At 63.2% G+C, this 57,671-nt stretch carries 50 protein-coding genes and 2 pseudogenes (1 of these 52 running past the window's edge); 13 read left to right on the forward strand and 39 right to left on the reverse strand.

Annotated features, from left to right (window positions below; genetic code table 11):
* From AB0323_RS15985 to AB0323_RS16010, 6 genes and pseudogenes are all read right to left on the reverse strand, one after another.
* Positions 1–212: pseudogene (locus AB0323_RS15985) on the reverse strand (urocanate hydratase); the annotation flags it as partial.
* 45 nt (positions 213–257) lie between these two features.
* Complete coding sequence (locus AB0323_RS15990) at positions 258–1,175, reverse strand: ABC transporter substrate-binding protein (protein ID WP_366178194.1); 918 nt, start codon at positions 1,173–1,175, stop codon at positions 258–260.
* A 114-nt stretch (positions 1,176–1,289) separates the two neighbouring features.
* Positions 1,290–2,018 (reverse strand): ABC transporter permease subunit, encoded by a 729-nt coding sequence (locus tag AB0323_RS15995; RefSeq protein ID WP_366178195.1) that lies wholly within the window; start codon positions 2,016–2,018, stop codon positions 1,290–1,292.
* Positions 2,015–2,665, reverse strand: coding sequence for an ABC transporter permease (locus tag AB0323_RS16000; RefSeq protein WP_284984092.1), 651 nt, complete (start codon positions 2,663–2,665; stop codon positions 2,015–2,017). Before AB0323_RS16000 ends, AB0323_RS15995 begins: the two co-directional genes overlap by 4 nt.
* Positions 2,662–3,768 (reverse strand): ATP-binding cassette domain-containing protein, encoded by a 1,107-nt coding sequence (locus AB0323_RS16005; protein ID WP_366178196.1) that lies wholly within the window; start codon positions 3,766–3,768, stop codon positions 2,662–2,664. The genes AB0323_RS16000 and AB0323_RS16005 overlap by 4 nt, the downstream gene beginning before the upstream one ends.
* A complete protein-coding gene (locus tag AB0323_RS16010; RefSeq protein WP_366178197.1) occupies positions 3,765–4,451 on the reverse strand; it encodes an IclR family transcriptional regulator in 687 nt (228 codons plus the stop codon). Before AB0323_RS16010 ends, AB0323_RS16005 begins: the two co-directional genes overlap by 4 nt.
* 246 nt (positions 4,452–4,697) lie before the next feature.
* Here AB0323_RS16010 and AB0323_RS16015 point away from each other — a divergent pair, with 246 nt between their 5' ends.
* Positions 4,698–5,897 carry an allantoate amidohydrolase gene (locus AB0323_RS16015; RefSeq protein WP_366178198.1) on the forward strand — a complete coding sequence of 400 codons (1,200 nt, stop codon included), beginning with the start codon at positions 4,698–4,700 and terminating at the stop codon, positions 5,895–5,897.
* Positions 5,894–7,249: a formimidoylglutamate deiminase gene (locus AB0323_RS16020; protein WP_366178199.1), complete on the forward strand. Its 1,356-nt coding sequence runs from the start codon at positions 5,894–5,896 to the stop codon at positions 7,247–7,249. Before AB0323_RS16015 ends, AB0323_RS16020 begins: the two co-directional genes overlap by 4 nt.
* A gap of 513 nt (positions 7,250–7,762) precedes the next feature.
* On the opposite strand, the gene groL is transcribed toward AB0323_RS16020, so the two are convergent.
* The 8 genes from groL to AB0323_RS16060 all read right to left on the reverse strand — a co-directional run bounded on the left by groL (position 7,763) and on the right by AB0323_RS16060 (position 16,645).
* Entirely contained in the window at positions 7,763–9,412 is a 1,650-nt protein-coding gene (gene groL / locus AB0323_RS16025) for a chaperonin GroEL (protein WP_366178200.1), read from the reverse strand.
* Positions 9,413–9,450: 38 nt separating this feature from the next.
* A complete protein-coding gene (locus AB0323_RS16030) occupies positions 9,451–10,476 on the reverse strand; it encodes an NAD(P)-dependent alcohol dehydrogenase (RefSeq protein ID WP_366178201.1) in 1,026 nt (341 codons plus the stop codon).
* Complete coding sequence (locus tag AB0323_RS16035; RefSeq protein WP_366178202.1) at positions 10,473–11,222, reverse strand: iron-sulfur cluster assembly protein; 750 nt, start codon at positions 11,220–11,222, stop codon at positions 10,473–10,475. The genes AB0323_RS16030 and AB0323_RS16035 overlap by 4 nt, the downstream gene beginning before the upstream one ends.
* On the reverse strand, positions 11,219–12,265 hold the full coding sequence (locus AB0323_RS16040; RefSeq protein WP_366178203.1) for an amidohydrolase family protein: 1,047 nt from the start codon (positions 12,263–12,265) through the stop codon (positions 11,219–11,221). The genes AB0323_RS16035 and AB0323_RS16040 overlap by 4 nt, the downstream gene beginning before the upstream one ends.
* Before the next feature lie 91 nt (positions 12,266–12,356).
* Positions 12,357–12,692, reverse strand: a complete 336-nt coding sequence (mimD, locus tag AB0323_RS16045) for a propane 2-monooxygenase effector subunit MimD (protein ID WP_366178272.1) — start codon at positions 12,690–12,692, stop codon at positions 12,357–12,359.
* A gap of 2 nt (positions 12,693–12,694) precedes the next feature.
* Positions 12,695–13,807: an aromatic/alkene monooxygenase hydroxylase subunit beta gene (locus tag AB0323_RS16050; protein ID WP_366178204.1), complete on the reverse strand. Its 1,113-nt coding sequence runs from the start codon at positions 13,805–13,807 to the stop codon at positions 12,695–12,697.
* Between the two features lie 72 nt (positions 13,808–13,879).
* Positions 13,880–14,926 carry an FAD-binding oxidoreductase gene (locus tag AB0323_RS16055; protein WP_364539645.1) on the reverse strand — a complete coding sequence of 349 codons (1,047 nt, stop codon included), beginning with the start codon at positions 14,924–14,926 and terminating at the stop codon, positions 13,880–13,882.
* 84 nt (positions 14,927–15,010) lie between these two features.
* Complete coding sequence (locus AB0323_RS16060) at positions 15,011–16,645, reverse strand: hypothetical protein (RefSeq protein ID WP_366178205.1); 1,635 nt, start codon at positions 16,643–16,645, stop codon at positions 15,011–15,013.
* Between the two features lie 401 nt (positions 16,646–17,046).
* On the opposite strand from AB0323_RS16060, the gene AB0323_RS16065 reads away from it, so the two are divergent.
* A complete protein-coding gene (locus tag AB0323_RS16065; RefSeq protein WP_366178206.1) occupies positions 17,047–18,876 on the forward strand; it encodes a helix-turn-helix domain-containing protein in 1,830 nt (609 codons plus the stop codon).
* A 394-nt stretch (positions 18,877–19,270) separates the two neighbouring features.
* Positions 19,271–19,441 carry a hypothetical protein gene (locus AB0323_RS16070; protein WP_366178207.1) on the forward strand — a complete coding sequence of 57 codons (171 nt, stop codon included), beginning with the start codon at positions 19,271–19,273 and terminating at the stop codon, positions 19,439–19,441.
* Here AB0323_RS16070 and AB0323_RS16075 read toward each other — a convergent pair.
* The gene (locus AB0323_RS16075; RefSeq protein ID WP_366178208.1) at positions 19,425–21,236 is read right to left on the reverse strand and encodes a glycoside hydrolase family 15 protein; all 1,812 of its coding nucleotides are present in this window, start codon (positions 21,234–21,236) and stop codon (positions 19,425–19,427) included. The genes AB0323_RS16070 and AB0323_RS16075 overlap by 17 nt on opposite strands.
* Before the next feature lie 251 nt (positions 21,237–21,487).
* On the opposite strand from AB0323_RS16075, the gene AB0323_RS16080 reads away from it, so the two are divergent.
* Together AB0323_RS16080 and AB0323_RS16085 are read left to right on the forward strand one after the other, a co-directional pair.
* Positions 21,488–22,120, forward strand: coding sequence for a hypothetical protein (locus tag AB0323_RS16080; RefSeq protein WP_366178209.1), 633 nt, complete (start codon positions 21,488–21,490; stop codon positions 22,118–22,120).
* 18 nt (positions 22,121–22,138) lie between these two features.
* Positions 22,139–22,267, forward strand: a pseudogene (locus AB0323_RS16085) (hypothetical protein); the annotation flags it as partial.
* A gap of 52 nt (positions 22,268–22,319) precedes the next feature.
* Here the strand turns inward: AB0323_RS16085 and AB0323_RS16090 are convergent.
* The 9 genes from AB0323_RS16090 to AB0323_RS16130 all read right to left on the reverse strand — a co-directional run bounded on the left by AB0323_RS16090 (position 22,320) and on the right by AB0323_RS16130 (position 31,156).
* A complete protein-coding gene (locus tag AB0323_RS16090; RefSeq protein WP_366178210.1) occupies positions 22,320–23,210 on the reverse strand; it encodes a carbohydrate ABC transporter permease in 891 nt (296 codons plus the stop codon).
* A gap of 11 nt (positions 23,211–23,221) precedes the next feature.
* On the reverse strand, positions 23,222–24,178 hold the full coding sequence (locus AB0323_RS16095) for a sugar ABC transporter permease (protein WP_366178211.1): 957 nt from the start codon (positions 24,176–24,178) through the stop codon (positions 23,222–23,224).
* A 22-nt stretch (positions 24,179–24,200) separates the two neighbouring features.
* The gene (locus AB0323_RS16100; protein ID WP_366178212.1) at positions 24,201–25,127 is read right to left on the reverse strand and encodes a phosphodiesterase; all 927 of its coding nucleotides are present in this window, start codon (positions 25,125–25,127) and stop codon (positions 24,201–24,203) included.
* A 26-nt stretch (positions 25,128–25,153) separates the two neighbouring features.
* Complete coding sequence (locus AB0323_RS16105; protein WP_366178213.1) at positions 25,154–25,954, reverse strand: tyrosine-protein phosphatase; 801 nt, start codon at positions 25,952–25,954, stop codon at positions 25,154–25,156.
* 29 nt (positions 25,955–25,983) lie between these two features.
* Positions 25,984–27,339, reverse strand: a complete 1,356-nt coding sequence (locus AB0323_RS16110) for an ABC transporter substrate-binding protein (RefSeq protein WP_366178214.1) — start codon at positions 27,337–27,339, stop codon at positions 25,984–25,986.
* A gap of 68 nt (positions 27,340–27,407) precedes the next feature.
* Positions 27,408–28,559, reverse strand: coding sequence for an ABC transporter ATP-binding protein (locus tag AB0323_RS16115; RefSeq protein ID WP_366178215.1), 1,152 nt, complete (start codon positions 28,557–28,559; stop codon positions 27,408–27,410).
* 159 nt (positions 28,560–28,718) lie between these two features.
* Positions 28,719–29,609 (reverse strand): MurR/RpiR family transcriptional regulator, encoded by an 891-nt coding sequence (locus tag AB0323_RS16120; protein ID WP_366178216.1) that lies wholly within the window; start codon positions 29,607–29,609, stop codon positions 28,719–28,721.
* Between the two features lie 92 nt (positions 29,610–29,701).
* Positions 29,702–30,175 (reverse strand): ATP-binding protein, encoded by a 474-nt coding sequence (locus tag AB0323_RS16125; RefSeq protein ID WP_366178217.1) that lies wholly within the window; start codon positions 30,173–30,175, stop codon positions 29,702–29,704.
* A 144-nt stretch (positions 30,176–30,319) separates the two neighbouring features.
* The gene (locus tag AB0323_RS16130; protein ID WP_366178218.1) at positions 30,320–31,156 is read right to left on the reverse strand and encodes an alpha/beta hydrolase; all 837 of its coding nucleotides are present in this window, start codon (positions 31,154–31,156) and stop codon (positions 30,320–30,322) included.
* A gap of 162 nt (positions 31,157–31,318) precedes the next feature.
* Here AB0323_RS16130 and AB0323_RS16135 point away from each other — a divergent pair, with 162 nt between their 5' ends.
* From AB0323_RS16135 to AB0323_RS16150, 4 genes are all read left to right on the forward strand, one after another.
* Complete coding sequence (locus AB0323_RS16135) at positions 31,319–33,052, forward strand: ABC transporter ATP-binding protein (protein WP_366178273.1); 1,734 nt, start codon at positions 31,319–31,321, stop codon at positions 33,050–33,052.
* Entirely contained in the window at positions 33,049–35,019 is a 1,971-nt protein-coding gene (locus AB0323_RS16140) for an ABC transporter ATP-binding protein (protein ID WP_366178219.1), read from the forward strand. Before AB0323_RS16135 ends, AB0323_RS16140 begins: the two co-directional genes overlap by 4 nt.
* A 174-nt stretch (positions 35,020–35,193) precedes the next feature.
* Complete coding sequence (locus AB0323_RS16145) at positions 35,194–36,027, forward strand: DUF559 domain-containing protein (protein ID WP_366178220.1); 834 nt, start codon at positions 35,194–35,196, stop codon at positions 36,025–36,027.
* 143 nt (positions 36,028–36,170) lie between these two features.
* Positions 36,171–36,938 (forward strand): SUMF1/EgtB/PvdO family nonheme iron enzyme, encoded by a 768-nt coding sequence (locus AB0323_RS16150; protein ID WP_366178221.1) that lies wholly within the window; start codon positions 36,171–36,173, stop codon positions 36,936–36,938.
* Between the two features lie 239 nt (positions 36,939–37,177).
* Here the strand turns inward: AB0323_RS16150 and AB0323_RS16155 are convergent, their stop codons facing one another.
* The 15 genes from AB0323_RS16155 to AB0323_RS16225 form a co-directional block, all read right to left on the reverse strand.
* Positions 37,178–37,390, reverse strand: a complete 213-nt coding sequence (locus AB0323_RS16155; RefSeq protein ID WP_364539601.1) for a hypothetical protein — start codon at positions 37,388–37,390, stop codon at positions 37,178–37,180.
* A 262-nt stretch (positions 37,391–37,652) separates the two neighbouring features.
* Positions 37,653–38,540, reverse strand: a complete 888-nt coding sequence (locus AB0323_RS16160; RefSeq protein ID WP_366178222.1) for a BadF/BadG/BcrA/BcrD ATPase family protein — start codon at positions 38,538–38,540, stop codon at positions 37,653–37,655.
* Positions 38,537–41,134, reverse strand: coding sequence for a glycoside hydrolase family 2 TIM barrel-domain containing protein (locus AB0323_RS16165; protein ID WP_366178223.1), 2,598 nt, complete (start codon positions 41,132–41,134; stop codon positions 38,537–38,539). Before AB0323_RS16165 ends, AB0323_RS16160 begins: the two co-directional genes overlap by 4 nt.
* A gap of 51 nt (positions 41,135–41,185) precedes the next feature.
* Complete coding sequence (locus tag AB0323_RS16170) at positions 41,186–42,265, reverse strand: hypothetical protein (protein ID WP_366178224.1); 1,080 nt, start codon at positions 42,263–42,265, stop codon at positions 41,186–41,188.
* 82 nt (positions 42,266–42,347) lie between these two features.
* Entirely contained in the window at positions 42,348–44,447 is a 2,100-nt protein-coding gene (locus tag AB0323_RS16175; RefSeq protein WP_366178225.1) for a hypothetical protein, read from the reverse strand.
* A 66-nt stretch (positions 44,448–44,513) separates the two neighbouring features.
* Positions 44,514–45,596, reverse strand: a complete 1,083-nt coding sequence (locus AB0323_RS16180) for a glycosidase (RefSeq protein ID WP_366178226.1) — start codon at positions 45,594–45,596, stop codon at positions 44,514–44,516.
* A gap of 5 nt (positions 45,597–45,601) precedes the next feature.
* Positions 45,602–46,573 carry a carbohydrate ABC transporter permease gene (locus tag AB0323_RS16185; RefSeq protein ID WP_366178227.1) on the reverse strand — a complete coding sequence of 324 codons (972 nt, stop codon included), beginning with the start codon at positions 46,571–46,573 and terminating at the stop codon, positions 45,602–45,604.
* A gap of 1 nt (position 46,574) precedes the next feature.
* Positions 46,575–47,537 (reverse strand): sugar ABC transporter permease, encoded by a 963-nt coding sequence (locus AB0323_RS16190; RefSeq protein WP_366178228.1) that lies wholly within the window; start codon positions 47,535–47,537, stop codon positions 46,575–46,577.
* Positions 47,538–47,550: 13 nt separating this feature from the next.
* Positions 47,551–48,861, reverse strand: coding sequence for an extracellular solute-binding protein (locus AB0323_RS16195; RefSeq protein ID WP_366178229.1), 1,311 nt, complete (start codon positions 48,859–48,861; stop codon positions 47,551–47,553).
* A 106-nt stretch (positions 48,862–48,967) separates the two neighbouring features.
* Complete coding sequence (locus tag AB0323_RS16200; protein ID WP_366178230.1) at positions 48,968–49,993, reverse strand: LacI family DNA-binding transcriptional regulator; 1,026 nt, start codon at positions 49,991–49,993, stop codon at positions 48,968–48,970.
* A gap of 206 nt (positions 49,994–50,199) precedes the next feature.
* Positions 50,200–50,967 carry a type 1 glutamine amidotransferase domain-containing protein gene (locus AB0323_RS16205; protein ID WP_366178231.1) on the reverse strand — a complete coding sequence of 256 codons (768 nt, stop codon included), beginning with the start codon at positions 50,965–50,967 and terminating at the stop codon, positions 50,200–50,202.
* Between the two features lie 138 nt (positions 50,968–51,105).
* On the reverse strand, positions 51,106–51,597 hold the full coding sequence (locus AB0323_RS16210) for an RpiB/LacA/LacB family sugar-phosphate isomerase (RefSeq protein WP_366178232.1): 492 nt from the start codon (positions 51,595–51,597) through the stop codon (positions 51,106–51,108).
* Positions 51,594–53,366 carry a dihydroxyacetone kinase family protein gene (locus AB0323_RS16215; RefSeq protein ID WP_366178233.1) on the reverse strand — a complete coding sequence of 591 codons (1,773 nt, stop codon included), beginning with the start codon at positions 53,364–53,366 and terminating at the stop codon, positions 51,594–51,596. Before AB0323_RS16215 ends, AB0323_RS16210 begins: the two co-directional genes overlap by 4 nt.
* Before the next feature lie 33 nt (positions 53,367–53,399).
* Positions 53,400–54,176 carry an SDR family NAD(P)-dependent oxidoreductase gene (locus tag AB0323_RS16220; RefSeq protein WP_366178234.1) on the reverse strand — a complete coding sequence of 259 codons (777 nt, stop codon included), beginning with the start codon at positions 54,174–54,176 and terminating at the stop codon, positions 53,400–53,402.
* A gap of 30 nt (positions 54,177–54,206) precedes the next feature.
* Positions 54,207–55,031, reverse strand: coding sequence for a sugar phosphate isomerase/epimerase (locus tag AB0323_RS16225; protein ID WP_366178235.1), 825 nt, complete (start codon positions 55,029–55,031; stop codon positions 54,207–54,209).
* Positions 55,032–55,224: 193 nt separating this feature from the next.
* On the opposite strand from AB0323_RS16225, the gene AB0323_RS16230 reads away from it, so the two are divergent.
* The 3 genes in view from AB0323_RS16230 to AB0323_RS16240 are tightly spaced (at most 50 nt apart) and all read left to right on the forward strand, a layout consistent with a single transcriptional unit that may run on beyond the window.
* Entirely contained in the window at positions 55,225–56,562 is a 1,338-nt protein-coding gene (locus AB0323_RS16230) for an MFS transporter (protein ID WP_366178236.1), read from the forward strand.
* A 50-nt stretch (positions 56,563–56,612) separates the two neighbouring features.
* Positions 56,613–57,461: a transketolase gene (locus AB0323_RS16235; RefSeq protein ID WP_366178237.1), complete on the forward strand. Its 849-nt coding sequence runs from the start codon at positions 56,613–56,615 to the stop codon at positions 57,459–57,461.
* Positions 57,458–57,671 carry the 5' end (the start) of a transketolase C-terminal domain-containing protein gene (locus tag AB0323_RS16240; protein WP_366178238.1) on the forward strand. Its footprint extends 779 nt past the window's final position, so only the first 214 of its 993 coding nucleotides appear in the window; it begins with the start codon at positions 57,458–57,460; the stop codon falls past the right edge of the window. The genes AB0323_RS16235 and AB0323_RS16240 overlap by 4 nt, the downstream gene beginning before the upstream one ends.

A 57,671-nucleotide genomic window follows, 5' to 3' on the forward strand; every position in this document is an offset into this window, starting at 1 on the left:
CGGGTGATCGCGTCGAACGCGGCCCAGGACCGGGCGGCCCGGCCCGTGCCGCCGTACACGACCAGGTCATCCGGACGCTCGGCGACCTCCGGGTCAAGGTTGTTCATCAACATGCGCAACGGCGCTTCGGTCTGCCAGCTCTTCGCGGTCAGCTCGGGGCCGCGCGCGGCCCGGACAGGACGGGCTCCGGTAGTGAAATCGGCGGGTGCCATTCTTTGTACTCCTTGGTCTTCTGGACTAGTTGCTTCTTGCTCGAACTAGGCCAGGTTCTTGGCTTTGAGCCAGTCCTGGGCGATTTGTCCCATGTCCTCGAACTTGGCGGTCCTGCCGTTCATCTGGATCAGGTCATCGGTGGTCAACGCGGCGGAGACCTTGTCCAGCACGGTCTTGACGGTGTCGCTGGCCTTCTTCTGGTTGATGACAGGAACGATGTTCTCGGACAAAAACAGGTTCTTGTTGTCTTCGAGGGCAACCAGGTTGTTGGCGGCGATTGCGGGGTCGGTGCTGAAAAGGTCGGCAACCTGTACCTGACCGGAAAGGAGGGCGTTCAGCGTGAGCGGGCCGCCGGCGTCGAGCGCTGAGAATTCCTTGAAGTCGAGGTTGTAGACCGACTTCAGGCCGGCAACACCGTTAATGCGGGTCTTCCACTCCGGCGGGCCGCCCAGAACGAGATCCTTGGCAGCAGGCTGGAGGTCGCTGATGGACTTGAGGTTGTACTTGTCGGCGGTTTCCTTCTTGACCGCCAACACGTCCTTGTCCTGTGCCTTGGACGCCGTCAGCTGGGTGAGTCCGGACGGGATCTTGGTGCCCAGCTCTTTCGTGACCTCATCCGAAGTGACCGCCTTGGTGGAGGCATCAAGGTACTGCAGCAACGCCCCGCCATACTCCGGCATGAGGTCGATGGAACCGTCCTTCAATGCGGGGATGGTGACTTCGCGGCTGCCGATGCTGGGCTTTTCCGTGACCTGGACTCCCTTGGCTTTGAGGGCCTCGGCGTAGATCTTCGCGATGAGCTGGCTTTCCGGGAAGTCCGCGGAGCCCACGATGATGCTGTCCGTGGAACCCGCGGCGGCCGGGGAGTTGTTGTTGGTGGAACTCATGGGGTCACCGCCGCAAGCGCTCAGGGCGATGGCGGTGGCTGCCGCCAGGGCGAAACCAGTCAGGTACTTTTTCATGTCAATCTCTCTGGGGAGGGCCGTTGCAGGGCATGCGGTGGCCAAGCTGGGGTGGGTCGGGGAGTAATGCCGCCGTCGGGCAGGGCGCCCGACGAGTATGAACGGGGTACGGAGCTAGACCGTGACGGGGGTTTTCACGGTATCGGCCGCAGCGGCCGGGGCGGCCGCCTTGACGGTGCGCCGGGTCAGTCCGGGTGAGACGACCCTGCGGGTAATGAAGGCGAGCAATTGGTCGAAGAACAGGGCCAACAGCGCAACGAGCACGGCCCCGGCAACCATCTGGCTGTAGTCGTTCTGGGCTTTGCCGTCGATCAGCAGCCGTCCGAGGCCGCCGAGCGAAATGTACGCGGCGATGGTCGCCGTCGAGATGATCTGCAGCAGTGCGCTGCGGACGCCGGACAGCATAAGCGGGAGCGAGCAAGGGAGCTGGATGTCCGTGAGGATCTTCATGGTGCGGAACCCCATGCCCTTGGCGGCGTCGACGGCGGCAGCGTCCACCGCGCGGACGCCGGCGTAGGTGTTGGTCAGGATCGGCGGGACCGCGAGGAGCACCAGGACGATGAGGCTCGGCAGGATGTAGCCCATCTTGGACGGGAAAGCGGGCGAGATCAGCAGGACCAAGAGGATCAGCAGGCCCACGCTGGGCAGGGCCCGGAGTGCGTTGGCCAGGCCCGCGATCATGAAGACGCCCTTGCCAGTTACCCCGATGTAGATGCCGAGCGGAACTGCGATGACGGCCGCGACCACCAAGGCGATGAGGGAGTAGAGGAGGTGCTCACCGATCAAGGTGGGGATGCCGTCGGCGCCGCTCCAATGTGCGGGATTGAACAAGTAGTTGATCATGATGCCACCACCTTGGGGGTCCACGGTGTCAGCCACCGGTTGAGGAGGATGATCAGTCCATCAAGGACCATGGCCAGGACCACGCAGAGAATGATGCCGGCGATGATCGGGGTGAAGAACCGCAACTGGAAGCCTTGGGTGAAGAGCGAGCCGAGCTGCGGGATGCCTAGCAACGCTGCCACGGAAACGAGGCTCACGTTGGAGACCGCCGCGACGCGGAGTCCTGCGCTGATGACGGGGACGCCTACGGGCAGCTCCACTTTCACCAGGCTCTGATACCCGCGGTAGCCCATGGCCTTGGCGGCCTGGACGGTGTCTTCCGGGACGGAATCCAGGGCATCAGCCACTACGCGGACCAGCAGGGCCACGGTGTAGATGGTCAAAGCTGCCACGATGTTGAGCGGGTCCAGGATCTTGGTGCCAAGGACCAGCGGCAACAGGACGAACAGGGCGAGGGAAGGGACCGTGTAGAGAAGGCCAGCCACGCCCACCAGAAGGGGGTAGATCCGGCGGCTGCGGTGTGCCCACCAGCCAAGCGGGAGTGCGATCAGCAGGCCCAGGATGAGGGGAGTGACGGCGAGCAGCACGTGCCAGCCCAGCAGGAAGACGATGTTGTCGGACTGGCGGCCCAGCCATTCAAAGTTCATCGCGTCGTCTCCAGGTGCGGCTCAGCCTCGATAGCCTTGACGACGTCGGTGGCAGTCACTGTGCCGATGAGCTCGCCGTGTTCATTGACGACGACGCCGCGACGGCTGGGGGAGGAAAGTGCGGCGTCGAGCAATTGGCGCATGGTCCCTGACGACGATGCGGAGGTGCCGCTGAGGTTAAGGTGCTCCCTCTTGAGCTCGCCGCGAATGAGATCCGCTTGTGCCCAGCCGAGCGGCCTCCGCAGCGGGTCGACCACCAGCACCCAGGCTCCTGTGGCCTTGCTTTGTGCCTCGGCGGCAGAGGCGCCAAGGGTGACCACAGCTTCTTCGGCAATAGCTACCGTGCCGGCCGCGTTGGTGAAACCCAGGGAACGATAGCCACGGTCACGTCCGACGAAGTCGGCCACGAATTCGTCGGCCGGAGAGGTCAGCAGCTCAGACGGCGTCGCCATCTGGGCGAGTTTTCCGCCGACGCGCATCACGGCAACCTGGTCGCCGAGCTTGAGGGCCTCGTCGATGTCGTGGGTGACCATGATGATGGTCTTGCCGATCTCGCGCTGGAGCCGGAGGAACTCGTCCTGGAGCTGCGCGCGGACCACGGGGTCAACCGCGCTGAAGGGTTCGTCCATGAGCATGAAGGACGGATCCGAAGCCAAAGCCCGGGCCACGCCCACGCGCTGCTGCTGTCCGCCGGAGAGCTGCCATGGGTAGCGCTTGGCAAAGCTCGCAGGGAGTCCGACGCGTTCCATGAGTTCGAGGGCTTTCATGCGGGCCTTCTGCCTGCTCTCGCCGAGCAGCACGGGCATCGTTGCCACGTTGTCGATGATGGTGCGGTGCGGGAAGAGGCCTGCGTGCTGGATGACGTAGCCGATCCGGCGCCGCAGCAACGCTGCGTCCATGCCGGACGTGGGCTGGTCATCGAGGTAGATGGTGCCGCTGGTGGGTTCGATGAGGCGGTTGATCATCCTCAGCGAAGTGGTCTTGCCACAGCCGGACGGGCCAACAAGGATGGTCAACTTGCCGGTGGGCGCCTCGAGGTTCAGGCCGTCGACGGCGACCGTCCCGTCCGGGTACGCCTTGGTGACATTTTCGAACTTGATCATTTCTTTTCCATGCTTTCCTGGGGCACTTCATGGTCTCCGGAGGGTTCGACGAGGATGTTGTTCGCCACCCTCGCCAGTTCCTCGCCAAATGTCTGGGCCTTCGCTTCGTCCAAGCGGTAGCTCGGTGCGACGATACTGAGGGCTGCGACGGTGCGGCCGCCGATCACAATGGGTGCGGCGACGGCCGTGATGTCGTCTTCTACGCCGCTTCGCACGATGGCGAAGCCGCGGCCGTTCTGCCCGCCGGTGAGGACCTTGCCAGCGGCCGATCCTTCCAGCGGAATGCTCCTGCCGACCCAGCTGGTGTGCCGGACAGAGCGGGTACCTTCGACGATGGCAATGTAGATCCCGGTTTCCCCAGGACCGGGAATGCTCAAATAGCAGGACTCGCCCGTTTCAGCCACGAGCCGCTTCATGTGTGGCGTGCAGAGCGATACGAGGGACTCCTGTCCCAACGCGAGGGCTCCCAACTGGATCACACTGGCACCAGGACGGAAGTTTCCGCCCGGATCCCGCTTCACGAATCCGCTGCTTTCCAAGGTGCGGAGGAGACGGAGTGCGGTGCTGGCTGACAAGTCAACAACGCGTGCCGCGTCGCTCAGGCTGATGGAGCCATCGGTGCAGACCGCGCTCAGGAGGGCCAAGGCCCTTTCGACCGTCCGTGTGGAGGAATCTGCTGCCACTGCTTGGCCTACTTTCAAGTGGTCTGGATCACCATGTCTTGCCACTAAGTAAAAATCAACTTTCATCGAATGGCAAGATATTTCTGAAAATTGTCTGAGGTTCCGGGATTTGAGACATCCTGTGACGGCGGGGTGTATCGGTGGTGTTTCGGGCCTGTTAATTGTCGTGATTCTGCGTCCGGGGCCTTGTCATTAGGTGGCATGTGGTTTTTACTTGGTGGCAGTCTTCATTAATCGGAGGAACACGTGGAAACCGTCAATCAGCTCCTTGACTCAATCAAGGACGTGGGCCGCGATGCGGTCCGCGGAGGATACTCCAGGGCGGTCTATTCGACGCCCGAGCTCGACCTCAGGCAGTGGTTCATCGAGCAAGCCCAACGGCGGGGCCTCGGGGTCGAGACCGACCGCAACGGCATTATCTGGGCCTGGTGGGGAAAGCCCCAGGACGGCGCGCTCGTCACAGGAAGCCACCTCGACTCCGTCCCCGGAGGAGGGGCCTTCGACGGGCCGCTGGGCGTCGCGTCGGCACTCGCCGCCGTCGATATCCTCACATCCCGCGGTCTTGAGCCGGCGCGTTCCCTGGCCATCACGGTCTTCCCGGAAGAGGAAGGTTCCCGCTTCGGCGTGGCCTGCTTGGGCTCGCGCCTGCTGACCGGCGCCATCGACGTCGACAAGGCGCTGAACCTGCGCGACGTCGACGGCAACACCTTCGCCGACGTCGCCCGCAGCAACGGTCTGGATCCCCGGCACGTCGGTCCCGATCCGGAAACCATGGCGCGAATCGGCGACTTCGTCGAACTCCACGTGGAACAGGGCAAGGGTCTGGGTCAGGGCGGGCCGGCCATCGCCGTCGGAAGTTCCATCCTCGGCCATGGCCGCTGGAAGCTGAGCGTCAGCGGCCAAGGCAACCACGCCGGGACCACGCTCATGGCCGACCGCGCCGATCCGATGGTCGCGGCGGCGCAGATCGTCGTCGCCGTCCGTGACACCGCGGCGAAGCAGCCGGATGCGCGGGCCACAGTGGGGCGCTTGACCCCGGTTCCCGGCGGCACCAACGTGATTGCCTCGCGCGTGGATCTGTGGCTTGACGCCCGCCACCCCGACGACGCCGTAACGGCACAACTGATCGAATCGATCTACACCGCGGCCCGGGAAATCTCCGTAAGCGAGGGATGCACCGTTAGCCTCACCGAGGAGTCCTACAGCGACACCGTGCATTTTGATTCCGCCCTCAGCCGACGCATCGGCGAGCTCCTGCCCGGCGCGCCGGTGCTGGCAACCGGCGCGGGGCACGACGCCGGAGTCTTGGCTGGACATGTCCCCTCGGCGATGCTTTTCGTCCGCAACCCGAGCGGGATCTCGCATTCCCCGGAAGAATACGTGGCCGACGAGGACGCCTCAGCCGGCGCCGCCGCCCTTGCCGACGTTCTGGAGGGTCTCCTGTGAGCGGGTTCTGGTGCGAAACCGCCTTGGTAAACGCCGACGGCGGCACCGACGGCGGCGCGGTCGTAGCCACCGGTGTTCGGCTGGAGGTGCGCGCGGGCCGGATCTCCGGGATCGCTACCGGCGTCGCGCCCGGGACGGGTGACCGGATTTTGAACGGGGTGGTCTTCCCCGCCGCGGCCAACGCCCATTCGCACGCTTTTCATCGGATCCTGCGCGGACGGACACATGACGGACGCGGCGACTTCTGGGTCTGGCGCGAGCAAATGTACCGGAGCGCGGCGGAACTGACACCGGAGAAATACGAGAAGCTCGCTACGGCAGTCTTCACTGAGATGGTGGTGTCGGGCTTCAGTAGCGTGGCCGAGTTCCACTACGTCCACCACCAGCCCGAAGGAACGCCCTACGCCGAGCCGCACGCGATGGAACTGGCGTTGGCCAGGGCGGCCGTGGCGGCAGGGATCCGTCTGACCCTGCTGGACACCTTGTATCTTGCGGGAGGCATCGGGACACCGCTGAGCCCGGAACAGGCACGGTTTGGCGACGCCGATGCGCAGGCCTGGCTGGATCGGCTCGCTTCGCTGCGCGCCGCGGTAGCGCGGACCTTTCCGCCGGAAATGGTTGGCGTGGGAGCGGCCCTGCATTCCGTCCGCGGAGTGCCCGAGGAGGCACTGAAGACAGTCGCCCGGCAGTTGCCTGCCGATATTCCGCTCCACATCCACCTCAGCGAACAACCGGCTGAGAACGAGGCCTGCCTGCAAGCTTATGGCGTCACCCCCGCCGGACTTCTCGCCCGGCACGGACTGCTGTCCCCGCGGCTCTCCGCGATCCACGCCACCCACCTGACGCCGGACGACATCCAGCTCCTCGGGGACGCGGAAGCCACCGTGGTGATGTGTCCCAGCACCGAAGCCGATCTCGCCGACGGGATCGGACCGGCACGCGCCTTGTCCGACGCCGGAGCGACCATTGCGCTGGGCACCGACCAACACGCCGTGATCGATCCCTGGGTCGAGATGCGTGCCTTGGAACACGGAGAACGCCTCGGCTCCGGCCAGCGAGGCAGGTTCTCACCTCAGGAACTGCTCCGCGCATCCACCATCGGAGCAAAGGCTTCCATGGCCACGCCCATTGCGTCGGCACTTGAGGTAGGTGCAGCGTGCGACCTCATGGCCGTGGCCCCGGACTCGGTGCGGACCGCCGGTTCCATGCCCCAGCAGTTCGCGTTCACCGCGACGGCGAGCGACGTCACCGCCGTCGTGATCGCTGGCGAACTGGTGGCCTCAAACGGCGTCCATGTGCGGCTGGGTTCTCCGGGCGGGCTCCTCACGGAGGTGTTGAAGGAGTTCTCGTAGCCGCTTTCCTTGGGTGCCGCGCCCTGGGCGTCACGCTGAGCACGTTTTTGGAGACGCGGCACCTGGATCGGCCCGGAATTCCGGGGCGGAGGGAGGCTGGAGGGAGCAAAAAGGTGCGTGCCGTGACGGAGGCAGGAACGGCAGGCTTACAGGGAACTGAGCTGGCCGAAGCGCTGGGTCACATTAGTCCTTGAGATGTTGCACCAACAGCTCGTGCCGGTGGTGCAACATGAACTCATGGCGGTAATGGAGGCCAACCCAAGGGGATGCGGAGAGTTCGTCGATGTTGATGGTCTGTCGGGTTGGCGGTCCTTCCTCTGCGTGAGGAACAGGACCCGGGACCTGCCCGGACCATGCCCTCTGATCAGGCGGTTTGGGTAGAACTCGGTGTGTGGGCATGATCTCTTCTCTCGTAAGAATGCGCCTGGTTGTTCGGATTTCTAGCCTGCACCCGTCCGCAGCAGACGCCGGCTTTGGACGGGTGCAGGGTTCTTGGGATGCTACCGGCTGCGATTAGTAGATGTTTGAGGGCCGCACCAGGCCTTCTGCGAGATCGCCGAAGTCTGGATCGATGATGGCTCCGGGATTGCCGATGATTTCCTCGACGATGGCGGTCTCGGTCGTTATCAAAAGTGCCGCGATCGACGCCGCGCTCTCCAACGCCGTCCGGGTCACTTTCACCGCATCCATGACCCCGATCTCTGTCATCGGACCGTATCGTCCCGACAACGCGTCGAATCCATAGCCGACTGGTCCCGAGATGACGTCCTGCAATACTTGGTCGCCGTCGAAGCCTGCATTGATTGCGATCCACCTCAGCGGCTCACCGAGCGCCCGCCGTACGATGTCGCGTCCGGCTGCTGCGTCTCCAGTCAGCTCGATCCTGTCTACGACCGCGCCGGCCTGCGCGAGCGCGGTGCCTCCGCCTGCAACGACGCCCTCCTCGATGGCAGCCTTGGCTGCGGCCAGGGAGTCCTCCACCCGGAGCATCCGTTCCTTGAGCTCCACGCTCGTCCTTCCACCGACTTTGACGACGGCGATCGTCCCTGAAAGCCGGGCGATCCTCAAACGCAGGCTGTCCTGGTCGTGCTCGATCCGCGCGCGCTCGAGTTGCTTTTCGAGTTGACGGATCCGGGCTTGGACCAGTCCTGAGTTTCCGGCGCCGCCAGTGATCGTCGTCGTGCTTTCAGTTACCGTAACGTGGGCGCATTTGCCGAGGTCTTGCTCGGTGACCTCGGCGAGGAGCACCCCTGAGTCATCGCTTACCACCCTGCCGCCGAGTGCCGCGGCAAGGTCTTCGAGCTCGGCGACTCGGCGGTGGCCGAAGCCGGGAGCCCTGACGACTACCGACCTGAAGGTGCCGTGCACATTTCCGCTCACGAGCATTTGCAGAGCCGGCCCGTCGACGTTCTCGGCCAGGATGAGAAGCGGGCGGTTGGCGCGGCGGGCGGTCTCCACGGTCGGCATGAGATCCTGCACCTGGGAGATTTTGCGATTGGTCAGCAGCACGAGCGGTTCGTCGAGGCTGGCCTCCATTCTCTCCCGATCGGTGACCATGTACGGGGAGATGAACCCGTGGTCGATTTCAATTCCGTCCACGACATCCACGCGCAGTCCGGGCTCATCGAACTCCTCGACCTCCACCACGCCGTCCGGGCCCACGGCGCCGAGCGCATCCGCGATCACACGCCCGATTCGCTCGTCGTCATTTGCGGCAAGGGTCGCGACTTTCTCCAGCTCCTGGCGCCCCGTCACTGGGGATGCCCATGTGTGAAGTGACTCGACCACTGCCTCGACGGTCGTTTCAATGCCCCGGCGCACGTGCATTGGGTTGGCGCCGGCATCGACGCTCTTCAGGCCCTCTCGGACCATCGCTTGAGCCAGCACTGTGGCGGTTGTTGTCCCGTCGCCGACCACACCGTTGGTCTTCATTGCAACTTCTTTGACCAGCTGCGCCCCCATGTTGGCGAAAGGTTCCCTGAGCTGGATCTCCCGGGCGATCGTCACGCCGTCGTTGGTTATCGTCGGAGGTCCGGTGAGCTTTTCCAGGACCGCATTGCGGCCCTTGGGCCCTAGAGTCACCTTGACGGCGTCAGCTAGCGCGTTCACGCCGCGTTCGAGCTGCCTCCGGGCATCTCTGCTGAAGCGAAGTTCCTTGGCCATGGCGTCCTACTTTCCTTTGTCTTTCAGTGGTTTTTGGGTCAGGGAATGAGAATGGCCCGGCCACGCACGTTGCCGTGGCCGAGGTCATCGAGTGCCCTGGTGTAGTCGCCGAGCGAGTACTTGAACGTGTGGAGCCGGACCTTCCCTTGAGCCGCGAGCACCATGAGTTCCACCAGGTCGTTGTAGCTGCCGACGAGATTGCCGATGAAGTTGATCTCGGTCGAGATGATGTCGATGGTCGGAACGTTGATCGAACCGCCGTAACCGACGACGAAGTAGTTGCCGGCCCGGCGAAGCATTTTCACACCGGCTTCGACGGCACCGCCTTCGCCGACGAAGTCGATCACCGCCTCGGCGCCGTGTCCCCCTGTGAGCTCTTGTACGCGCTCGACAGCGCCTGCGCCCGCGAGCACGGTGTGGGCTGCCCCCAGCTCCGAAGCGAGCTTGAGCGCTTCGTCATTGGCATCGACGACGATCATTTCCGCAGGGGTCAGAGCGGCGAGCACCTGGATCCCGATGTGCCCCAGCCCACCGGCGCCGATCACGACCACTTTGTTCCCGGGCCGCAGTTGGCGAGCAGCTTTTGCAGCCGCGTGGTACGCGGTGAGTCCGGCGTCTGCAAGGGCAGCCACGTCCGCCGGAACCAGGGATGGGTCCAGCTTCACGGCGGAACGCGCGCTTGTCCGAAGATACTCGGCATATCCACCGTCTGAATCGATACCGGGGAAGCGGGAGTTTTCGCAATGCACGTCATCGCCGAAGCGGCAGGCCCTGCATAGGCCGCAGGTCACCAGTGGATGCAGGATCACAGGGTCGCCGGGCTTGACATTGGTCACCGCGGAGCCGACGGCTTCGACCCAGCCCGCGTTTTCGTGACCGATTGTGTAGGGCAGTGCGACGCCGGATTTCTCCGCCCACTGTCCCTCGATGATGTGCAGGTCAGTCCGGCAGACACCCGCGCCGCCGATTTTGACGACGATATCCAACGGGCCCTCCACTTTGGGGTCCGGAACCTCAACGAGTTCGGGCGTCTTGTCGTATGCACTCAGCCGAACGGCCTTCATGATGCTCTCCTGGTATTGGTGACGACTGTGGTGAACGCGCCGTCGGGTCCTGCTTCACCGGTGTCGGCATATCGGGTCGCGAGCAGGCCGCGGCAGAAATGAGCGTTCCCCTCGATGGAGATGCGTGTAGTCCTTGCGAAGCGCAGCCGCAACGGGACCTCTTCCGCCGAAAGCGACTCTCCGCTTTCGTTGACAAGCACCAGGGAGTGAGGGGAGTTTGGCAGCCCTATTGCTTCCCGCCGTCGCTGCAGCGCATGTTTGCGGCTGTCTTCGGGCAGGTCGAAGATCTCGAGCATCGGCAGCTCCTCAAGGGTCCACGTTCCCCGCCGCAGCATCTCGACACAGACACGCTCCATCGCAGCGAGGTGTGCCTTGCGCTGGAATGTCGACCGCAAGCCTTCCAGGCTGTCCTCGGCCTCGTCGCCGAAGGTCTGGCGGTAGCCCAGGCCTGCGGCCATTCCTGCGTTGATCTTCTCGGAGTCGTGATGGTCGTCCAGTTCCACTGAGACGCGTCCTATGCCCGGCACTACAGAGAGGGCGTCGTGGGCATCTGAGACCATCAAGTACGCGAAGTTCGGTGAGCAGAATGACGTGGGCAGGCGGAGGTGAACTTCCACCCCTTCAGCGCTGATCGCTACCGAGCGCACGAACCCGAGGCCGGTTATGGGTTGATCCAGCTCCGGATCGAGTACGGAGCCAAGTGCCGCCATCACTTCGGCGTCCAGAGAGATGGCTTCGATGGTCATGACAGGCCTGCGCCTTCCTTGGCACCGACGGCCGGCTGCGCCTGGGCTCGGCCTGCATTGGTGGGCAGGCGGAATTCGGCAGGAACGTTCAGGTCGTAGAGCGCCGCGGCGTTGAGCCCGAGGATCTTCTTTTTCTGGTCCGTCGTGATGGGTGCGTACTCGCTCATATCCTCCGGGAATTGGAAGTCCACAAACGTCTCGATCAGCCACTTCGGTGTCCAGAGCGCGTAGTCGCTGCCGAAGAGGATCTTGTCCTCTCCGATCCAGTACAGGAGCTCTCCGATGATCTGCGCGAAGTAGCGGGGACGTGTGTGCATGAACGGGATGGCTACGGCGAGACCGCCGTAGACGTTGCTCTCCTGCGTGGCGATCCAGCAGAAGTCCTCCAGACGGGGAAGGCCGCAGTGCTCGACGATGAAGTTGAGGTCGAGGTAGTCGGTTGCGACGATGTCGATGTCCGCGACATCGAACGCGTCCCGATCCAGTGGCCGGATGGTAGGGCCCTTGTGTACGTGGATGTTCTTGATGCCCAGTTCAAGGCATGTCTCCAGGTACGTCCGGGACCACTTGTCGTCCAGCTTGTAGCCGCGCGAGTCGCCGTGCCACTCGGCCGTGTAGAGCTTGACGCCCTTCGGCCGGTATTTCTGGGCGGCCTTCTTGAACCGATCGAGACCTGCCTGCTCGTCGCGCGGGTCATACGCGAGGTTCATAGTCAGCCGGTCGGGATTCTCCTGGGCCAGGTCCCAGGTTTCCTCCACCCGGGCGAAACCGTTGTTGTAGAAGTCACGGAGAACGGTGGTCTGGGCGATCGCGTGATCGACGTAGCCCTCCTGGAACAGGTCTTTCATGAACCTCTCCCCTCCGTAGTAGGTGTAGGTGTCGTAGTCCCACACCGCGCTCTCGGGGCTGAGGTTCTTGTGGTAGTCGTAGAAGCAGTCAATGAACTGCTTGCCGTGAATGTTCTTTAGATTCGACTCGCGGCCGTCCCAGATGTGGACGTGGCCGTCGACGATGAAGTACTTCTCTCCAGCTTTTTCATACATGGCGTCTTCACTTCATTTCTATTACTTGCAGATTGTGTGGAATGAGGGTCCATCGGGGGTGCCGCGACTCGGCACCCCCGGTGGTTCACCTTCAGGAGGCTGTCAGGTCGAAGCCGATGTACTGTGCTGCGTCCTCAGGGCTTGCGAAGAGCATCGTCCGGTCGTCCAGGTGGACCATGCGCCCGTAGTGGGTCGAGCTGATCTCCTCGAAGATCGAGCCATCGAACTCTTCGCCAAGGGCATCGCTGAGCTCGGCGTAGTCGAAATCGAGCAGCCGGACAGCATCTACACGGATCATGGAGGGGTATTCCACGAGATCGACGCCTTCCTTGGCGCCCATGATGTCTGCGACGACCCGCCCGATGGGGGTGTTCATCAGGGTCACACCGCACATGTTCGAAAATGATGCGTCGGAACCGAATTGCATAGTCACTGGTTCAACTCCTTCGGAACATCGAGGCCAATTTCCCCGAGTAGCTGACTGAATTTCTCTTTCGCGGAGGAGAGCGACTCCGCAAACGTGCGGACCTTATCCGCGGGCTGCGACCAGATCGGCTGCAGCGAGTTGGCGGCCTCGAGGCACCTGGGCACCCATTTGGCCAGCCAGCCGTCGAAGAGCTCCTTGTTCTCTGCGCTGAACTCCTCATCGCGGGTGAGCATCTGGAAGAGCACTCGGCTGTAGGAGAGATCACGGTTGTAGTCGTTCTCGCCCGTGCCGACGATCGTGGGGGTGATGTAGTCACCGTTCTTCGCGGCAATTTGCATGACAAGCTCGCTGCGGAAAAGCTGTCCCACCAGCTGCTCGAAGACGACGTTCGTCGCGAAGAGCAGCTCGGCCCAGTCGCCTGTAGCAGTCAGCTCCTCGACGACCTTGCGAACAGGCTGCCACTCGGCGGCGTCCTGCCAGACCTCCTTGTGGGCTGCGCCGTCGAACTCCAGATGCGATTCCGAGAGGTCGAGGTTGAACAGGGCCAGATCCTGGGCGAAGCGCATCTTGTGGGCAGCATTGATGGCGACGGCATTGTTGATCATGTTGCTCGGGCAGGACCGCTGGATCGACGTGAACACGTGCAGTGCAATGCCGTTCTCGGCGTGCATCCATGCACCGAGATTGCGGGAGATGAACCGGCTCCAGGCGCTGTTCCAGTGGTCATAGGCGTCGGCTCGCTTGGCGTTTTCCAAACACAGCGAAACCTGACGGACGACGGCGGAATTGTTGCGGTAGATCGTTTGTTCCCACTCCTCGTTCGGGTCCAGGAAGGCGTGCCAGTTCGAGGATTTCGCGGTGGTCCATTCCTTCGGGTATCCACCGGGGCCGTTGCCGAACCCGTAGATCCACCCCTGGGTGAGATGCCGGTCCGGGTCTGGTTGGACGTCGACCGTGACATCCTCATACACCGTGGCCCGCAGTTTGGCCGGCTTGAAATAGTTGTAGGTCCGGCTCCTGGAGCTCGGGAACTCCAAGGCTCCGGCTTCAGAGTCCGTGAATTCTACTCGGGGAAAGCTGCGCGTCTTTGTCGCAGCCGGTGGGCGGTCAGCCATGTGATTTCAACTCCATCTGTTGGTGGAACTGCCTTTGTCTGTCACTTGCAATTTCGTGGTGCCGCTTCAGGACTAGTCCTCGCGCTGGGGGCTTTCGAACTTGTCGTAGAAGATCTGGTCAGCCGGAACGCCATGCTGCTCGACGAGCACCATGGCCGCGTCTACCATCGGCGGCGGGCCGCAGAGGTACACTTCGGTCTTGTTCAGCTCAGGCTCGTGCGCCCCGACGACTTCAGTGACGTTGCCCGGGAAGCCGAGCACTCCGAGTTCGTCGATGCCGTCGGTGGACTCCGAGAGGCAGACGATGAACTCGAAGTCGGCCAGCTGCTCTCCCAGGGCGCGGATCTCGTCGAGGTGGAACAGGTCCCGCGCTGTGCGGGCCCCGTAATAGAAACGGACCTTACGTTGGTCTCCGGTCTCGCTCAGGCGCCTCAGCAGCGAAAGCACCGGAGCCATTCCCGCGCCGCCGCCGATGAGCACGATCGGCATGACGTGCCCGTTCTTGAGGGTGAAGTTCCCGTAGGGGCCCTGCAGGCTTATCGTGTCGCCGACACGGATGCCGTCGTCGAGTAACGCGGAGAACTTGCCGCCGGGATACTTCTTGATGAGGAACTCAATGTGGTCGGTCGTCGTCGGGGTGGTGGCCATGGAGAACGACCGGTAAGCCGTTGTCCCAGGGATCGTCAGGTCCGCGTACTGACCGGCCTTGTACTCGAACATCGCCGGTTCCACGGGCCGTAGCTTGAGGCCGACAATGTCCCGCGTGTGCTGGACAATATCGAGCACTTCGGTTCGAACCTCCTGCAGGGGGATCGAGTTCAGAAGTTCTTCCTCGTCGAAGTTGAGGAGTTCGATGGTGCAGTCGCCGAACGCATGTGCGCGGCAGAGCAGGACGTATCCTTCGGCGACTTCCGCATCGTTGCAGGCGAACGTCGAATAGTCCTCCATCTGGATATCGCCTTCAATGACGTAGGACTTGCATGCAGAGCAACGGCCCTCGCGACATCCGTGCATCAGATGGATTCCCTGCCGGAAGGCCGCATCGAGGATCTTCTCGTCCTCCTTCACCTCCATCTCGATGTTCACGGGTTCAAAGCTGATTCGATGGGCGTCCGCCATGGCTTCCTCCATTTCTTGTATGGTCTGCGGTTTGCGGGGTGGTGGTGCCTGGAATCGGTCCGGCACCACCACCTATCGCGGCAGCTAGACGCTGATGTTGTCATTCGCTCGGTAGGCCGTGACCCACGCATCGCGTTCCTGGTCGGACATCTCGTTCAGGAGAACATTGGGGCTCATGAACTGGATGCCGCGCACGTCGTCGAGCGTCCAGAGTTTCTTGGGATCGTCGAGCTCGAGGTGCGGCTGACCGATCAGGGTCTTGCCGTCGTCGCGGACGTAGCCGAGGTCCTGAATGATGTCGGCCAGGTCCTTGTTGTGGTGAAGCGTCTCCCACTCGCGGTGTCCGGTGAGCCGGCCCATGTTAGGGGTGTCCCGGCCCTCGTATTCGGGGCGGAACGCCACCTTGTCCGTCCAGGCGCAGGTCTCTGAGCAGTACGTCCGCCACTGTCCGTCGACCTTGTCGACCACAATGTCCTCACGGATTAGCGCGGGAACCATGCAGGTCCAGCAGCGATGCGGGTATTCGTACCCGACCTCTTCGAACGCGATCGGCTTGTTACGGCCCGGGTAGGCCATCCTGTTGTAGTTCTCCCACCACTTGCCGAACCGGGAGTACCAGCCGGGGTACTTGTCTTCGAACCATTCGAAGTCGGTATCCGTCATTGCGTCGATGCGCCAGTAGTTCACCGGCCACCCCGTCGCGAAGAATCGCGCGGTCTCGTGCACGTAGAACTTGTTGGTGATGCGGTTCCACGCTTCCTCAACCAGATCGTGCGGGATAACGAGCCCGTATTTCTCGAGCGGGAGCAGGTAGCTGCGGTAGTAGTCGTCGTAGATCCAGCGACGCCACATTTCGGCGTAGGATTCACGGTCCTTGCGACGGTCTTTGGTGCCGTACTCGATGAACGTGCCGATGGCCGCGTCCACAACGCAGTGGTTGTTCCACCACGCGTAACGCAGGTCGCGCTCCAGCAGGGGACGGTTGCGCTCGTCCGCGAGGGCCATCAGAAGGATCGAATATCCGTTGCTGATGTGCCGCGACTCGTCCGACTGCACTGAGTGGAAGACAGTCGGCAGCAGATAGTCACCGTTAGCGGCGGCTTCGTCGGGCATCGCGACGAACAGCGTGTTGGTGAACGCCGTTTCTGCGACGACGGTGAGGTAGATGTTGGCGGCTGTGATCGCGTCACCGGTGATGAACCCCTCACCGAACTGCCGACCGATCGTGCCCGCGTAGTTGTTTGCGAATGCCTTCTCCGTCATGTCGAAGCCGGCAGGGTCGATGTAGTTGTTCATGTAAAGCTTCTTGAGGTTCATCTGAATCGTCGAGTGGCGAACCTCGTCGATCATCTGCACCGCGAGACCGTTGTGGATCTCAGGGTTGGGTACCGCGTCAATCGCCATCGGCATTGCACGGGCTGCCGATATCTCCGGGAACGGGATGATCGACAGGAATAGCTTCTGCCACTCCAGCCAGCGCTGCTGGACCTGGCGGAACATGTTGCCGCGGATTGCGCCGTCCATAGCGCCGAAAACGCGGTTGTCCTTCTCCTCCTCCATGGGGAAGTAGGAACGCATAATCTGTTTCAGCGGATCCTTCTTCGGCGCCTTCTCGAAGGTGTAATCCGTGCCGAACCGCGTCGCTGGGGTCGCGAACGTCGGTTCCCATGTCAGTTCAGAAATCTTCTCGTGGGCCTTCGTCAGGCTCTGTCTGCTCATACGTGTAGTGCCTCCTGTGAAACGGCAGGAACATCGGTGACCCGGCCAGGCGGGCGGGGCGTTTTGCCCGTGGATAGAACTTCACACCATCGCGTAGTTGTGAGCTGTCTCACTTTGAGAATGGCGCGGGGGAACACCACGGCCGGGGGAGAAGGGGGAGATCGCGGCTCGGCAGTAACGGCTGCGGAAGGTACGCGGAGGTTTTCAATGTGTCAACGCGCATGATTGACGGCCGTAAGACAGCCCTCGTACAATTTGCCTTACGATACCCGCGCGGGTGCGGCGAAACATTATGTCCCCGCCCCGCCACATCCTCGGCCCAACGTCTGGCTTCGGGTATCACAGACCACCAGCGGTCGGCAATGAGGCCTGCCGCGAGTACAGATCGTCGGACAATTCCAATGGCATATTTTGAACGACCGGTCGGAAAGCAGCTCTCCTCGCTTCGGGCCGCCCGCGAACAGTTTTTGACCTCGGGAAGGCTCACCGCGGATGTGCGCTCTCCCATCAGGGACTCGTGGTCCCGCAGCGCCCATCTAGGTATCAACCCCGTGGATCTGGGCGCCGTACCGAGCTATGAGGAACCGAAGGAGAGCGAGATCCTTCGAGGCATCACCACTGTCCTTCAACACAGCGCAGATATTCTCGCCGACGAGCCCATCAGCATCATCTTCGCCGCGGCGTCCGGAGAGATCATGCACCGGTACTGCTTCGACACCCAGCTTCGCAACAGCCTCGAATCCGTCTTCCTCGCACCCGGCTTCGGGTACGGCGAGTCCGACGTGGGCACTAATGGGATCGGCACAACACTCGAAGGGTCGAAACCGACCCTCGTCATCGGTGGCGAGCACTTCAACGAAAAGTTGTCCGTCTTCGCGTGCGCGGGCGCACCGGTGCACCATCCCGTAAGCGGCGCCCTCCTCGGCGTGGTCGACCTCACATGCAGCGCCTCGATCGCCAACCCCCTGTTGCTCGCCACCGCAAAAAGCGTCGCCGCACAGATCCAGGACGCACTCACGGAGCACATCGGCGCCCGGGAGCTGGCCCTGCTCCGCGACTATCTGGCCGCATGCCGGCGCAGCACAGGACCGGTCCTCGCGCTCAACGGTGAAGTAGTGATGATGAACCGCCACGCCCAGGCCCTGCTCGCCCCCGATGACCGGGCTGCACTGCTGGCCCACACCGCTGACGCCGTGAATGAACTAAGCTCCCGGACCGTAGTCGCCGACCTGCCCAGCGGCACGACCGCTCGCATGCACTACCGACCGACGATGTATGGCGACCGAATTGTCGGCGGCGTCTTCCGGGTGCAGGTCGGCATGGACGAACGCGAGGCCGCCCGGCCAGCGCAACCGCGGCTCGCCGCGGGCAAGTTGCCCGGCCTGGTCGGAACGTCATCGGATTGGCTTCGCGCCTGCGCACAGGTACAGGAGGACCGCGCCCACGGCCGCTCCGTCATCGTCGAAGGCGAGCACGGCGTCGGTAAGCTCGCCCTACTCAAGGCCGCGCACTACGCCAACAGCAATGCCGGGCACCTGCGAGTCATCGATTGCGGCGCGGCCCACGACCAGGAGAAATGGCTCGACGAGATCCGCGATGAACTCAAGGAAGCTTCCGGAACACTCGTGCTCCAACATCTCGAGCAGCTGCCGAACACAGCGGCCGGCGCCTTGTCCGAGTTGCTCGTCGGGCACACCGGAGACTCCCAAGTCGACGGTGTCCGCTGGCTGGTGGCGACCCGCACCACGCCCGCGGAGGCAAGCGATGTCGAAGCAATGATCGTCCCCTGCTTCGACAGCACAGTCAGGATCCCCCCGCTACGGCACCGCTCTCAAGACATCGGTCCCCTCGCCACCGCCCTGCTGCACCGCTCGGCCCACAGCGAGGACATCTCCTTCACGCCTGCGGCTCTACGCCAGCTCGCCCGCCTACCCTGGGACCTGAACCTCGCCCAGCTTCAGTCCGTGGTCAACAAAATCGTCCGCACTAAAAGGACCGGCGTTGTCGACGTCGGCGATCTGCCGCCCCAATGCCAGTCGAGCGTCCGTCGGTCACTCACCCACCTGGAGTCCCTCGAGCGGGATGCCATCGTCGAAGCCCTCAGGACCCACCGCGAGAACAAAAGCGCCGCGGCCGAACATCTGGGTATGTCACGCGCAACCATCTACCGCAAGATCCGCGAATACGGGATCGCGGTCGCTCCGATGGCAAACACCGCGTCACAACTCTGAGACACGCACCACGCGGCCTCGGCACAGGATCGGCAAAAACGTCATCGCCGAGGGCCAGGGACAGCATTTAGCACCTTCTGTGAAAGGGCGTCAGCGGGTCCGGCGCGCCGTAAAATAACACCCGGTTTTTCACCAACTTAGTTTGCGATGTCCCGTTCCTGCGCGGTCGGAACTTCCTGCAGACGCGTCCCGGTTCGAGTCCGTACCCTTTGGCTGTCTTCTGCAGTTACGCCCCGGGCTGCCAAGCCCTAAAGAGTGTTCCAAACTGACACACTCGTCATCCCCGGCTCCCCTGATTCTGGAAGTGTCCGAAAGAACTGGCCCACCAGGCGGGGCGCTTGTCGGCAGATTGCCCGGCACAGCTAACGCAAGAGCTGTTGTGAAAGGAAAGACGATGACACGCGAAGAAGCTTTCGCAAAGTGCAACCCCGAGTCGTATGTCGAGTTCTACGCCGGTCGGTGGCTCGTCGTGCCCTTCGCCCAGGTGGAGCAGCCCCCGTTCTTTGTCTGCGCACCGCAGTCGCTATCCGCGGACCAGGACATCGATCTCAGGCGGTTTCCGTAACCGCCAGACTGAGCCGGTCGACTCCGTGCATTGCATCCGCGGCCCGCACAAGAGCCAAGTGGGAAAACGCCTGCGGGAAGTTGCCCGCCATCCGTTTTTCCTTCACCGCGTATTCTTCGCTGAGCAGACCGAGTTCATTGGAGAACCCGACGAGCTTGTCCATCAGTGTCCTGGCATCAGTCCAGCGCTCGGTACGGGCGTATTGCTCCACCAGCCAGAAGGAACACGCAAGAAAAGGATGCTCGCCCGGTTTAAGGCCGTCGACGCCGGTCTCGGTCCGGTACCGAAGGAGCAGCCCGTCATCGGTCAGGAGCTCTTTTTCCAGCCGGGAAATGGTACCGAGCATGCGCTCGTCAGAGCAAGCGAGGAATCCCACCTGCGGCAGAGCCAGCAGCGCGGCGTCGACCTCCGTCCCGCCATACGTCTGGGTGAAGGAGTTGAGCTCGCGGTTGAAGCCCTGCTCCATGATCTCCGTCCGCAACCGTTCGCGGAGATCCTTCCAGTGCTCCAAGGGGCCTTGGAGACCGTGATCACGAACCGCTCTGACGCCGCAGTCGAATGCCGCCCACATCATGACTCTGGAATGCGTAAAGTACTGGGCACGCCCGCGCATCTCCCAAAGACCGAAATCCTTGTCATCGAAGTGTTTCTCCACAAAGCCCAGGAGCGCATACTGCAAGGCCCAGGAGAAATGGTCTTCCTTGCCGCCGGCCAGGCGCAATCTTTCCAGCGCGACCATGACTTCGCCCACTACATCGGCCTGGTACTGGGAGACCGCGGCGTTGCCGATCCGGACCGGTCTCGCGTCTTGGTAGCCGGGCAGGTGGCCCAGTTCCTTCTCCGGCAGGTCCCGTTCACCTGCGATTCCGTACATGATCTGGATGTCCTCCGGATCGCCGGCAATGGCACGCAACAGCCAGTTGCGCCACTTCAAGGCCTCCGATTCATAGCCATGCGTCAACATGGACTCCAACGTCAAAGCGGCATCGCGGAGCCAGCAATAGCGGTAGTCCCAGTTGCGTGAACCGCCAAAATCCTCCGGCAAGGACGTTGTCGGAGCGGCGACGATGCCGCCTGTCTCATAGTGCGTGAGAGCGCGCAGCACGAGCAGCGAGCGCTTGACCGCGCTTCCGTATGGCCCGTCCTGACGGCAATGGCCGCCCCACCGGGTCCAGTAGTGCACGGCATTATCGAGGGCTGTGTCCACGTCCAGAGCGGGCGGGACTTGGCGGTACGACGGGAACCATTCCAGCTCGAAGTCCACATTTTCACCTGCCGCCACAGCGAATTCCCCTGCATGCAGATGATGGTGGGCTTGGGGCAGGTGGCGCCCCCGCAAGGACCAGGCATCCGGGCCGGCCATGGCCAGCAATAGGTCAGCTCCGCTCTCGCGGCTACGGCTCACCCACGGCAATACGGAGCCGTAACGTGGTCGAATCCTCAGCTCCTGGTGCAGGCCGACAGTCCCGCTCACGCCAGTGACTCGACGGACAACGGATGAACGGCCTTCCTCGACCGGCATGAAGTCGGTAATCCGGACCTGCCCGCTAGAGGTTTGCCACGTTGTCTCAAGGACGAAGGTCGATGCCAGGTAGTGGCGGTCTACGACGACAGCATCCGGCTGACTGGGAGCAAGCAGCCACCGTCCGTGCTCTTCGCTTCCCAGCAGCGCACCGAAGATCGACGCCGAATCGAAGCGCGGCAAACAGAGCCAGTCGATGCTGCCCCGCCGAGAGATCAGAGGCCCGGTAGAGAGATTCGACAGGAGCGCATAGTCCTCTATGGGTGCGGCCATGGCTCTACTAAAGCACAAGGCTGTGGAGCGCGTCAGGCCCTGCCCCCGGGAAGTCATGACGCCGTTTATGCCGAGTTACTGATGTTACTGACGGGCCCGCTTCCCCTACGCAGCACCACCACTCGATCTCACATTGAGACAGCCCAGGGCGACCATCTGGTGTGTGATTTACCTCATGGGAACGACGGTCGCAAACGGATCCGCCCCAGCTTTCGCCAACCCTAGCCATGCGCTAGGGCCGAATACACCCCATGCTCAAGCTCAGGAAGTCGATGATGACACTCTCTGCCCCCACCGCTCAGCCTGCAACCTTGCGGCGACTGGACACAAGCAACGCTGCCACGCTAGTCCACCTCAGCGCGTCTTTTGAGGATCTGCAGACCGTACTGCGGTGCTGCGAGCGGCTGGTGTCGGCACTCACGCCAGGCGATGACCCGCCCGACGATGTACTGATCGAAGCGGTCTGGACGACAGCTCTCCTCTCCTACGGGCGATGCTTTTCCTACGGCCGCGCAGGCGCGAATCTGACCGAGAATGACTTGGCGGCGACCAATTTGAAGGGCGATCTACCGGACTGGCACAGGGTTCTGCTCAAGCTGCGGGACCACTACACCAGTCGGACCACCAATCCCCGGGAACTGTTCTCGGTAGGGTTAGCTCAGGATCCGGACGGTGCAGCAAATGGGATCGCCATCACCAGCGCGCGGCAGCCGCTGGTGGAGGACCTCGCAGTACGCCAAACCGGGGCCATCGCCCTGGCACTCAGCGATATGGTCGATGCCCGCATCACGGCCTTGCAGCCCAAGATCTTCGCCGAGTACAAAGACACACCCAAATCTGAGTTGGACAAGCTGCCGCGGTTCGAGGTCAGCGACACCCCCTGAACTACCACGAATACCCGCGGGTGGTACGGCCAGTTTGATGTCGGCACGCCGGGCGAGCTGCTCAAGGCGGTATTGGACGCCTTGGCTGGCGGCTTTGCCGCCGTCGTTTCTCCTTCCGGTCACAGGCCGAAACGGCGGCATAGGTGAGCGAGGGTCGGCCGAAACGGCGGCATAGGTGAGCTAGCGTTCGGGGTGCGCGCTACTTCAGCCCCGAGCGGACGAAGGCATCCACCACATACCGCTGCAGGAAGATGTAGATCAGGAAGATCGGCAGGCACGCGAGCGAGGACGCCGCCATGATGGCGCCCCAGTTGTTGCCTTCGGCGCCCAGGAAGCCGCGGATGCCTACCTGGATGAGCGCATCGGACTTCTGCATGATCAGCGACGGCCACAAGTATTCGTTCCAGGCGCTGATGAACAGCATGATGCCCAGGGCCGCAAGCGCCGGGCGCAGGTTCGGAACCACCACTTCCCACAGCGTCCGCCACGATGACCGTCCATCCATCTGGCTCGCATCCAGGAGGTCCTTGGGGAAGGCCTCGAGGTGCTGGCGCAGCATCATCACCGCGAAGGCCGAACACAACTGCGGGATGACGACGCCGGTAATGGTGTTGAGAAGGCCCATCTGGGAAACCAGCAAGTAATTGGGAATCATCGTGACCTGGAAAGGGACCAGCCAGGACCCCACAAACAACAGGTACAGGGCCTTCTTTCCGACAAAGTCCCAACGGGCAAAGCCGTAAGAAGCCAGGATGGCCACGAGCAGCTGGGATGCAGCCAGCGTCATTGCCATGCCGAAGGTATTCGCCAGCATGCCCGCGATGGGGATGGTCTTCAGGACGTACTGGAAGTTCTCAAGACTCAGCGGCCCCGGCAACGGGTTGGTGGACAAGGCGTCCGACGACGGCCGGAAGGCCGTGACGAACATCCAGTAAATGGGGAAGATCGAGACGATCGCCAAGACGATCAGGAGAACGTGGCTCGGCAATGACCGCAACGCGGAGTTCGGACCTGAAACTTTCCTCGGCTCTGAAAGCGGTGCATCAGCGGAACCAGGCTGGGCCGGCGGGGCGATGGTGATGAAGGCCATGATGGTTCTTTCTAGTTGTCGTAGAAGCTGAGTCGCTCCGAGAGTTCCACGAAGACCAGGGCGATCAGCCCGAATCCGAGGAAGAAGAGCGTGCCCGCCGCGGAGGACAGCCCGGCGTCGAAGTTCCGGAAGCCGAACTGGTACAGCAGGTAGTAGATGTTGGTGGATGAATTGCCCGGCCCGCCCTGCGTCACGAGGTCGATGATGGGATATGTCCACTGCGCGGACAGCAGGATGGTCATGAGCGAGAGGAACACCAGGCTCGGCGAAAGCAACGGGATGATGATCCGCCACGTGATCTGCCTGCCGCTGGCGCCGTCGATCGACGCGGCCGCGGCATAGTCCGGGCTGATGCCTGCCAGTCCGGCCGAAACCACGAGCACGCCGAAGCCGAGCATCTGCCAGCCGACAATCACGATCACCGCGATCATCGAACTGTTGGGATCTCGGAACACGTTGCCCATCGGTGCGCCCAGGGCGGCGGCGATCGCGGGAATCGTTCCGCCCTCGGGAGCGAACAGCCACCGCCAGATCGCGCTGCTGGCCACGGGAGTGATGAGGAAGGGAACGAAGATCAGGGCCTGGTACGCGGTGCGGGCCTTGCCCTGGACCTTGCGCGAAAGCAGCGCGAACACGAGCGGCAACGCAACGGAAATTCCCAGGAACGCCAGGATGTACAAGCCGGTGTTGATGAGCGCTTGGTGCAGTTCGGGCAGGCTCAGGACCTTCGCGTATTTCTGCACGTCAACATATTGTTTGGGCTTCGTGGGGATCAGGTTCCAGTCGTTGAAGGACAGGTTGACGGTCTGTCCCAGCGGCCAGTAGGTCCACACGAGAAGCAGGACAACGGCGGGCAGGATGTAGAGGTAGGGGCTCAGGGTGCGGCGCTTGGAGCGCCGTGTAGCCGTGCGCCCGGCCGCGCCGGCAGGGGCAATGCCCGCTGCCGGCCCGGCGGTTTCGATGAACATTCTGTCGGCTTCCTTCCGGGGCCTAGCGGGAGCTGCCGGTGAGTTCGGCGTCGGGAGTGTAGTCCGCCCGCATGGCGTCCGTGACCTCTTCCAGGGACATCTCCTGGTAAGCGGCCATCTGCTCTGCGGTGACGCTGTACACGGTGGAGAACTCACCGATGGGCACAACGGAGTTGAGCAGGCGGTCCTGGTAGACGTGGACGAGGTTGAAGGCCTGGGCGCCGTTCTGTCCGCGCATCGTGTTGCGGGGAACGTTGAGGTCCTGGGTGTAACAGGTGGCGGATGCGACCGAGACGGGAACCCCGGCGAAAGTGGAAAAGGTGGAGTAGTGCAGGTGGCCGGCCAGGATGCCGCGGACGTCGGTGCCTTCGATGACTTTTTCGAAGCGGCTCTGCTCGCGCAGTTCCACCATGGCCATGATCTCCAGCGGGCTGGGGACCGGCGGGTGGTGCAGCGCGATCAGGGTGCCGTGCGGTGCCGGGGTGGCCAGGACCTCGGAGAGCCAAGCGAGCTGCTCGTCGGAGATTTCACCGTGGTGCAGGCCCGGGACCGTGGAGTCCAAGGCGATGATGCGCAGGCCGTTGACGTCGTGGACCATGTCCACTGATTCCTGTCCGGCGTCCGAGTCCAACAGGCCGGCACGGAAGGCCGAGCGCTCGTCGTGGTTGCCCATGACCCAGACGATCTTGGCGCCGAGCTCCTCGGCCACGGGCTCCACCATGTTGCGGAGGCGGACGTAGGCGTCAGGGCGGCCGGTGTCGGCGAGGTCGCCGGTGAACACCAGCGCTTCGGGCTTGACCTGGGCCTTGACGAAGTCGCGGAAGAGCTGGCGCAGGTTCTCGTCGCTGTCCACGCTGCCGTGCAGGAGGTCGTTGTCGGCTACGAAGTGGGTGTCGCTGATGTGCAGGATGAAGTGTTCGGGGGCGGGGTGCTGGGCTTCGGTGCTCATGGTTTGTCTCCTTGAAAATGAAGGGTTTAGCGGTTGGTGTTGATGGTCAGGACGTCCCTGAGCCGTTCGAGATCCGCGTCGCTGAAATCGTGTGCCTGGAGCAGGCCGGCGGCGCCGCCGTACATTTCGTCCACGAGGTCCAAAGTGGCCTCAAGGACGGCGGCCGGGCTCGCGGAGATGATGCCGCGCAGTTCCTCGCCGACGGCCCCGATGCCGGGATGTGAGCCGACGGCGGCCATCATGGCCTCGCTCCATTCGCCGCGCAGGTTCTCCTCGCTGGCTACGTAGTCCAGGACCACTTGCTCGCGGTCCACTCCTGCTGCCAGGAGGGCCAAGGCAATGACGACGCCGGTGCGGTCCTTGCCCGCGGTGCAGTGGACCAGTACGGGCTCCGTCCCGGAGTCGGCAATGAGGCGGACGGCGTCGGCAAGGCGTTGCGCGTGGCTGCGGACCATGAGCCGGTAGATATCCAGCAGGGTGGTGATCTCCGCAGTACCCGGGACGTTGCCTTCTTCGAAAATCGGGTTGTGCCTGGTGTCGACGCCGAGTCCGTCGAGTTTGCTGGGCGACTTCTTCAACTCGGTGCGGTCACGCAGGTCGATGACCAGACGGATGCCCAGCTCGGAGAATTGGCGGCGTCCGGCGTCGGTCAGTCCGTGTAGCGCGTCCGAGCGGTACAGCTTCCCTTCGCGGACGGTTCGCCCGGCAGCGGCCTCGGCCTGAGCGGCGGCGGCATAGCCCGCCGTGCTCCGGAAGTTGTAGGTGCCCTCCACGGGGTAGGGGCGGTTGCGGGTTCCGAAGACTGCGTCCTCGGCAGTGGTTGTCACAGCTGGTGTCCTTTGGATGGTGAGAGAGGTTAGGGGATCAGGTCCTGGGCGCGCTTCTGGGCGTCGGCCATGGTGGTTTTTGCGTCCTTGCCGTAGTAGACGACGTTCTCTACGGCCTTGCCGAGGATGTCGTCGATCTGCACGTAGCTGTTTCCCGGGTAGGACACCCAGGGCTGGAGGCGGTCAAGCTGGGCCAGGTTCGGGGCCAGGAGCGGGTTCTTCTGGGCCCAGTCGTAGAGGGAACCACCGGGAGCGGTCAGCGAGGTGCGCAGCGGCAGGTAGCCGATCTTGGTGGAGATCTGCTCGTAGGCGTGGTCGCTGGTCATGAACTTGATCAACTCCCAGCCGGCGCGCTGCTTCGCGGGATCCTGTGAGAGGACGAACAGGGCCGAGCCGGAGTTGGTAGGCACGGCAGGCTTGCTGCCGAAGGAGGGCATGCCGGCGGCCTTGAGCTCCCAGCCGCCCTTGGTGGCAGCGGACATGAATGAGCCCTGGAGCGCCGAGGTAGTAAGGATGAATGCGGTGTCGCCCTTGGGGAGGCCTTCGTATTGTGCGTTGCTGTCTGCGTTGCGCAGCACGCCGTCCTTCGTCAATTGTGCGAGCTTCGTGACGGTATCGACGGCTGCGTCCGAGCCGAATCCGATGGTCTTGCGGTCATCGGAGAGAACCTGCGCCCCGTTCGACTTGAAGATGCCTTGCATGCACCAGTTGCCGCCGATGCTTGCGCACGAGATGTCCAGGGACGGCTTCCCGGTCTTCGCGGAAACAGCCTTTGCGGCTGCCTCCACCTTGTCCCAGGTGGAGAGGTCCGGGTTGGTGATTCCGGCGTCGGCGAGCTTGGTGGCGTTGTAGAAGAGGACTGGGGTGGAGAAGACATAAGGAATGCCGTAGGTCTTGCCGTTCCAGTCGGCCAGGTGCTTGGCGTTGGGGTGGAACGGGTGGGCGCCGCCGAGGGCGTCGTCGACGGCCTTCTGCCCGACGAGGTCGCTGATCGGCTGGGCGCCGAGCTGCGTGGCGGCGAAGTCGAGGGAATCGAACGTCAACTGTGCTACGTCGGGTGCGTGTCCGGCAAGGAGCTGCGTCTGGACGCTGCTGACGGTGTTGGATCCGACGGTGCCTCCGCCCTGCGGCGCCTGGGCGGTGACGTGGATGTTCGGGTGGGCCTTCTCGAAGTCCGATACCAGGCCTTTGACGGTATCGGTCCAGACGCCGGCCTGGGCCAGGTTGTAGCTTTCGAAGGTGATGTTGACTTGCTGGTCTGCTTTGAGCTCCGGAATGGCTTGGTTGTTCACGGTGCTGGCCTGCGAGGTGCCGGAGCAGCCGGCGAGGGCCAATGCGGCCGTGCCGGCGGCGATGGTCAGTGCAATTGAACGGAGAGGGCGCACAATATTTCCTTGATTGCTGGGTTGGGTGGGTACTGCTGGTTCCGGGTTGGGGCCGGAGTATGGGGGTGCTAGAGCGAGGCGGCTGGCTGGGCTGAGCCGGCAGTGGAAGGGTGCTTCGCGTCTGCGTGCCATTCGAGGCGCTGGCCGCTCGCACGGTCAAATAGGTGGAGGTTCTTGGTCTCCGCGCTGAGGACGACGGCGTTGCCCGGCTCCCAGCGTTGGCCTCGCGGGGCGCGGACGGCTACGCGGTTATCGCCGACCCGGCAGTAGATGACCTGTTCGCTGCCGAGGTTTTCGCTCAGGTCAACGATGCCCCGGAGGGCTGCCCCGGAGCTCGGCGCCGCTGCGGAAGAGCCGGGTGCGTGGATGCTCAGGTGTTCAGGGCGGATCCCGAGCACAACGTCCCGCTGGGGTGTTTCCCCGTCCCACAGCACGGCTTCCAAGGAGGGTGCCATGACGGTGATGGAGCCGTTGCTGGTGGAAAGTCCGGCGTCGATCAGGTTGGTGGCGGGGGAGCCCAGGAAGCCTGCCGCGAACACGGACGCCGGCTTGTCGTAGAGCTCTTCCGGTGTGCCGAGTTGCTCGAGCTGGCCTCCGTTGAGCAGGGCGATCTTGGTTGCCATGGTCATGGCTTCCACCTGGTCATGCGTGACGTAGATGAACGTGGCACCGAGGCGTTTGTGCAATCCGGCCAGCTCCTGCCGGGTTGCGGTGCGGAGCTTGGCATCCAGGTTGGACAGGGGTTCGTCCATGAGGAAGGCCTTGGGCTCCCGCACCAAGGCGCGGGCTACTGCAACGCGCTGGCGCTGGCCGCCGGACAATTCCTTGGGCTTGCGATCCAGGAGGTGGCCGATCTCCACCATTTCGGCCACGGCCTCTACGCGTTTCTTGACTTCCTGCTTGTCGGTGCGCCGCACGTGGAGCGGGAAGGCCAGGTTTTTCGCCACGCTGAGGTGCGGGTACAAGGCGTAGCTCTGGAACACCATGGCCAAGTCGCGTTTTTTGGACGGGGCGGTGGTGATGTCGGTTCCGTCCAGTTCGAGCGAGCCCGACGTCGGTTCCAAAAGGCCCGCGATCATGCGGAGCAGGGTGGTCTTGCCGCAGCCGCTGGGGCCGAGCAGGACCAGGAAGTCACCGTCTTCGACGGTGAGCGATACGTTCTTTACCGCCGACACGTTCTTGAATGAACGCGACAACTGGTTGAGCACTAGTCGGCCCACGAGCACCTCCGGGGAAACGATGTTTCCTAAATCGAATTATTTAGGAAACGTCTTACCCTTGAAGGGTGGGGCTCGATTATTAACAGCCGGTGCGGAGTTGATTAACTCCCTGTGCGCGGACGGGAAACAGTTGAAACCGCCCGCGTTTCGCGCCAAAAGCTATTCCGGGTTTTCCACCATGTGGAGGACTTCTTCGAACACGGCGGAGCGGGCGCGCTCAACCTCGGGAGAATCTGCTGTCACCGCGGCGTGCAGGGCGGACAGCACCAGCATCTGGACGATATTCCCAATGGGCAGCTGGTCGTTCCACGAATGGAATTCCGCCCCGGCCACGAGCGTGTGGGTCGAGAGATCGGCGAGTTCGGATTTCGCATAGCTGGTCACCCCGATCACGGTTGCCCTGCGTTCAGCCGCGATCCGCGCCGAGCCAATCGTGAAGGAGTTCATTCCGCTGTCGCTCACGGCGATGCAGACATCCCCCGCTGAGAGGAGCTTGGCCGAGATGTGCTGCGAAACAATGTCCGATGGCGCCTCGCATTGCACCCCGGCCGACAGGAACCGCAGGGCGAGGGATTGAGCGGGAGCCAGTGATGCTCCGTTGGCCACCACCAGCAGGCGGCCGCCCTGGCGAATCGCTTTCACAGCAGCGTCGAAGGCCTCGAAGTCCAAAGACCCCAATGCTCCGCGGATGTCCTGGGACGCCCGGGAAAAGATCCCCGAAACCAAATGCTCGGAGGATCCGGGCTCGCCGGTTGCCCCGGACTCTTCCTGTTGGATGCTGTCCCGTGCCGCGGCGCCCAGATCGCGCAGCAGGACCTGGCGCAGGTGCTGGAATCCTTCAAAGCCCATGCTCTTGCACGCCCGCACGATCGTTGCGGGCGACGTCCCCGTCTGCGTGACCAGATCCGCCACCGACATCCTGGCTACGGTCTCCGGGGAATCAAGGCACAACTGGGCCACGCGCTGTTCGCTGGGAGCCAGCGAGGGGAAAATCGACTTGATGTGCGCGCGGGAGCCACCCAGGGGCGGTTCGGATTTGTACGGGGTCATTCGCCTTTCATACCAGATCCACTTGAATAGCGGACCAGCAGTGCCGAAACCGACGACGGCGGGTGCCTGCCGCCGTCGGGCATCGACACTTATCAGTCGAGCGGCAAAGTGACGGTTACGCAGGTTCCGTTGCCTGGACTGGAGACGACGGAGACATCCCCGCCCACTTGGCTGACAGCGATGGACATGAGACGGAGACCGAATCCGTGGTGTGCGCCGGCGGGCGTTGCCTGGCTATCGAAGCCTGCGCCGTTGTCCGTGACTGTCAGCCGGATCCCGTGGTAAACGGCGGCGAGCCGGACGGTGACGTCGTGGGCGTGCGCGTATTTGAACGCGTTGCTGAGGACTTCCTTGGCGGCGTGATAGAGCAAGGAAGCGGAGCCGGACGAGATTTCGACACCGTGGTGCGGCGTCTCCCAGTGGATTTCGGTCCCTTGGCGGCGGAGCGGTGCGGCCAATCGGTCGATGCAGCCCGCGAGCCCCAGGGTATGGAAGTCAACGGGTTGCTGATCGGTGATCACGCCATTGATGGCGGTAACCTCGTCCAGGGCTGTAGTTGTCTTCATGGCCGGTCCTGCTCCCCTTGCAGCTTTGGTGCTTTCGCCGGCGGGTGGATTCCGCCTGTGCTTGCATTAAGACTGGACCCAAGGAGTTAAGGTTCCCGCGATATTTAGTTAGTTTCGTCCTAATTTTTTGTCAGGAATCTCGCGCTACTTTGCAAGGAAGCCGAGCAAGGCCTCGTTGACCTCGGCGCCATGCGTCCACAGCAAGCCGTGCGGGGCGCCGTCGATCTCCACATACTCGGCGCCGGGGAGAGCTTCGGCGAACCTCCGGCCGGTGACGTCGATGGGGAGGATGTTGTCCGCGGTGCCGTGCATGATCAAGGCGGGCACGTCGATCTTGGGAATGTCGGCGCGGAAATCGGTGAGCCACGTGCGCTGCGCCGCCACTGAGGCGTGCGCCCCCGACTGGGCCGCCAGGTTCCAGCTGGCGGTGACTGCTTCATCGCTCAGGCGGCGCGTTCCGAGGAAAGTCGAGGCGTTGTAGAAGTTGTTGAAGAATTCGGTGAAGAAGGCGTAGCGATCGGATATGGCGGCTTTGGAAAGTACGTCGAACACGGACTGCGGGACGCCTCCGGGGTTGTCCTCGGTCTGAAGGAGGAACGGCTCCAAGGATGAAATGAACACGGCCTTCGCCACCCGGGCCGAGCCATAAGTGCCAAGGTAGCGGCCGACTTCGCCGGTTCCCATCGAGAAGCCCACGAGGACGGCGTCGTTGAGATTCAGTGCTTCCAGGAGGGTGTTCAGGTCCGCCGCGAAGGTGTCGTAGTCGTAACCGACGGTGGGTTTGCTGGACTTGCCGAAGCCGCGGCGGTCGTAGGTGATGACGCGGTACCCTGCGTTGAGCAGTGCCGCGGTCTGCTTCTCCCAGGACGAGCCGTCCAGGGGATAGCCGTGCATGAGGACCACTGCCTGGCCGGTTCCGTGGTCCTCGTAGTAGATCTCGATCTCGGTACTGTTTTCATTTCCGACGGTGATGTAAGCCATGACTACGGTCCTTTCGTAGCGGATCTTGCCGAGCGTTTCCAGCCTACTGTCGGGCGCGAGGGTGGCACGGCCCCGCCACGCTTCGCCCTGAGGGAAAGCTCTAGTTGCCCCCAGCAACCAGTCGTAGACTGGCCTTCGAATCACTACGTGAGTTGGAGAACGATGCTCTGGAAACTTCTCGTTCGGTACCTGCGGCCCCATCGCCGGCTGCTGATCGCCGTCGTCATTTTCCAGTTGGCGCAATCCATCGCATCCCTGTACCTGCCCACACTGAATGCCGACATCATTGACGAAGGCGTGGCCAAGGGGGATACCGCCTACATCCTGGGCACCGGCAGCCTCATGCTGCTCATCACCCTCCTCCAGATCGCGTGTTCGATCACGGCCGTGTACTTCGGCGCAAAAGCCGCCATGGGCTTGGGGCGGGACTTGCGCGGCGCTATTTTCACGAGGGTCGGGGAGTTCTCCGAGCAGGAGGTCACCCGCTTCGGTGCGCCGTCGCTGATCACGCGTTCAACCAACGACGTGCAGCAAGTCCAGCAACTCGTCCTGATGTCCTGCACGCTCATGGTTGCGGCGCCCATGCTCAGCATCGGCGGGGTGATCATGGCGGTCCGGCAGGATGCCCAGTTGTCCTGGCTGATTGCCGTCAGCGTCCCCGTGTTGCTCGTTGCTGTGGGTCTCATCGTGAGCCGGATGGTGCCGCTGTTCCGCAAGATGCAGGTCCGGATCGACACCGTGAACCGGGTGCTCCGCGAACAGTTGGCAGGCATCCGCGTCGTGCGCGCCTTCGTGCGCGAGGACATGGAGACAGAACGCTTCGCCTCGGCAAACCAGGACGTCACGGAGATGGCGCTGCGCGCCGGGCGGCTCATGGCGCTCATGTTTCCGGTAGTGATGTTGGTGCTCAACGTCTCCAGCGTTGCCGTGATCTGGTTCGGGTCGTTCCGGATCGACGACGGTTCCATGCAGGTAGGCACGTTGATCGCCTTCCTGAGCTACCTCATGCAGATCCTCATGTCCGTCATGATGGCGACGTTCATGGCCGTCATGATCCCGCGCGCTGCTGTTTCGGCGGACCGTATCGGGCAGGTGTTGGAGACCGAATCGAGCGTGCGGCCTCCCGTGAATCCGGTGACGGAGACCGCTGGCCGCGGTGAGCTGGAATTGCTCGACGTCGGGTTCGCCTACCCGGGTGCCGAGCAGCCTGTCCTCAGCGGAATCAGCTTCCGGGCACGCGCAGGGCAGACGACGGCGATCATCGGCAGTACGGGCGCGGGCAAGACCACCTTGGTGAACTTGCTGCCACGGCTCTTCGACGCGAGCAGCGGCTCGGTGCGGATTGATGACGTCGACGTCCGCGAACTGCACCCGGACCTCTTGTGGGGGCACATCGGACTGGTCCCGCAAAAGCCCTACCTGTTCTCCGGCACGGTGCGCAGCAACCTCCTCTACGGCAAGCCCGACGCCACGGAGGAAGAACTCTGGCGGGCGCTTTCCATCGCCCAGGCCCAGGACTTCGTCGAGGAGATGGAGGGCGGGCTGGATGCTCCGATCTCGCAGGGCGGTACCAACGTTTCCGGCGGACAACGCCAGCGACTCGCCATCGCGCGGGCACTCGTAAAGCAGCCCGAGCTCTACATCTTCGACGACTCCTTCTCCTCCTTGGACACCGCCACCGACGCCAGGCTCCGCCAGGCCCTCAAGCGCCACACTTCGGGCGCCACCATGGTCATCATTGCGCAGCGGGTATCCAGCATCGCGGATGCTGAGCAGATTTTGGTGCTCGACGACGGGCGGCTCGTGGGGCGCGGAACCCACGAGGAGTTGTTGGAGACCTCAGAAACGTACCGGGAGATAGTTTCCTCGCAACTGGCAGCGGAGGAGGCGGCATGAGCAGCGCACCCAGCACCGCCAACCGCCCGCAGCGTCCCCCGATGGGGCCAGGCCGCGGCGGACCCTTCGCGGGAATGAACATCCCGGCCGAAAAGGCCATGAACTTCCTGCCCTCGGCCAAGCGGCTCCTGGGCACGCTGCGGCCCGAGCGCATGTGGCTGACCCTGGTTCTCCTCCTCGCCGTCGCAAGCGTGACCCTGTCCGTGATCGGTCCCCGGCTTCTGGGCGAGGGCACCAACCTGATTTTCGCCGGCGTCGTCTCCAAGCAACTTCCCGCCGGGGTGAGCAAGGAACAGGTCATCGAGGGACTGCGCGCTTCCGGCCAGGGCTCCAAAGCGGACATGTTGAAAGGCATGGACCTGACTCCCGGCGTCGGAATCGACTTCGGCGCGTTGTCCTCGATCCTGCTGTGGGTGCTGGTCTTGTATGTCCTGGCCTCGGCGTTCGGCTGGATTCAGGCATACGTGCTCAACGGCGTCGTGCAACGGACGGTGTACCGGCTCCGCGAGCAGATCGAAGCGAAAATCAACCGGCTCCCGTTGCGCTATTTCGATTCGGTGCAGCGCGGCGAGCTGCTTAGCCGCGTGACCAACGACGTCGATAACATTTCGCAAAGCCTCCAACAGTCCATCAGCCAGGCAGTCACCTCACTGCTCACGGTGGCCGGCGTCATCTTCATGATGTTCCTGCTCTCGCCGATCCTGGCGTTCATCACCTTGGTCACCGTGCCTTTGACGCTCGTGACCACCATGCTGATTGCCAAGCGCTCACAGAAGCTGTTCGTGGCCCAGTGGAAGAACACCGGCGAGCTGAACGGGCAGATCGAAGAAACCTACACCGGCCACGCTCTCGTCAAGGTGTTCGGCCGCCAGCGTGAAGTCGAGGAGCGGTTCCGCGAGAAGAACGCCGAGTTGTTCTCGGCCAGCTTCGGCGCCCAGTTCATCAGCGGCTTGATCATGCCGGCACTGACCTTCATCGGCAACCTGGTCTATGTCGGGATCGCCGTGGTGGGTGGCCTTCAGGTAGCCTCCGGCGCCATGCAGTTGGGCGACGTCCAAGCCTTCATCCAGTACTCCCGGCAGTTCACGCAGCCCCTGGCCCAGCTGGGTTCAATGGCCAATCTGCTCCAGTCGGGCGTGGCATCCGCGGAACGCGTCTTCGCGCTGCTCGATACCGAGGAGCAAAGCGCTGATCCTGAGCCCTCGGCTGTTCCCGAAGTGACTCGCGGGCGCTTGGTGTTCGAGAACATTTCCTTCTCCTACTCGCCCGACAAGCCGCTGATCCAGGATCTGAGCCTGGTGGCCGAACCCGGCCAGTCTGTTGCGATCGTCGGACCCACTGGAGCAGGCAAGACCACCCTTGTGAACCTCATGATGCGCTTCTACGAGCTCGACGCCGGGCGGATAACGCTCGACGGCGTCGACGTCGCCTCGATGTCCCGCTACGAGCTGCGCTCGCGGATGGGCATGGTGCTCCAGGACACGTGGCTCTTCGGCGGGACCATCCGCGACAACATTGCCTACGGACGGCCCGACGCCACCGAAGCCGAGATTCTCGAGGCCGCGCAAGCGACGTACGTGGACCGTTTTGTGCACTCCCTCCCTGAGGGCTACGACACAGTGCTCGACGACGAAGGCAGCAACGTTTCCGCCGGTGAGAAGCAGCTGCTCACCATCGCCCGTGCATTCCTGGCCCGTCCGTCAGTCTTGATTCTGGACGAGGCCACGAGCTCCGTGGACACCCGGACCGAGGTGCTGGTTCAAAAAGCCATGAGCGCCCTGCGTTCTGACCGGACGAGCTTTGTGATCGCGCACCGCCTCTCCACGATCCGCGACGCCAACGTCATCCTGGTGATGGAAGCCGGTCAGATCGTCGAACAAGGCACCCATGCGGAGCTGCTGGCCTCGGGTGGGGCCTACTCAAGGCTGTATGAGGCCCAGTTCGCGGCGCCCGTGGCAGAGGTCTAAGGGGGCTCTGTCACGCCGGGCAACTTTTTGGCGCCTTGGGTCAGGGAGAAGCCCGGAAATCCGGGGTCTTGGTGCTACCGGGCTGCTGAAAATGTGCCGGGCGTGACGTTTGTTTCTCCACATAGGGCGTGCCGGGGGTGACGCAGACCTGCCCGGGCCCGGCACGATGGCTACATGGATGTCGAAAGGGCGCTTAATCTCTGTGGGGGTGTAGCGCGAAGGCCCGTGCTGGCGCGCCTTGGCATCACCGACGGCCAGCTGAGGAAGGCGGTCCGCCGCGGCGTGGAACAACCCGCGCGCGGCGTTTACGCGCTGGCTTCGGCACCCGTCGCCGATGTGGCCCTGGTCCTCAACCGCCAAATACGGACCTGCGTCAGTGCCGCCCCGTTCTACGGCTTGTGGGTCATTGACCAGTCGGGCCCGCTGCACGTGCACCACAGGCGCAACCAAAGCGCCTGCGATGTCCTGCATCACGGTGGATTGCTGCTTCCCGCGCATCCGCACAGACCAGTGGCCGCCCTGGCAGATGTCCTGATCCACGCATTGCGCTGCCTGCCCTGGCAGGACTCCTTGGTGATGGTGGAGTGTGCTGTGGCCCGGGGTGACATGACGGTGGGATTCCTGCGGGAGCGGCTGCAGGGGAAGCGGAACGGCAAGGCACGCGAGGTTCTACGGTGGGTGGATCGCGGGGCTGAATCGATGTTGGAGACGCTGGCCCGGACCTACTTCCGGAGGGCCGGAATCCATGTCCAGCCGCAGTTCTATCTCGACGGCGTGGGTTACATGGACCTGTTGCTGGACGGTTGGCTCTTGGTGGAACTCGACGGCCGCAGCCATGCGGAGTGGCGGCAGGTCAAGAAGGACCATCGCCGCAACAACTCGTGCGTGGTTCAGGGCTATACGGTGCTCCGGTACTACTACTCGGACGTGGTCCATGAACCAGAGACCATGGTTGCGGAGGTCCTTGCGGTGCTTGGGCGCGGGAAGATTGCCCGTCCAGCCGCGTAGCTGTGTCACGCTGAGCAACTTTTTGGCGCCTTGGCTCAGGGAGAAGCTTGGAAATCCAGGAGCTTGGATGCCAGCCGCGGCCAAAAACCTGCCTCGCGTGACACTCGCTGCCCGCAAGACGGCTCGCACTAGGCTTGGATCCCATGGACATCAACCCGCCACAGCTCCTCAGCCTGCCCGGTGGCAGGATTGAACTCCGCGATGCGCGCACCGGCCACACCCGTTCGGTGGACCTTGTCCCCTTCCAGATTGGAAAGACGGCAGTTACCCGAGCCGAGTTTGCCGGGGTAGAAGCAGAGGGAGCTGGTGACCTTTCTCCAAAGGCGCCGGTGCATGGGATTACCTGGTTTGAGGCCATCGATTGGTGCAACGCGGCATCTGAAGCCGAAAGCCTCAGGCCGGCATATGCGCGGTCGGGCCGCAGCGTCGAATGGAACGTCGCGGCCAACGGTTACCGGTTGCCGACCGAAGCAGAATGGGAATATGGCTGCCGCGCCGGATCATCCGGTCCGAGCTACGGTCCGCTCAATGAGATTGCCTGGACCGCGAAGGACGGGTTGTCCGCACCCGCCGACGTCGGACTCAAGAAACCCAATGAGTTCGGCGCCTACGACATGCTCGGCAATGTCTGGGAGTGGTGCTGGGACTATGCGGATCCGGCGAGATACGGCGACTACAGGATATTCCGTGGCGGTGGCTGGGCTGACGAGGCCTGGAATGTGCGAGCGTCGGTACGCCGGGGCAGTGCTCCCGATGCAATCTTGGAGGATGTGGGTTTCCGGGTGGCACGCGGAGCTTGTAGTGTTCCGGTTGTAGCCTCCGCCCAGGGGTGGTCCGCCGCATCCGACCGCGAGCGGGCCAAGGTACGCGGCCCGATTCCGTTCGGTTGGACCCCGCTGAAGTTCGATTGATCCTTCCAGTGCGTGGACGCGGGCGAATTGCCCGTCCGGCGGCGTAGCTGCGTCACGCAGAGCAACTTTTTGACGCCTCAGGTAAGGAGAAGCCCGGAAATCCGGGAGTTCGGATGCCGGCAGCGGCCAAAAAACTGCGCGGCGTGACGGTCGCGGCTTCGGAGATGCCTACGGAACAGCGAACGACGGCGGGAGGTGAGTCCCGCCGTCGTCGTCGCGTGGCGTCCGAAAGGGCGCTGTTACAGGGAGTGCGCGTCGAAGGCGGTGGCCTTGGCCGCGCTGCCGCTAAGGCTGACGGTGAAGGTGTTGGGCCCGCTGCAGGTGACTGCGATGCTGGCCTTGGAGGTGTTGTGGCGCACCGAGAAGTCGTGCACCAGCGCGTCCAGCGTGTGGTGGGTGGTCGAGCGGTCCCAAATCTTGAGCGTTACGGAGTCGGCAGTTTCAAACGTCATTGTTCAGTGCTTCCATTCATGAATCCGGGTGTCCGGCTATCGCGCCAGTGCGAAAGCCGCGGTACGGGCAATCCATGAACGCCCTGAGACTCAAGGCGGCTCGACGAGCTCACCGGTTTGGCCTCATTGCGTCCACCAGGATGGGTAAAACTTGGCCGGGACACCATGTCCCGGCCTGCCTTTCCATAGTGCACAGGCAGGCGCAAGCGGCTCAAGCCGAGAGGGCCTTTGTTGCTAGTGAGTCTCATCACACCCGGTGGCGCTACTGGGATGCAAGTTGCAGTGCTCCGAAGACCGGATCCTGGGTGAGGACTTGCAAGGTGTCGAGGCCTCGGGTGGCAAGGGCTATCCGCATGGCTGCCTGCAAGGTGGGCTGGTTCATCCCGAGGCCACCGCCGAGGACAATGGGGCCCTCGATGTCCAGTTGCTCGGCGCATTTTGCCGCCAATGAGGCAAGATCTGAACCTGCTTGGAGGATCATGTCCAAGGCGGCTGTGTGCCCGGCTGCCGCGCACTCAAAGACAATCGGTGATTTGGAAGCCCAAAACTCGCGTCCCGCGTTGCCATGGAAAAGGGCAATCAAACCCTCAGAGTCGAGGAGTCCACAAGATTTCAAGAGCGCTTTCGTCAGGTCGTCGGCCTGCAGCCCATCGTTCATGCGCTCAAGGCTGTACCTCACCGCTTCACGACCAAACCAGTAACCGCTACCTTCGTCGCCAAGCAAGTAACCCCAGCCGCCCGCACGCGCCTGGTCCTCGCCGTTAGTGCCCCAAGCCGCGGATCCAGTGCCGGCGATCACGGCGATTCCTGTGCTGCATCCTGCTGCAGCCAGGAGAAGGCGCGTGTCGTGGACAACGGAGACCAAGGCGCCCGGAGCCAATGGTTGGATCAGTTCTGCCAATGCGTTTGCATCTTCGGTGGTGTCGATCCCGCCGGAACCGACCACCACCCGCGCAACGGACTCGCCCCGGAGTGTGGCGAAGACGCCCTCCAGGTTCCTGCGGGCTTGGGCTCGGCTCACGTTCTGGACATTGGCGCTGCCGCCGGAAGTATCGGCAACGGCAGTGCCGTCCAACCACTTGATGCCGCGTGTCTTTGAACCTCCAATGTCCAAACCCACGACTGCGCCGATAGTGCTCGGGTGTGTCACTCGAATGTCCCTTCTGCCGTTGAGGCCGCCGGCGCGAACTCGGCGGCCGGCATGATGCTGTCGGGCCTGATTCCAACCCCTTGCAGTACCGGATACCGCGACCACGCATCCAGTGCCGGGCCCTCAGCGGCACCAAGCGTGGATGCCACGCGGAAGGTGTGGCTTTCCCCAGGCAGCAGCGAAACGCATTGTTCGGAAACAGTCGCCAGCGGGTCAATCCGGTCCGCCTGCAGAACCACGTCGCGCACGATCGTTTCCGCCGTGACAGTCACTTCAATGCCGCCGGGGATACGCAATGCCCAGGCAGTGACCCGTGCGGGCTCCTTGATCCGATCTTTGTCCTCGGCGTAGAAGTGGAGGATTCGGTCCCCATACCCGAGTCCATCACCACGCGCCACGAGGACATCGCTCAAGGGCCGCTCAGTCTCGCGAAGATCATGCGGGAGGCTGATTTCGGCCGTGCCCCTGGGGCCGACGTCGAACACGAATTGATGCGAGGCTTCCAGCCGGAGGACCGACGGGACAGCCTGCGTTGGAGAAGCTGTGCGGAGGCGCTCCACAGTGAGTGTTCCCCTCCACGGCTCTGCGGAATCGTTGACCAGAACGACGACGAGCCCGCCGTCGCGGCGCTGTATGGTCGCCAGCCGAGGCCGGTAGGCCTCACGGATTGCGTACCACAGCGGTTTAAGCTGACCGTATCCATCGATGGCGGCCCAGGATGTGACGGGCCAACAGTCGTTGAGTTGCCAGAGAATGGAGCCGGCGCAAACGGGCCAGCCTGCACGGAAGTGTTCGATTCCGAATCGGATCGCGCGGGCCTGGTTTACCTGGGTGAGGAAGTGCCATTCCTGGAAGTTCGCGGGCTCGGGAAGATGCGCGGAGAGTCCTCTCTGCAGCTTCCCTGTTCCGTCTTCGGCCTTCTGGTGCTGGAGGAACGCCGGGGATTCGAGGTGCAGGTCGCCTGGCTCGAGGGCTCGGGTGAGGGTGGACCAGTTGGGCGGCCCCTGGAAACCAAATTCGGACACGAACCGAGAGTTCCACTCCGCGTAATGCGAATAGTCCTTTTGGTTCCAGACATCCCAGATATGCACGTTCCCATGCCTCGGATCGTTGGGATGCAGTTCGGGATCTCCGGAGTAAGGGCTGCCGTTCCAGTACGGGCGGGTGGGATCCAACTCTGTTACGAGGGCGGGCAAGAGCTCGGAATAGTAGCCCCATCCCCAATTTCGACCCTCGAGCTGGGGCTTCCAATCCCAATCCCAGAAGCCCCAGACGCATTCGTTATTTCCATTCCAAAGCACCAGGCTCGGGTGGCTCATGAGCCGAGTGATATTGTCCCGGACCTCATTGGCGACTTCCTCGGCGAGCGGCCCGTCTTCCGGGTATCCGGCACACGCAAAGAGGAAATCCTGCCAGACGAGTATCCCCATGCGGTCGCAAAGTTCGTAGAAGGTGTCCGACTCGTACACACCACCGCCCCACACACGGAGTAGGTTCATGTTTGCCGCAGTGGCCTGCGAAAGACGCTGCCGGAGCTGCTCGTGGGTGATGCGTGACGGGAAGCAATCGTCAGGGATCCAATTGGCACCCTTCACGAAAATGTCGGTTCCATTGATGGCAAAGACAAAACTGGTTCCGGCCTCGTCTTGTTCGGTCTTGAGCTCGAATTGCCGGAATCCGACGTCCTTGGACCAGGCGTCAAGGTGGTGCCCCTCCGCGTCCAGCGTCACTGTCAGCGCGGAGAGTGGTTGGGCACCCATGTCGTGGGGCCACCACAGTTCCACATCCTCAAGATCGACCACTACGCGGGCCTTGTCGGAGTCCGCCGGAAGGGAGATCGATTCGGTCTTGTCCAGAATGGCGATCTTGAGTCCGAGCTCGCCTGAAACGCCTGGTGCCCGCAGAACCTCTATATCCACTTCCACACGGGCGTGACCGCTCGTGGGGAGTCCGCCGGGGCGGAGCCCGTGGGCCGGGGTAGTGGTGACGGAGGGACGGACTGATTCCAGCCGCGCAGTCCCATACCTTCGGATGCTCACAGGTTTCCAGGGACCAGCCGTCACCAGGTTCGGGCCCCAGTCCCATCCGAAGTTGCAGGCCGACTTGCGCACGTACTGGAATGGCTCAGGATTGCCGTTGGGCTGGACTCCCGCAGCCGCCCGGATTTGCTCGGCATAGTCGCGCACGTTCTTGAAGGTTAATGCCAAGTCATTGGCACCGGGCCTGACGACGTCGGTGACGTCCACGACATAGCGGCGGTGTTGGTTGTACGTATGTGCGAGGTCTTGCCCGTTGACCCGTATGACGGCGACGGTGTCCAAGCCGTCGAAGACGAGCTCCGTCCGCCGGTCTTCAGTGCCGTCATGGTCGAAGGTCGTGGAGTATTCCCACTCGCTTCGGCCTACCCAATGCTGGGACTCCTCGTTTTGGCCAGTATAGGGATCGGGAAGGTGGCCATGGTCCATGAGGACCGTGTGGACAACCGACGGAACCGTTGCCGCAAGCCTCCAGCCCACGGCACCGGGCGGGGAGTCCGGTGCCGGAGCGGTCACTTTCAATGCCCATCCCTTGGCGAGGTTGGTCGTTTCAATCATGGTGTGTGCCTTATCAATCGAGTCGGTCAGCCAAGGACGGGAGTGGGTTGTTTAGCCGCGGTCTGCGCGGTAGAAGTACATCTCCCGTGATCCCGAAGGGGCATCCCAGCCTTGGGCGAACATCCAGGTTCCGCCGAACTTGAGCAGACCGCCCCAAGCCAGTGACCCTCCTCTGTGCATCGCTTTCTGGGTGAACGGTTGGTTCACGTCATAGAGCGCCTGCGCGGCGGAGAATTGGCCGTCTGCGTCGCCGTAGAAGAAGTCCAGCACCAGCTTGCCGCCGTCGCTCGCGGTCCCGTGGCCGTCGTCGACAATGGCGCAGGCGACCTCGTGCAGCGAGCCGCCCAGCGGACCCAGGTCCAGATACTCCTGCGGCTCGAACGTCCAATTCACCATGTCGGTGGACCGTCCCACATGGGTGGTTCCGCCGCAGCCCTCGGAAAGATACATGAGGTACTGGCAACCGATCTTGACGGCCTCGCCCTGGGCGTTTCGGGGGATGACGGCCCCTTTGGCCCAGAAGCGTGAAACCTCGTAAGGGACGGCCAAGCCGAGCTTTTCCCAATGGATCAAGTCGTCGGACACGGCAACATTGATGTCGCAGCCTACGTCGCCAAGGGGGTAGACGTCCGGGTCCTGGCCAGCCTGCTCAGCGCTGCGGTCGATTGTCCAGATCCCGTTGTAGAACATGTAGTAGCGGCCATTGGCCTGGTACACCTTGGGATCTTCGCAGCCGAGGATCTCATTGTCCTGGGTGGGGTAGATCACTGGATTGGAGGGGTTGTCCTGCCACCCGGTTCCGGGATCGTAGACCGCAACACCGATACGGCTGGAGACCGACTCCTTACGCGGGGATGCCCGGTAGAAAAGGTAGAGCTTGCCGTCGCGCTCCATGACGGAGGGGTTGAAGATTGAATCCGCGGTCCAACCGATGCCGGTTGGATCGGCCCAGTCCTGGACCTGGCGGAAGGTCAGGGAATCGTCCTTGCGGAAGGGGCCGACAGCCCATTCCGGGTGCTCGGGATACTCGGCGGAAAACTGGTCGGTGGAGATGGTGTCGGTGAGCGGATTGCTGAACGTAAGCGCTCCCTCGTAGCTGTGGAGCAGGGCTTCCGTGGTGATTTTCTGCATGTGGTTCTTCCTGTGGTGATAAGTGGGCCCACACCGGCGAGGGCCCCGGCCTGAGCTTGCGAAGGCTGGGAGCCGGTGGGGACTAGTTGCGGACCAGCGTCACCCAGGTGAACCCACCCGGGGCTACAGTGACGCGGCCGGAATGGTCTGCCCCGATCTGGTCGGGACCGGGTGTGACGGGCTGGCCGGAAGCATCGAAGGCTTGCTGGCTCAGATGGAAACCTCCGGGCATGTCCACTTTTCGATCGGTGCTTCCCGACGCCGCGCTGATGTACAGGGTTGATTGGCCTCCGGAGCCAGAGACGGAAACCGAGGAGATCTGCGGCTGCAGAAGCACCCCATCGATCGACACGTCGTTTCCGGCCTTGGCGTTCAAGCTTTCCTGGCCCGCTGGCAGGGCCCGGTCAAGGGAGAACGGGAAGAGCTTGCCGGGAGCTCCCGTGATGCCTTGCTCGCCGGCCCCACCGTTGGGCGTGGTGCCGAGGAAAGTGCTTCCGGAAGACCACGACGTCGTTCCCGCGGGTTCGGGGCGCTGGTTCACGATGGGGTATGCATTCCGCGGCTGGTCCGAAGCCGGGACCGGGATCTTCAGGGTGCCGCCCGCGTTGAGGGCGACGTATGCACCGCCGGACCAGTTTGCCTCACCAGTCCATGCGGAGGCGGGTTTGACCACTGCGCCGCCGGTGATGGTTCCGGATTCGGCTTCGGCCACCTTGAGTCCGTCCGTCCCGACGGTGCTGGTGATTCCCAGGGCCATGGCTCTAAGATCCGGATCGGCGTCCAAAGTGAGCATCGAGAGGAGGGTGTGGATAGTGGATTCCGCGCCGGAGTTGGGGTTGATGCGGCCGTCGGTTTCGATTCCGTCGATTGCGGTGCCGGTTGCCGGGTTGTAGGCGGCCTTTCCACTGCGGTTGGCACCGAAGTACCAACCGGCAGCAACAGCTGCGACGTCCAGGAGGCCCGGAGCGTTCGCGGCCTTGGCGGTGGCCACGAGTCCTTCAACCCGCGAGTCCACGCCATAGGCGATCTGCGCCTCACCGGGGGTCGGGCTCCAGGCATTGTCCGGTCCGCCCGCAGCGAGGAGCTGCGGAGTGAATTGAGCGGAGTCCTTGACTGCTGCCGTCAGGAGGTCGGGGCGATGCAGCAACGGGGACGCGCTGGCGACGGCAGCGGCTGCCATGCCGCCCCAAGCGTGCCACAGGGTCCGGGACTGGTTCCATGGAAGAATCGCTCCGAAGGGCCACTGCTGAACAGATCCCGAGGACATCGCGGCGATACCCTCGGTGAGCTGGCTCAGCGCGGTAGTGGCAGCACCGTCGTCGGGCGCGGCCTTTGCGTAGGCGGAGAGTCCGAGCACGGCTTCGGCGGAAGCGTCCGCACCTCCGGTGATCAGCCAAGCGGGGACCTTGGCGCCGTCCGCAACGTCGTAGTTTCCATACTTGGCGAGGGACTGTTTGTTCAGGGACGCGACGGCGAGGTCCAGCCTGGTCTGCAGGAACGCGGCAAACTGGGGATCGGCGGACTTGAACGCCGCAAACCCTTCGCCAAGCGCCCACACTGTCCTGGCCAGCCAGTAGGACTCGGCTGAATCGCTGGGATCCGGAAGCTCCACCGGCTTGGCACTTGGCGTCAGTGTGCCGTCAGCCTGCTGCCACAAAACCACGTTTCCTGCGTTGGGGCCGGAAGACGTCTGCAGATACGTCAGCTCGCGCAGCACGTCGAAGGCGCGGATGCGGCTAGAGGTGTCGCCGGTCTGCTGCCACTGGCGCAAGTAGACGACGGCGGTGCGGGCAATATCGTCCGCGTTGAAGGCCCCTTGGCTCCAGTACCCTGTGGCCGGGTCCTTGGAACCCCCGCCTACCCGGGTGTAACTGCCGTCGGCATTCTTGTTGGCGTACGTCCAGGGTGCTTGTGCTGCGGGATGTTCGCCGATCTGGTAGGTCGTGTGGCCATCCACGGCATGAAGGGGAACCGTGTCCAGCAGGAAATTCAGGTGGGACAGATTGGTCAACGGCGCCTGCGATACCGCTGCCGGTGCCTGCGTCACGGCGGCCGGGGCCGGCTGTCCCGCTGACGCCACCCCAACCCCGGCCAAGAGCATGGACAGCGTTGCGACAACTGCGACAGGGGCGGATTTCAGCCGCGCATTAACAAGCCGTGCACTAACAAGGGGTGGTGTCATGTCTAACTCCTATGGACGTGGAAGAGGGGCTGAACTGGCTAAGCGGGGCTGGCCAAGCGGAACCGGCTAAGCGCGGTCCAGGCGTGCCACGCCGATCTTCGAATCAGCCATGCCATAGAAGACGAACAGTTGCTCGCCGATCTTCTCTATTGCGGTGGGGAAAACGACGTTCGGGACGATGCCCGAGATCTCGTCTTCCGTTTCCGGCGCCAGCAGCGGCTTGTCGCTGCGGGCGATCACGATCGAAGGATCCTCGCTGTCCAGGATCATCGCGGCGGCTGTGTAGTTGACGTTCTGCTGGTGGTCGAAGGCAGACTTTTCCATCGACCCGGAGACGCCGTGGTAGATCAGGAGCCAGCCCTCGTCGACGCGGATCGGTGCAGGGCCGCCGCCGATCTTGAGTTCTTCGAAGGGGAACTCGCTCAGGGCCACGAGCTTGTGCTTGCGCATGTGAACGAGGTTGAGCATGTCCCTCTCGACGTCTGCAACGGCGACATAGGAGATCCAGATACCCGGGCGCGGGTCATCGAGGCCGGCCGGCAGGTGCTCGCCTTCGCCCTCGCGGATCCAGCCGAGGTCCCACATGGGGCGGTGCAGCAAGGCGTAGGAGGGGACGCCGTCGGGGTCGTTGATCGGTTCGGGGAAGAACACTGCGTCCTTGTTGGCGAACAAGTTCAAATCCATGGACAAGTCGGCCTGGTACTCGAAATGGCAAGGCCCCAGGCGGTCCCACGTGCGCAGGTCTTCGGAATGGGCGAAGGCCAGGCGGGGTCCCAGCGGTCCGTAGGCGACATAGGTCATCAGGTGGCGGCCGAGCGACGGTACCCAGGTGATGCGGGGATCTTCGGTTCCCGCGTTGTTCCGGCCCCGCTCCCACCCTTCGTCCGGTGCCAGGACAACGCCTTCGCGTTCTACGCCGGACGGGACGCCGTCGTCTCCGACGATCACCTTCGCGAGCCCGACACGGGAGACATTGCCCTTTGCCACGAGGCGCGGCAGAAGGTACAGCTCGCCGTCGGGTCCGCGGCCGCTGGCCGGGTTGAGGACGCCTTCGGCTTCGAACTCGTTCCCGTCCTCCGGGGTCATGATGACGCCGGCGCGGGTGAGGGTGAACGGGACAGGGGGGAGTGCTGAAGTTGAGGAAGTCATAGAGCTTAGCCCTTTACGCTTGATCCGATATTGGTGGAAATGAATTGGCGCTGGAAGAAAATGAACAGCGCGACGGCGGGGGCCGCGAGAACGCAGGCGCCGGCAAGGATCGCGCCGAACGGGTTTGATGCCGTGGCGGCGATGTTCGAGATGTAGTTCGCCAGGGAGACGGCGAGTGGCTGAATGGCTTGGTCCTTGGTGACGAGGAATGGCCACAAGAACTCATTCCATGGACCGATGAACGTCAGCAGGACAGCCGTGACAATGGCGGGCCGGACCAGGGGGATCGCTATCTGCCAAAGGATCCTCAGCTCGGTGGCTCCGTCGATGCGGGCGGCTTCGAACAAGGTGGAGGGCAGTTGCATGAAGTACTGGCGGAAGACGAACACTGCGGTGGAATTGATCGCGAACGGCAGGATCATGCCCAGGTAGGTGTCGGCGAGACCGTAGTCCCGCACAATCATGACGTACAGCGGGATGAGCAGGAGCTGGAACGGGATCATCTGCACCAGCAGCATCATCCCGAACACAACTCCCTTGCCGCGGAATTGCATCTGAGCGAGCGCATAGCCCACCAGGAGCCCGAACACCACGGTGAAGAATATGACGCCGCCGGTGAAAATACCCGAGTTGGCCAGGCCTTTCAGCAGGTCGATCGAGTTGTTGATGTTGCTGTAGTTCTCGCCGGTGATGTTTGCCGGACTAGGGAATGCTCCGCCCACGGAGGTGTCCGGATTGGTTTGGAGCGAGCCAATGAACATGTAGTAGAACGGGAAGAGGAAGACGAATGCTCCAATAGCCAGCAGCACGAAGCTTCCCACGCCCAGGTTCTTGCGCTTCGCCACGGAACCGCCCTTGCGGGAGGCCGCAGATCCGGGTGTCGTGGCTTCGGAAACCGCTTCTTCGGGCTCGCCGGCACGTGGCCGGCGGGCGTCGTCGTCGTCGTTCTTGAGAGTTGCCTTATCGGAAATCGACACGTCAGTCCTCCTTCCCGCCTACGAGGCGTTTCTGGATCAGGGTGATCAGCAACACGCCGATCACCAGTACCACTCCCAGCGCTGATGCCACATCGGGATTCCCCTGCAGGATTCCCTTCTGGTACATCAGGAACACCGGCGACGTCGAGGCGCCGTCCGGGCCGCCTCCGCCGGTCAGCAGATAGGGCTCGGTGAACAGGTTCGCTCCGGTGATGGTGGCGAGCAGGGTCACCAACACGCTGGCGGAGCGCACTCCCGGAACAGTGATGTTCCAGAACTGGACCCATTTGTTCCCCCCGTCCACCGAGGCGGACTCGTACAGCTCGTCCGGGATGTTCTGAAGTGCGGCCAAGTAAAGCAGGATGAAGAATCCCAACTGCTTCCATGTCACGTACAAAGCCACTGTTGGCATTGCCAGCCAGGAGTTCGTCAACCACGAGGGGTTCGGGGCCAGCGGCCCCAGAATGGAGTTGACCAGCCCGTTCTGCTGGAACAGGAACAGCCAGACCCCGACGACGGCGACGCTCGCCGTGACGTACGGGACGTAGTAGCTGACCCGGAAGAAAGTCCTGAGCCTGGTCACCCGGTTCAAGGCGTTGGCCAGGACCAAGGACAGCCCCACGGTCAGCGGCACGTTGATGATCAGGAAGACGCCGATATTGGCGAAGGAACGTTGTACTTCGGGATCGGACAGGACGCTGATGTAGTTGTCCAACCCCACGAAGGGCCGGTCAACCTGGACGCCCGGAGCGGTGAAGAAGAACTGGTGGAAAGAGATGTAGACGGCGTACCCCAGCGGATATGCCAGCACTCCGAGGATGAAGATGACGTAGGGGGCGCTGAACAGCAGTCCCAGTGGCTGGCGGCCCAGGAAGTTCTTGCGTTTCCTGGGCGCCTGCCGCTGGTCCACGGTCCGCCCGGCAGCGTCTCCCGTAGCGGGACCCCCGGCTGAGCGTAGTGACATCGGGATTCGCCTGCTACTTCTGGGCTGCCAGTTGGTTGATCTTCTCCGAAGCACCCTTGAAAGCGTCATCGATGCTCTGGTTTCCGAAGATCACGGACTTGCTCCATGCGTCCCGGAAGGTCTGCCAGATCTGGACCGAGTTGGTGACGTTGGGAACTTCCACGGTGCGTCCGGCCTGATCTGCGAACTGCTTGTAGGCCGGGTTCTGGCTGAAGTAGTCAGGGTAGGCGGTTGTCAGGTCCTTGCGCATGGGCATCTGTCCGGTTGCGGAGAGGAGCTTGCCGTCCTGATCCTTGCTGGTGGCGAACTTCATGACCTCCCATGCGGTGCCTTGGTTCTTGCACGAGGAGTACATCGCGATGTTCTTGGCATCGGAGAAGGTGGAGCCGTTGGTCTGCGGTTGCGTGCCAGGGACTGGCACGGTTCCCCAGTTCACCTTGCCCTTGTATGCGGCAACAGCCCACGGGCCCGCGAGGGCCATGCCGGCCTTGCCGTCTGCGAAGGAGTCACCCTTGTACGCTTCCTTGGAAGCCAGGTTCTCCTTGTAGAGGGTCTGGAACATCGTGGCGACCTGCTTGCCCTGATCGCTGTCAAAGGTGGCCTTGCCATCCTTGAGCAGCGTCGTGCCACCAGAATTGGCGGCGTAGAACGGGTAGAAGTCGAACCAAGGCTGGTAGAAGTCGCTCGACGGCGAAGGCCACACGGCGTTGGCAACGGCGCCGGACTTCACGAGCGTGCGGGAGGTGTCCAGGAATTCAGACTCCGTACCCAGCTTGGGCTTTTCCGGGTCCAGGCCGGCTTTCGCGAAGACGTCCTTGTTGTAGAAGAGGACCACCGGGTTGGACTTCCACGGCAGCTGGTACATCTTGCCGTCGGATGACTTGTACTGGTTGGCGAGGTCGCCGGTGCGGTCCTTGATGTACTGGGCGCCGTCCGGGAAGGAATCCAGCGGGACCAGGCCGCCCTGCTTCTGGAACTGCGGAACGGCTACCGGAGCGGTGTTGAAGACCAGGCAAGGAGCGTTGCCGGCGGTGATTGCTGCCCCGATGACTTCTTCGGAGCTTTTGCCTGCCGGGATTTCCTGCGCATCGACCTGCTGGTCAGGATGGGCGGCATTCCATTCCGCCACCATGGCCTTGCCCCACTTCACCTCGAACTCATTGTTGGAGTACCAGATCTTGATGGGGCCTTTGGCTGTGGTGGCAGCGTTCGATCCGGGGCCGGGGCTGCTTGAGGCGCCTCCGCCGCATGCGGCCAGGCCGGCTCCGATAACCGCGATAGCCGTGAGGGAGAGAATCCTCGAACTAATTTTTCCGTGCTTCATTGCAACTCCTTTTCGGGGTAAAACTTTGACGTGCGGCGGCGAATTTGCCTTCAGAGGGAATGGCAAATAACCCCACCCAATTGCGGGTAATCGATCTTCGTGGGGTCTAGTTGTTCGGCAGGCTGGGGACGGGCCCGGTGGATGCCCGGACTACCAGCTTGGGAGAGGGCAGATAGACGTCCTCCGCATGGGCTCCGCCGAGGAGGCTCAGCAGCTGCTGGGCGGCAACACGCCCCCAGAGCAGCGGATCGGCGGGGACAGTGGTCAACGGAGGGTTGAGATAAGTGGCGAGCTCTGTGTCGTCGTAACCCGTGATGGACAGGTCATCGGGAACAGTCAGTCCGAGGGACTGGGCGTAGGACTGGCCGGCAGTGGCCATCAGGTCGTTCGCGTAGATGATCGCAGTGGGCCGTTGGGCCGAGCGGAGCAGTTCGGCAGTTGCCGCCAATCCTCCGGCGGCGGTAAAGTCCGCCTCAATGAAGGCGCCGGCCTCGAGCCCGGCTTTTGACATGGCGTTTTGCCAAGCCAGCCGCCGGCTTCGGCCGTGGATGTAACTCTGGGGCCCGCCCACGTGCCCGATTTTGGTGTGTCCGAGGGAAACCAGATGCTCGACCGCGGCCGCAATGCCTGCGGTATCGTCCATGCAGACAGCAGGGAACGGCGAGGACGTTTCGGGCCGATTAAGGGTGACGGCCGGAATCCTGAGGCTCTTCAACAAAGCGATCCGGGAGTCGTCAACCCTCATGTCCGTAAGGATGACGCCGTCCACCCGGCTATCGGCGGCCAGCTTCCGGTAGCCGAGTTCCTCGGCGTCGGCGCTGGCGGCAACGGTAAGCACGAGCGCGTATTCGTGCTCAACCAAGGTGGTCTCGATCCCGGCGATGAACGCGGGGAAGAAGGGGTCCGTTCCCAAAAGCCTGGGGTCCCTTGCGATGACGAGCCCGACGGCGAAGGCCTTGGCTGAAGACAGGCTCTTGGCGCGAAGATTGGGCTTCCACCCCAGTTCCCGGGCTACCCTGAGAATGCGCTCGCGGGTGTCATCACTGACGCCCGGCTGACCATTCAACGCGTACGAGACGGCACCCTTGCTCACGCCGGCTGCCTGCGCAACGTCGTTGATGGTCACTGTCATGTTTGCCTCATTGCCACTTGGTGATCGGGATCACTGAACCGGTTTTGTTATGTCTACTGAACCGGTTCAGAAAGCGATTGTCAAGGGCAATCAAGAAATTTAAGTTATTGGCCGCTCGATTGTTGAAGGCGAATGACGCTGGCGACCGCCCCGTCGTCGGGGGCGGCCGCCAGTGTCAAAAACTGCGGGTGTCAAAGCTGCGGGCTTTAGTGCTCGGTGGCCGCCACAGCCGCCTTCTTGGCGTCTTTCTCGGCGCGCAAGGCCTCCGACTGCTGCTGTTCCTCGGCCTTTTCCTGGTGGATGACCTCCGCGAGGAGCTTCTCCATCTCCTTGGCAACGCCTGCGGCGGAGGCAGGGTTCTGCCCGGTCACCAATCGGTCGTCGACCACAACCTTCTCTGCGAAGACATCGGCGAAGACGTGGGTCGCGCCTTGTTCCTTGAGCCTGTCTGCCAGGAAGAACGGGATGACCTTGTCCATGCCTGCGGCAACTTCTTCTTCGTTGGTGAACGCCGCCACCTCCCGGCCCCCGATGAGCTTGAACCCGTCGGCCAGGTCCACGTTAAGCAAACCCGCGGGTCCGTGGCAGACCGCGCCCACTACACCTCCGGCGTCGTAGACGCTGGCAACTAGTTTCTGCAGGCCTTCGCTGTCCGGGAAGTCCCACATGGTGCCGTGGCCTCCCACGAGGAAGACTGCGTCGTACTGGGCCGGGTCGACAACGTCCACGCGGGCGGTGTTGTAGAGGCCCGCGCGGGTGGTCTCGTCTTCGGTGAAGGCCACCTGGATGGGGTCTTGCGAGTCCACCTCATCGCGCGGGGGTTGGCCACCCTGGATGGATGCGAAGTCGACGAAGTGCCCGGAATCCTTGAAAACCTTCCAAGGATGTGCGGCCTCGGCCACGTTGTAGCCGGTCTTCTTTCCTGTGTCGCCGAGCTCGGAAACGCTGGTCAGTACCATGAGGATTTTCTTCATGAAGTGCTCCTATCGTCCCAACCCACCCTACGCCTAGCCCGAATTCAGGCCCGCCCCGCCCAAGTAGCTCGCAGTTGTTGTCGTTATGAGGCCCGTAAACGACAACAACTGTCAGCTAGTGGGGAGTGTGGCAGAGACTCAGCAGCCCTCGAAATCCGTGAGCACCTTGACCTTGTCGGCCGACGCCGAGGACGGGTCGAAGGCGTAGCCGAGCCATTCCCGTGCCAGCCTGCTGGCCAGTTCCACCCCGACTACGCGCTGGCCCATGGTGAGGACCTGGCAATCGTTGGACAGGATGGATCGCTCCACGGAGAAGGAATCGTGGGCCGTGGTGGCGCGGATGCCGTCCACCTTGTTCGCTGCGATGGCCACGCCGATTCCCGTGCCGCAGAACAGGATTGCCCGGTCAGCCTGGCCATCCCGGATGAGTTCACCCGCCTTGATGCCGACGTACGGGTAAGGCCTGGTGAAATCATCCAAAGCGTCGCCGCGGTTGACGCCGATGTCGATGATTTCGCTGATCCGGGGATCGTCCCGCAGGTCCGCCATGATGCGGTCTTTGTAGTCGACGCCTGCTTCATCGGCGCCCAGGATGAGTCGGAAACCCATGGTCTGTCCTTTCGTGGTCATGCGATGGCTCCGGCGTGCTTGCCGGCAGTAGCGGACGCCGCCGCGCCGCTTGAGGCACTCACAAGGTGCGGTCCCATGACTGTGAAGATCATTGCCAGCGAAGTGGCTCCGGGGTCGGCTGTGCCCAAGCTTTTTTCAGCGAGCGGCCGGGCCCGTCCTTTAAGCGGACGGAGCGAGGCCGTGGCTTGCGCAGCCGAGGTGGCCGCCCCGGCAGCTTCGGCCCAGGCAACATCCGGAAGGACGCCCTCGGAGACGCGCTTGCTGAAGGTTTCGGCGAAGGGGAGCAGGGCATCCACCATGGTTTTGTCGCCGATCTCGGCCTTGCCGAGTTCGGTGATCCTCGCGGCGAACGCTGTCACGGCACCGGCAAGCTCCGAAGGTCCTGGCGTTTGCTCATTGCCAAGGGATTCGCCGAATGCCCGGAGGCCAGCGCCCCACAGGACGCCGGACGTTCCGCCGGCTTTGTCCGCCCAGGCGTCTCCGGCGGCACCCAACATATCGCCGGCTCCGGCGCCGTTGCCGAGGGCCTTCGCGGCGGCCGCAGTGGCTGCATCGATGCCGCGGACCATCCCGCGGCCGTGGTCGCCGTCGCCCGCTACCGCGTCCATGTCGCCAAGGTGCGATTCGGCGTCGTGCAGTGCGTTCCGGGCAGCCTCGAGCGCGTCCGCGCAGCTCGCGGCATAGTTGCGCGAGTCCGGGCTGGCCGCAAATTCCATGGCGACAGGGCCGCCGTCGAACGCTTCCTCCGCAAACTGGCCCCCCGTCAACAGCGCCGCGTTGCCGCGCCGGTACGCTGGCGTTTCAGCGGGGGCCGTCCAAAGCGGTTCGAGTTCCTCGTCCAGCCACGTGATGGTGAGGGAGACGCCGGACATGTCCAGGCTCGTGACCAGTTCGCCGACCTCCGGCATGACCAGGGTGTAACCGGCTGCCCGCAGCAACGGAGCCACGGTCAGCCATAGGACGAAGAGTTCTTCGTGCTTGGTTGAACCGAGTCCGTTGAGGATCACGGCGATACGGTTGCCTGCCCCGTGCGGGGTTTCCGCCAGCAGCCGCGCGACGAGTTCCTGGCCGAGTTCCTTGGCTGGCGGAAGATCGGTGTCGAACAAACCGGGCTCGCCGTGGATGCCCAGGCCAAGTCCCATCTGCTTGTCCTTGAGCGTGAACAGCGGCGCTTCGGCGCCGGGGAAGGTGCAGCCGTGGAAGGCGCTGCCGATGGTGCGGGTCAGGCTGTTGGCCTTCCTGCCCAAGCGCACGACGTCGCTAAGCCCGGCTCCCGCTTCGGCGGCGGCGCCCATGATCTTGAAGACCGTGAAGTCGCCCGCGATGCCGCGGCGTTTGGCCGATTCCGACGGCGGCGCGCTCGCAATGTCGTCTGTCACCAGCACGTTTTCCACGGCGATGCCTTCCGCAGCCAGGCGCTCGCTGGCCATGCCGAAGTTCAGGACGTCTCCGGCGTAGTTGCCGTAGGTGAACACCACGCCGGCGCCGGAATCGGCGGCCTTGGCGACGGAGTAGGCCTGTTGCGCGGACGGGGAGGTGAAGATGTTGCCCACGACGGCGCCGTCGGCGAGTCCCGCGCCGATGAGTCCGGCGAATGCCGGGTAATGCCCGGATCCGCCGCCGGCCAGGACCGCGACCTTGGGCTGCTCGGGACGGTGGCGGCGCACTGCGCCGCCGGGAACCTGGCGCACCAGGCCGGAGTGGAGGTCGCAAAAGCCGGCGAGGGCTTCGTCTGCGAAATCGGCGGGATCGTTGAAGATTTTGGTCATCGTGGGCTCTTTCGGCTACGGATGCGGGGCCTGCTAGTGGATGTGGCTTCCACCGTTGATGTCGATGGTCGTGCCTGTGAGGTAGGCGGATTCCTCGGAAGACAGGAACGTGATGACGGCGGCGATTTCCTCGGTGGTGGCGTTGCGGCCCAGGGGGATGCCGGCGTTGATGGCGGCTTCCTGCTCGTCGGTGCTGCCGACGCGGATGTTGGTGTCCACGGCGCCCGGAGTAATGGCGTTCACGGTGACGCCGGTTGCACCAATTTCGCGGGCCAAAGCCTTGGTGAAGCCGAGGATGGCTGCCTTCGCGGCGGAGTAGGGGACCTTGCCGAAGACGCCGCCGCCGCGCTGGGCGGAGACGGAGGACATGTTCACGATGCGGCCCCAGCCGCTGGCGATCATGTCCGGCAGGAAAGCCTTGGTCACGAGGTAGGTGCCGGTGGCGTTCACGTCCATGATCTTGTGCCACAGTTCCAATGTGGTCTCGAGGAACGGTACGGGAGAGGTGATGCCCGCGATGTTCGCGAGGGCGCCGACGGCAGGGAGGTTGCCTGAGCTGATCTCGGTGGCGACTGCCTTGTATGCCGCGTTGACGGAAGCCTCGTTGGCGACATCGATCTCGTAACCGAACGCAGGGACGTTGAACTGGTTGCCGATTTCCGCTGCGACCTTGGCGGACTTCTCGCCGTCGAGGTCCAGGATCACCACGGCCCAGCCGTTGCTGGCGTAGCGGCGCGCGGTGGTGATGCCGATGCCCCGGTCCGAGGTTGCCCCGGTGAGGACAGCGGTTCGCTGGATGGTGGTGGTCATGATGCTCCTTGGATTGTTCGTTGGTGATAACTAGATGAGGTCTGTGATGAAGCTGGCGGCTTTGGCGGCCGCCGCCGGGCGTTCGTCGTGGGTGACGTCGCGGGTTTCGAGCTCGAGCGAGAAATGGCCGCTGTAGCCGATGGCTGCCAGCGAGCTGAGTCCGGCGGCGAAGTCAGCCTGGCCGTTTCCGATGCTGAGGTTGATGTTGCCCGGAACCGCGTCCCTGAGGTGGACGTGGGCGATCCGGCCCCGATGGCGTTCGATGTACTCGAGCGGGTCTTCGCCCGCTGCGACGATGTGGCTGAAGTCCATGACAATCCCGACGCCGGAGCCCGCCAGGCGCGCCGCAAGCTGTTCGGCGCGCTCCAGGTTCCAGCAGAACCGGAGGAAGTGCAGGGATTCGGTCCAGAGTTCGACGCCGAACTCCGCCGCGCGCTGTCCGGCGCCGATGAGCTGGGCCGCGATGGTGTCCAGGTCCTCGTCGAGGCTGCGGACCGGATCGTGCGATAACGCTCCGCAAGGGAGGACCAGGGCTTTCGCACCGGCGTTTGCGGTGAGGGTGAGGAGCGCATCGAGATGCTTTTGGCGGGCGGCGCGCTGGCCGGCGTCGAGCACCGCGTTGAGGTCGCCTATATCGCCGTTGACCGAGCGGACCCGCAACCCCGAGGCGGCGACCTCCGCAGTCACGGCGGCGACGGCGTCGGAATCAAGGTCATAGGGAACGTGATCGCAGACGCCCGGCAGTGCGCCGAGGTCGATTTCCTCAAAGCCCAGGCCATTGATGGTGCGCAATGCCGTGGGTAGATCCTGGTGCCGGAAGCTGATGGACGAGCAACCGAGTCGGGAGTTGAACATCTTCGTTTCCTCCAGTCGAGCCCGAAGGCCGTAGTGATGGGAACCACGGTATCTAAGTTAACTGTCAACAGTCAACCCTTGAAGTTGACTGTTGACATAGGTAGATGATGCCGGTCACACTGGCATATCATGTGTTAACAGTCGACAGTGCTGGAGCATCTAGCCTCAGTCGCTCTTCGAAAGGGATTCACCAATGAGCAAAGAAGCTCTGACCATGGGCGGTCCGGTCCACGGCACCAAAGACGCAAGGCGCGTCGCCATCGGCTCCGGCGTCGGCGCGGTCATCGAAACCTATGACTTCATCGGCTTCGGCACCGCGGCTGCCCTGTACTTCGGAACGGCGTTCTTCCCGGGAAGTGATCCGGTGACCGGCACCCTCGCCGCTTTCGCGACCCTCGGCGTCGGCTTCGCTGCCCGTCCCATCGGCGGCATCATCGGCGGCCACCTGGGCGACAAACTGGGACGTAAGCCCGTCCTCGTGGCCTCGTTGATCCTGATGGGCGTGGCCACGTTCCTGATCGGCCTTCTTCCCACCTACAGCCAGGTGGGTCTCTTGGCGCCGGCGCTGCTCGTGTTCGTCCGCATCGTCCAAGGCCTGGCCTTCGGAGCCGAGTGGGGCGGCGCCATCCTGATGAGCTACGAGCACGCTCCCTGGAAGAAGAAGGGAAAGTACACGGGCATCGTCCAGGCCGGATTCCCCGTGGGACTCCTGCTGGCCAACCTGACGTTCCTCGTCAGCGTCCAGCTTGGCGGCGAACTCGCCTGGCGCATTCCGTTCCTCGCCAGCATCGTGTTGGTTGTCGTGGGCTTGATCATCCGTTCCAAGGTCCCGGAATCGCCGGTCTTCGACGAGGTCAAGGAGAACGGGGCAATCGTGAAGTCGCCCATCCTGGAGGTCCTGAAGACTGACTGGCGCAACATCGTCAAGGGAATCGGCCTCCGCATTGCCGAGACCGCAGGCTACGCCGTCTCCATCACCTACATGATTTCCTACCTGAACGGCCAGCACCTGGCAGACAAGACCCAGACCCTGGTGGCCCTCTGCATCGCTTCGGCCATCGGCATCTTCGCAACCCAGGCCTGGGCGCGGCTGACGGACAGGATCGGACGGCGTCCCGTCTACATCTGGTCCTGCGCCTTTGCGGTCCTCTTTGCCATCCCGATGTTCCTGCTGGTCAACACCGGTTTGTTCATCTTCATCATTGCCACGATCGCCGTCTCCTACGGCGTATGCCAGAACTCCCTCGCCGGTGCCCAGGGCGCCTGGTTCCCCGAGCTGTTCCACGCGAAAACCCGGGCCTCGGGCGCTTCGTTGGCTTATCAGATCTCGGCCATGGTGTCCGGCTTTACGCCCTTCATCACCACGCTGCTCTTCGTCGCCATGGGCTGGATGGGCCCGGCATTGCTCTTCGGCCTGTACGCCGCAATCGGTCTCTGGGCAGCTTTGGCCACCCGCGAAACCTGGGGCAAGCGGGAGCGCCAATTGGCCGATGAGGCCACCAAAAGCACTCCCCAGTCGGTGAATGCCTGATGACGGTGGCACAGGACCAACGCACACCTAGGCGAATCGGAGAGACTACGATGGAGCGCATCGAACGGGTGGGTGCCGCCGCCAACCGGATCCGGCACCACGCCCTCAACATGGGCGAAGTCCAGGGCCAGGGCTATGTCGGCCAGGCACTCGGAGCGGCCGACATGCTAGCCGCGGTCTATGCGGACCAGCTCCGCTACCGCGCCAATGATCCCGGGTGGGAGGGCAGGGACCGGTTCCTGCTCTCCACTGGCCATTACGCAATCGGCCACTACGCGGCACTGGCCGAGGCCGGGATCATTCCCGTGGAGGAACTCGAAAGCTACGGCTCGGACGATTCCCGCCTCCCAATGTCCGGGATGTCGACGTACACGCCGGGCATGGAAATCTCCGGGGGGTCGCTTGGCCACGGGCTCTCCATCGCCGTCGGAATTGCCCTTGGCCTGCGGTATCAGGGCTCCAGCGCGAGGGTGTACAACTTCCTCTCCGACGGAGAACTGGACGAAGGGTCCACCTGGGAAGCCGCCATGGGCGCGCACCACCATCAGTTGGGGAACCTGACCGCCATGGTGGATATCAACGCACTGCAGGCGGACGGAAAGACAGACACGGTCCTCCGCACGGAGCCTGTCACCGAAAAGTGGGAAGCCTTCGGCTGGTACACGCAGCGGGTGGACGGGAACGACGTGGGTGCGTTGCTGGCGGCGTTCGACAACGCAGCCGCCCAGGCGGCCGCCGTCGGGCGCCCTTCCGTGATCCTGTGCGACACGAAGGTGGGGCGCGGCGTGCCGTTGCTCGAGGAACGCGAAAAGGCGCACTTCATGCGCATCGAAGAACACGAATGGCAGCTCTGCCGCACGCAGCTGACCGCAGGATCCAACGGGAAGGCCGGCCGATGAGCACCGTCACAGCACCCAAGCTGAAAACGTCCGCCATGATCGCGTCCTTCGCGGACCCGGGCCAAAAGACTTCTTCCGCGCCTTTCGGCCACGCGTTGGTGAAGGCCGCCGAAGCTGACCCGCGAATCGTCGGACTCACCGCCGACCTGGGCAAATACACGGACATGCATATCTTCGCGCAGGCCTTCCCGGAGCGGTTCTTCCAGATGG

The organism is Arthrobacter sp. NPDC080031, assembly GCF_040702485.1.
Classification (GTDB): Bacteria; Actinomycetota; Actinomycetes; order Actinomycetales; family Micrococcaceae; genus Arthrobacter.

Coding starts and splice junctions, on each gene's coding strand:
- AB0323_RS16050 (WP_366178204.1), bottom strand. CDS start 13,807: ATGGCTGACCGCCCACCGGCTGCGACAAAGACGCGCAGCTTTCCCCGA.
- AB0323_RS16145 (WP_366178220.1), top strand. CDS start 35,194: ATGGATGTCGAAAGGGCGCTTAATCTCTGTGGGGGTGTAGCGCGAAGG.
- AB0323_RS16215 (WP_366178233.1), bottom strand. CDS start 53,366: ATGACCAAAATCTTCAACGATCCCGCCGATTTCGCAGACGAAGCCCTC.
- AB0323_RS16035 (WP_366178202.1), bottom strand. CDS start 11,222: ATGACCATCGAAGCCATCTCTCTGGACGCCGAAGTGATGGCGGCACTT.
- AB0323_RS16155 (WP_364539601.1), bottom strand. CDS start 37,390: ATGACGTTTGAAACTGCCGACTCCGTAACGCTCAAGATTTGGGACCGC.
- AB0323_RS16195 (WP_366178229.1), bottom strand. CDS start 48,861: ATGAAGCACGGAAAAATTAGTTCGAGGATTCTCTCCCTCACGGCTATC.
- AB0323_RS16030 (WP_366178201.1), bottom strand. CDS start 10,476: ATGAAGGCCGTTCGGCTGAGTGCATACGACAAGACGCCCGAACTCGTT.
- AB0323_RS16055 (WP_364539645.1), bottom strand. CDS start 14,926: ATGGCGGACGCCCATCGAATCAGCTTTGAACCCGTGAACATCGAGATG.
- AB0323_RS16000 (WP_284984092.1), bottom strand. CDS start 2,665: ATGAACTTTGAATGGCTGGGCCGCCAGTCCGACAACATCGTCTTCCTG.
- AB0323_RS16210 (WP_366178232.1), bottom strand. CDS start 51,597: ATGACCACGAAAGGACAGACCATGGGTTTCCGACTCATCCTGGGCGCC.
- AB0323_RS16165 (WP_366178223.1), bottom strand. CDS start 41,134: ATGATTGAAACGACCAACCTCGCCAAGGGATGGGCATTGAAAGTGACC.
- AB0323_RS16120 (WP_366178216.1), bottom strand. CDS start 29,609: ATGACCCCGTACAAATCCGAACCGCCCCTGGGTGGCTCCCGCGCGCAC.
- AB0323_RS16175 (WP_366178225.1), bottom strand. CDS start 44,447: ATGACACCACCCCTTGTTAGTGCACGGCTTGTTAATGCGCGGCTGAAA.
- AB0323_RS16040 (WP_366178203.1), bottom strand. CDS start 12,265: ATGTATGAAAAAGCTGGAGAGAAGTACTTCATCGTCGACGGCCACGTC.
- AB0323_RS16235 (WP_366178237.1), top strand. CDS start 56,613: ATGGAGCGCATCGAACGGGTGGGTGCCGCCGCCAACCGGATCCGGCAC.
- AB0323_RS16095 (WP_366178211.1), bottom strand. CDS start 24,178: ATGTTCATCGAAACCGCCGGGCCGGCAGCGGGCATTGCCCCTGCCGGC.
- AB0323_RS16140 (WP_366178219.1), top strand. CDS start 33,049: ATGAGCAGCGCACCCAGCACCGCCAACCGCCCGCAGCGTCCCCCGATG.
- AB0323_RS16220 (WP_366178234.1), bottom strand. CDS start 54,176: ATGACCACCACCATCCAGCGAACCGCTGTCCTCACCGGGGCAACCTCG.
- AB0323_RS15995 (WP_366178195.1), bottom strand. CDS start 2,018: ATGATCAACTACTTGTTCAATCCCGCACATTGGAGCGGCGCCGACGGC.
- AB0323_RS16130 (WP_366178218.1), bottom strand. CDS start 31,156: ATGGCTTACATCACCGTCGGAAATGAAAACAGTACCGAGATCGAGATC.
- AB0323_RS16080 (WP_366178209.1), top strand. CDS start 21,488: ATGCTCAAGCTCAGGAAGTCGATGATGACACTCTCTGCCCCCACCGCT.
- mimD (WP_366178272.1), bottom strand. CDS start 12,692: ATGCAATTCGGTTCCGACGCATCATTTTCGAACATGTGCGGTGTGACC.
- AB0323_RS16190 (WP_366178228.1), bottom strand. CDS start 47,537: ATGTCACTACGCTCAGCCGGGGGTCCCGCTACGGGAGACGCTGCCGGG.
- AB0323_RS16125 (WP_366178217.1), bottom strand. CDS start 30,175: ATGAAGACAACTACAGCCCTGGACGAGGTTACCGCCATCAATGGCGTG.
- AB0323_RS16065 (WP_366178206.1), top strand. CDS start 17,047: ATGGCATATTTTGAACGACCGGTCGGAAAGCAGCTCTCCTCGCTTCGG.
- AB0323_RS16070 (WP_366178207.1), top strand. CDS start 19,271: ATGACACGCGAAGAAGCTTTCGCAAAGTGCAACCCCGAGTCGTATGTC.
- AB0323_RS16060 (WP_366178205.1), bottom strand. CDS start 16,645: ATGAGCAGACAGAGCCTGACGAAGGCCCACGAGAAGATTTCTGAACTG.
- groL (WP_366178200.1), bottom strand. CDS start 9,412: ATGGCCAAGGAACTTCGCTTCAGCAGAGATGCCCGGAGGCAGCTCGAA.
- AB0323_RS16225 (WP_366178235.1), bottom strand. CDS start 55,031: ATGTTCAACTCCCGACTCGGTTGCTCGTCCATCAGCTTCCGGCACCAG.
- AB0323_RS16090 (WP_366178210.1), bottom strand. CDS start 23,210: ATGGCCTTCATCACCATCGCCCCGCCGGCCCAGCCTGGTTCCGCTGAT.
- AB0323_RS16005 (WP_366178196.1), bottom strand. CDS start 3,768: ATGATCAAGTTCGAAAATGTCACCAAGGCGTACCCGGACGGGACGGTC.
- AB0323_RS15990 (WP_366178194.1), bottom strand. CDS start 1,175: ATGAAAAAGTACCTGACTGGTTTCGCCCTGGCGGCAGCCACCGCCATC.
- AB0323_RS16230 (WP_366178236.1), top strand. CDS start 55,225: ATGAGCAAAGAAGCTCTGACCATGGGCGGTCCGGTCCACGGCACCAAA.
- AB0323_RS16205 (WP_366178231.1), bottom strand. CDS start 50,967: ATGAAGAAAATCCTCATGGTACTGACCAGCGTTTCCGAGCTCGGCGAC.
- AB0323_RS16170 (WP_366178224.1), bottom strand. CDS start 42,265: ATGCAGAAAATCACCACGGAAGCCCTGCTCCACAGCTACGAGGGAGCG.
- AB0323_RS16180 (WP_366178226.1), bottom strand. CDS start 45,596: ATGACTTCCTCAACTTCAGCACTCCCCCCTGTCCCGTTCACCCTCACC.
- AB0323_RS16150 (WP_366178221.1), top strand. CDS start 36,171: ATGGACATCAACCCGCCACAGCTCCTCAGCCTGCCCGGTGGCAGGATT.
- AB0323_RS16200 (WP_366178230.1), bottom strand. CDS start 49,993: ATGACAGTGACCATCAACGACGTTGCGCAGGCAGCCGGCGTGAGCAAG.
- AB0323_RS16135 (WP_366178273.1), top strand. CDS start 31,319: ATGCTCTGGAAACTTCTCGTTCGGTACCTGCGGCCCCATCGCCGGCTG.
- AB0323_RS16100 (WP_366178212.1), bottom strand. CDS start 25,127: ATGAGCACCGAAGCCCAGCACCCCGCCCCCGAACACTTCATCCTGCAC.
- AB0323_RS16075 (WP_366178208.1), bottom strand. CDS start 21,236: ATGGCCGCACCCATAGAGGACTATGCGCTCCTGTCGAATCTCTCTACC.